The 47577-nt window shown below is 55.0% G+C and carries 47 protein-coding genes; 31 read left to right on the top strand and 16 right to left on the bottom strand.

Features of this window, described 5'->3' with window-relative positions; genetic code table 11:
- The coding region (locus B5F35_RS13045) for a GH25 family lysozyme (RefSeq protein ID WP_087241642.1) at nucleotides 1-1858 on the bottom strand (1858 nt) is incomplete at its 3' end.
- A 475-nt stretch (nucleotides 1859-2333) separates the two neighbouring features.
- Here B5F35_RS13045 and pgeF point away from each other — a divergent pair.
- From pgeF to B5F35_RS13010, 7 genes are all read left to right on the top strand, one after another.
- Complete coding sequence (gene pgeF / locus B5F35_RS13040) at nucleotides 2334-3191, top strand: peptidoglycan editing factor PgeF (RefSeq protein ID WP_242969520.1); 858 nt, start codon at nucleotides 2334-2336, stop codon at nucleotides 3189-3191.
- Nucleotides 3181-4074, top strand: a complete 894-nt coding sequence (locus tag B5F35_RS13035; RefSeq protein WP_087241640.1) for a radical SAM protein — start codon at nucleotides 3181-3183, stop codon at nucleotides 4072-4074. The genes pgeF and B5F35_RS13035 overlap by 11 nt, the downstream gene beginning before the upstream one ends.
- A 140-nt stretch (nucleotides 4075-4214) precedes the next feature.
- Nucleotides 4215-4898 (top strand): PAQR family membrane homeostasis protein TrhA, encoded by a 684-nt coding sequence (gene trhA / locus B5F35_RS13030; RefSeq protein ID WP_087241639.1) that lies wholly within the window; start codon nucleotides 4215-4217, stop codon nucleotides 4896-4898.
- Between the two features lie 253 nt (nucleotides 4899-5151).
- Nucleotides 5152-6105, top strand: a complete 954-nt coding sequence (locus tag B5F35_RS13025) for an alpha/beta fold hydrolase (RefSeq protein WP_162611424.1) — start codon at nucleotides 5152-5154, stop codon at nucleotides 6103-6105.
- An 87-nt stretch (nucleotides 6106-6192) separates the two neighbouring features.
- Entirely contained in the window at nucleotides 6193-7104 is a 912-nt protein-coding gene (locus tag B5F35_RS13020) for an ABC transporter ATP-binding protein (RefSeq protein WP_087241636.1), read from the top strand.
- The gene (locus B5F35_RS13015; protein WP_087241634.1) at nucleotides 7101-7907 is read left to right on the top strand and encodes an ABC transporter permease subunit; all 807 of its coding nucleotides are present in this window, start codon (nucleotides 7101-7103) and stop codon (nucleotides 7905-7907) included. The genes B5F35_RS13020 and B5F35_RS13015 overlap by 4 nt, the downstream gene beginning before the upstream one ends.
- Nucleotides 7908-8055: 148 nt before the next feature.
- Nucleotides 8056-8310, top strand: a complete 255-nt coding sequence (locus B5F35_RS13010; protein ID WP_087241632.1) for a TIGR03905 family TSCPD domain-containing protein — start codon at nucleotides 8056-8058, stop codon at nucleotides 8308-8310.
- Between the two features lie 128 nt (nucleotides 8311-8438).
- On the opposite strand, the gene B5F35_RS13005 is transcribed toward B5F35_RS13010, so the two are convergent.
- A complete protein-coding gene (locus B5F35_RS13005) occupies nucleotides 8439-8639 on the bottom strand; it encodes a hypothetical protein (protein ID WP_087241630.1) in 201 nt (66 codons plus the stop codon).
- A gap of 205 nt (nucleotides 8640-8844) precedes the next feature.
- Between B5F35_RS13005 and B5F35_RS13000 the strand changes: the two genes are divergently transcribed.
- Genes B5F35_RS13000 through B5F35_RS12990 form a run of 3 tightly spaced genes read left to right on the top strand, consistent with a single transcriptional unit; the run spans nucleotide 8845 to nucleotide 11065 of the window.
- Nucleotides 8845-9324, top strand: a complete 480-nt coding sequence (locus B5F35_RS13000; protein ID WP_087241628.1) for a UvrB/UvrC motif-containing protein — start codon at nucleotides 8845-8847, stop codon at nucleotides 9322-9324.
- A complete protein-coding gene (locus B5F35_RS12995; protein ID WP_162611423.1) occupies nucleotides 9317-10363 on the top strand; it encodes an ATP--guanido phosphotransferase in 1047 nt (348 codons plus the stop codon). Before B5F35_RS13000 ends, B5F35_RS12995 begins: the two co-directional genes overlap by 8 nt.
- A 3-nt stretch (nucleotides 10364-10366) precedes the next feature.
- A complete protein-coding gene (locus tag B5F35_RS12990; protein WP_087241624.1) occupies nucleotides 10367-11065 on the top strand; it encodes a hypothetical protein in 699 nt (232 codons plus the stop codon).
- Nucleotides 11066-11109: 44 nt separating this feature from the next.
- Here the strand turns inward: B5F35_RS12990 and B5F35_RS18910 are convergent, their stop codons facing one another.
- The 5 genes from B5F35_RS18910 to B5F35_RS12965 all read right to left on the bottom strand — a co-directional run bounded on the left by B5F35_RS18910 (nucleotide 11110) and on the right by B5F35_RS12965 (nucleotide 18600).
- A complete protein-coding gene (locus B5F35_RS18910) occupies nucleotides 11110-11268 on the bottom strand; it encodes a hypothetical protein (RefSeq protein WP_087241622.1) in 159 nt (52 codons plus the stop codon).
- Nucleotides 11269-11283: 15 nt separating this feature from the next.
- Entirely contained in the window at nucleotides 11284-14034 is a 2751-nt protein-coding gene (gene mgtA / locus B5F35_RS12980) for a magnesium-translocating P-type ATPase (RefSeq protein ID WP_087241620.1), read from the bottom strand.
- Between the two features lie 291 nt (nucleotides 14035-14325).
- Nucleotides 14326-14817, bottom strand: a complete 492-nt coding sequence (locus tag B5F35_RS12975; protein ID WP_087241618.1) for a winged helix-turn-helix domain-containing protein — start codon at nucleotides 14815-14817, stop codon at nucleotides 14326-14328.
- Nucleotides 14818-14831: 14 nt separating this feature from the next.
- Nucleotides 14832-17486 carry a magnesium-translocating P-type ATPase gene (gene mgtA, locus B5F35_RS12970; RefSeq protein WP_087241616.1) on the bottom strand — a complete coding sequence of 885 codons (2655 nt, stop codon included), beginning with the start codon at nucleotides 17484-17486 and terminating at the stop codon, nucleotides 14832-14834.
- A gap of 157 nt (nucleotides 17487-17643) precedes the next feature.
- Complete coding sequence (locus tag B5F35_RS12965) at nucleotides 17644-18600, bottom strand: S1 RNA-binding domain-containing protein (protein WP_087241614.1); 957 nt, start codon at nucleotides 18598-18600, stop codon at nucleotides 17644-17646.
- A 180-nt stretch (nucleotides 18601-18780) separates the two neighbouring features.
- Here B5F35_RS12965 and B5F35_RS12960 point away from each other — a divergent pair, with 180 nt between their 5' ends.
- Nucleotides 18781-19587 (top strand): peptidylprolyl isomerase, encoded by an 807-nt coding sequence (locus tag B5F35_RS12960; RefSeq protein WP_087241612.1) that lies wholly within the window; start codon nucleotides 18781-18783, stop codon nucleotides 19585-19587.
- Between the two features lie 66 nt (nucleotides 19588-19653).
- On the opposite strand, the gene B5F35_RS12955 is transcribed toward B5F35_RS12960, so the two are convergent.
- The 5 genes from B5F35_RS12955 to B5F35_RS12935 form a co-directional block, all read right to left on the bottom strand.
- Complete coding sequence (locus B5F35_RS12955; protein WP_087241610.1) at nucleotides 19654-21600, bottom strand: DUF2207 domain-containing protein; 1947 nt, start codon at nucleotides 21598-21600, stop codon at nucleotides 19654-19656.
- A 21-nt stretch (nucleotides 21601-21621) separates the two neighbouring features.
- Nucleotides 21622-22200 carry a LemA family protein gene (locus B5F35_RS12950; protein ID WP_087241648.1) on the bottom strand — a complete coding sequence of 193 codons (579 nt, stop codon included), beginning with the start codon at nucleotides 22198-22200 and terminating at the stop codon, nucleotides 21622-21624.
- Nucleotides 22201-22346: 146 nt separating this feature from the next.
- A complete protein-coding gene (locus B5F35_RS12945; protein ID WP_087241609.1) occupies nucleotides 22347-23009 on the bottom strand; it encodes a redox-sensing transcriptional repressor Rex in 663 nt (220 codons plus the stop codon).
- 45 nt (nucleotides 23010-23054) lie between these two features.
- On the bottom strand, nucleotides 23055-24263 hold the full coding sequence (locus tag B5F35_RS12940) for an NADP-dependent isocitrate dehydrogenase (protein ID WP_087241607.1): 1209 nt from the start codon (nucleotides 24261-24263) through the stop codon (nucleotides 23055-23057).
- Nucleotides 24264-24304: 41 nt separating this feature from the next.
- Nucleotides 24305-26245: an aconitate hydratase gene (locus tag B5F35_RS12935; RefSeq protein WP_087241605.1), complete on the bottom strand. Its 1941-nt coding sequence runs from the start codon at nucleotides 26243-26245 to the stop codon at nucleotides 24305-24307.
- Nucleotides 26246-26580: 335 nt separating this feature from the next.
- On the opposite strand from B5F35_RS12935, the gene B5F35_RS12930 reads away from it, so the two are divergent.
- The 7 genes from B5F35_RS12930 to B5F35_RS12900 all read left to right on the top strand — a co-directional run bounded on the left by B5F35_RS12930 (nucleotide 26581) and on the right by B5F35_RS12900 (nucleotide 34005).
- Nucleotides 26581-27324 (top strand): ClpP family protease, encoded by a 744-nt coding sequence (locus B5F35_RS12930; protein ID WP_164488527.1) that lies wholly within the window; start codon nucleotides 26581-26583, stop codon nucleotides 27322-27324.
- 76 nt (nucleotides 27325-27400) lie between these two features.
- The gene (locus B5F35_RS12925; protein WP_087241601.1) at nucleotides 27401-28321 is read left to right on the top strand and encodes an undecaprenyl-diphosphate phosphatase; all 921 of its coding nucleotides are present in this window, start codon (nucleotides 27401-27403) and stop codon (nucleotides 28319-28321) included.
- 60 nt (nucleotides 28322-28381) lie between these two features.
- Complete coding sequence (locus tag B5F35_RS12920; RefSeq protein WP_087241599.1) at nucleotides 28382-30916, top strand: FtsK/SpoIIIE family DNA translocase; 2535 nt, start codon at nucleotides 28382-28384, stop codon at nucleotides 30914-30916.
- A gap of 55 nt (nucleotides 30917-30971) precedes the next feature.
- Nucleotides 30972-31343 carry a sulfite exporter TauE/SafE family protein gene (locus B5F35_RS12915; protein WP_087241597.1) on the top strand — a complete coding sequence of 124 codons (372 nt, stop codon included), beginning with the start codon at nucleotides 30972-30974 and terminating at the stop codon, nucleotides 31341-31343.
- The gene (locus B5F35_RS12910; protein ID WP_162611422.1) at nucleotides 31340-31717 is read left to right on the top strand and encodes a sulfite exporter TauE/SafE family protein; all 378 of its coding nucleotides are present in this window, start codon (nucleotides 31340-31342) and stop codon (nucleotides 31715-31717) included. The genes B5F35_RS12915 and B5F35_RS12910 overlap by 4 nt, the downstream gene beginning before the upstream one ends.
- Before the next feature lie 38 nt (nucleotides 31718-31755).
- Nucleotides 31756-33714 carry a YgiQ family radical SAM protein gene (locus B5F35_RS12905; protein ID WP_087241593.1) on the top strand — a complete coding sequence of 653 codons (1959 nt, stop codon included), beginning with the start codon at nucleotides 31756-31758 and terminating at the stop codon, nucleotides 33712-33714.
- 6 nt (nucleotides 33715-33720) lie between these two features.
- A complete protein-coding gene (locus tag B5F35_RS12900) occupies nucleotides 33721-34005 on the top strand; it encodes a DUF3006 domain-containing protein (protein ID WP_087241591.1) in 285 nt (94 codons plus the stop codon).
- 117 nt (nucleotides 34006-34122) lie between these two features.
- Here the strand turns inward: B5F35_RS12900 and B5F35_RS12895 are convergent, their stop codons facing one another.
- Nucleotides 34123-35304: an FtsW/RodA/SpoVE family cell cycle protein gene (locus tag B5F35_RS12895; RefSeq protein ID WP_087241589.1), complete on the bottom strand. Its 1182-nt coding sequence runs from the start codon at nucleotides 35302-35304 to the stop codon at nucleotides 34123-34125.
- A 202-nt stretch (nucleotides 35305-35506) separates the two neighbouring features.
- On the opposite strand from B5F35_RS12895, the gene B5F35_RS12890 reads away from it, so the two are divergent.
- The 13 genes from B5F35_RS12890 (at nucleotide 35507) to B5F35_RS12830 (ending at nucleotide 44361) form a co-directional block, all read left to right on the top strand.
- Nucleotides 35507-36529, top strand: coding sequence for an AAA ATPase domain-containing protein (locus tag B5F35_RS12890; RefSeq protein ID WP_087241587.1), 1023 nt, complete (start codon nucleotides 35507-35509; stop codon nucleotides 36527-36529).
- The gene (gene spoIIIAB / locus B5F35_RS12885) at nucleotides 36459-36947 is read left to right on the top strand and encodes a stage III sporulation protein AB (protein WP_162611421.1); all 489 of its coding nucleotides are present in this window, start codon (nucleotides 36459-36461) and stop codon (nucleotides 36945-36947) included. The genes B5F35_RS12890 and spoIIIAB overlap by 71 nt, the downstream gene beginning before the upstream one ends.
- A gap of 18 nt (nucleotides 36948-36965) precedes the next feature.
- Entirely contained in the window at nucleotides 36966-37160 is a 195-nt protein-coding gene (gene spoIIIAC / locus B5F35_RS12880; RefSeq protein WP_087241583.1) for a stage III sporulation protein AC, read from the top strand.
- A 25-nt stretch (nucleotides 37161-37185) separates the two neighbouring features.
- The gene (locus B5F35_RS12875; RefSeq protein ID WP_242969519.1) at nucleotides 37186-37578 is read left to right on the top strand and encodes a SpoIIIAC/SpoIIIAD family protein; all 393 of its coding nucleotides are present in this window, start codon (nucleotides 37186-37188) and stop codon (nucleotides 37576-37578) included.
- 35 nt (nucleotides 37579-37613) lie between these two features.
- Nucleotides 37614-38729, top strand: a complete 1116-nt coding sequence (locus B5F35_RS12870; RefSeq protein WP_162611420.1) for a stage III sporulation protein AE — start codon at nucleotides 37614-37616, stop codon at nucleotides 38727-38729.
- Entirely contained in the window at nucleotides 38726-39214 is a 489-nt protein-coding gene (locus B5F35_RS12865) for a stage III sporulation protein AF (RefSeq protein ID WP_087241579.1), read from the top strand. The genes B5F35_RS12870 and B5F35_RS12865 overlap by 4 nt, the downstream gene beginning before the upstream one ends.
- Nucleotides 39189-39755, top strand: coding sequence for a SpoIIIAG-related protein (locus tag B5F35_RS12860; RefSeq protein ID WP_087241577.1), 567 nt, complete (start codon nucleotides 39189-39191; stop codon nucleotides 39753-39755). The genes B5F35_RS12865 and B5F35_RS12860 overlap by 26 nt, the downstream gene beginning before the upstream one ends.
- 26 nt (nucleotides 39756-39781) lie before the next feature.
- A complete protein-coding gene (locus tag B5F35_RS12855) occupies nucleotides 39782-40372 on the top strand; it encodes a SpoIIIAH-like family protein (protein WP_087241576.1) in 591 nt (196 codons plus the stop codon).
- A gap of 278 nt (nucleotides 40373-40650) precedes the next feature.
- On the top strand, nucleotides 40651-41094 hold the full coding sequence (gene nusB, locus B5F35_RS12850; RefSeq protein WP_087241574.1) for a transcription antitermination factor NusB: 444 nt from the start codon (nucleotides 40651-40653) through the stop codon (nucleotides 41092-41094).
- Nucleotides 41087-42028, top strand: coding sequence for a tRNA (adenosine(37)-N6)-threonylcarbamoyltransferase complex transferase subunit TsaD (locus B5F35_RS12845; protein WP_087241572.1), 942 nt, complete (start codon nucleotides 41087-41089; stop codon nucleotides 42026-42028). Before nusB ends, B5F35_RS12845 begins: the two co-directional genes overlap by 8 nt.
- On the top strand, nucleotides 42022-43290 hold the full coding sequence (xseA, locus tag B5F35_RS12840) for an exodeoxyribonuclease VII large subunit (protein WP_242969518.1): 1269 nt from the start codon (nucleotides 42022-42024) through the stop codon (nucleotides 43288-43290). The genes B5F35_RS12845 and xseA overlap by 7 nt, the downstream gene beginning before the upstream one ends.
- Nucleotides 43265-43471 (top strand): exodeoxyribonuclease VII small subunit, encoded by a 207-nt coding sequence (locus tag B5F35_RS12835; protein ID WP_087241570.1) that lies wholly within the window; start codon nucleotides 43265-43267, stop codon nucleotides 43469-43471. Before xseA ends, B5F35_RS12835 begins: the two co-directional genes overlap by 26 nt.
- Nucleotides 43468-44361, top strand: coding sequence for a polyprenyl synthetase family protein (locus B5F35_RS12830; RefSeq protein ID WP_087241568.1), 894 nt, complete (start codon nucleotides 43468-43470; stop codon nucleotides 44359-44361). The genes B5F35_RS12835 and B5F35_RS12830 overlap by 4 nt, the downstream gene beginning before the upstream one ends.
- A 61-nt stretch (nucleotides 44362-44422) precedes the next feature.
- On the opposite strand, the gene B5F35_RS12825 is transcribed toward B5F35_RS12830, so the two are convergent.
- The 3 genes from B5F35_RS12825 to B5F35_RS12815 are packed head-to-tail and all read right to left on the bottom strand — an operon-like array spanning nucleotide 44423 to nucleotide 47294.
- Nucleotides 44423-45124, bottom strand: coding sequence for an HAD family hydrolase (locus B5F35_RS12825; RefSeq protein WP_087241566.1), 702 nt, complete (start codon nucleotides 45122-45124; stop codon nucleotides 44423-44425).
- A gap of 60 nt (nucleotides 45125-45184) precedes the next feature.
- Nucleotides 45185-46006, bottom strand: a complete 822-nt coding sequence (locus B5F35_RS12820) for a TIGR03915 family putative DNA repair protein (protein WP_087241564.1) — start codon at nucleotides 46004-46006, stop codon at nucleotides 45185-45187.
- Complete coding sequence (locus tag B5F35_RS12815) at nucleotides 45978-47294, bottom strand: putative DNA modification/repair radical SAM protein (protein WP_087241562.1); 1317 nt, start codon at nucleotides 47292-47294, stop codon at nucleotides 45978-45980. Before B5F35_RS12815 ends, B5F35_RS12820 begins: the two co-directional genes overlap by 29 nt.
- Nucleotides 47295-47577 lie beyond the last annotated feature (283 nt).

The following is a 47577-nucleotide window of genomic DNA, read 5'->3' as shown; positions in this document are numbered from 1 at the left end:
TAAAGGTGTAGGCAGAGGTGTCACAGGGCAGAGTGCCGGTGGAGGAACCGCCGGATGAAGTTCCCTTGCCGGTAGCGACGAAAGAGCAGGTTCTGCCGTCTGCGTCCTTAGTGGTGATAGTAGCCTGTCCCGCGCCCTGGTTGGTGATGGTGAAGAGGTAGCCGCCGTCACAGGTGCCTTTGTAGGCAACGGAGACAGCGCTGGGGTTGGAGGAAGTAGCAGTAGGAGGGGTTGTGCTGCTCGTTGTCACCTTGTAGGTGTAGGAATTGAGTGTGGTAAAGGTGTAGGAGGAGGTATCACAGGGCAGAGTGCCGCCGGAAGAACCACCCGAAGAGGAACCACCGGAGGAGCCTCCCGAAGAACCGCCGGAGGAAGATTCACTGTAGCCCGTGACAGGGAAGGAGAGGGAGGTGCCATTCTGATCGAGGATATTGATGGTAGTCTGTCCCGCACCCTTGTTCGTCAGCTGGTACAGGAAACCGTCTGTTGTCGCAGCATAGTAGGAAACCGTAGCGACAGATGTGTTGGAAGAGGTAACCGTGGGAGCCATGCTGCTCGGTGTGGTTACTTTAAAGATGTACGAATTGGAGGAGCCGGTGAAGGTGTAGGAACTGGTATCACACTGAACAGGTGTCTGTGTGGATCCGTTTGGAACCGTGGCCATAAAGGCGCAGACATTGCCGACATCGTCCACGATGGTGATCACCGCGTCACCCGGAGACTGCTTTGTCAGTGTGAATCGATAACCGCCGTTTGTCACGCCGGAAAAGGCGACAGAAACAACGTCAGGCGCGTTGGATTGCACCGTTGGGTATCGGGGGTTGTCGGTTTTGACAATGAACTCATACGTGTTGTTGTTTCCAAAGGTGTAGGAGCTCACATCACATTCCAGCGTATATCCGTCGTCACCGCCCGGGGTAACGTTTCCGCCGCTATTTCCGCCGCTGCTGCTTCCACCGCTGTTGGCATAATCCTTATAGCCGTAGTTTGCGTCCACATTACCCGAAATTCCGGGAATAGAACGGAAACCGCTCTGCCAGATGGTGAAAGGCTTGGAGTAAGCGGGACGATCCACGCCGTAATGGGCGACCCAGTGATCGTACTTATCCAAAGTGGGGCTGGAAAGGCTGCCGTTGAACAGGGAAGGAGAGCTGTAAAGAGCAGGCGTATATCCGGCCGCTGCAATTGTGCTGCAAAATGTTTCCACAATACTTGTCATGGTTGCAACATCCATGTTGCGATGAGCCGAAGTTTCAATGTCGTAAAAGACAGGATAATCCAGCTTACGGTTATTCAAAATATAAAGACAGAATTCCGCTTCCTTTTTTGCCATTTCCGGAGTAGTGGCGTAGCTGAAGTGATACACGCCGACGGGAATGTTGTTGGCTACCGCTCCCGCGTAATTCTGTTCAAAGCAGGTGTCCACCTGATTGGTCCAGTCTTCGCCGCCGTAGCCTGTGCGGATGATGGCGAAATCAACCTGGCCGCTTTTTGCCACCGCGTTCCAGTCAATTGTTTTCTGATAATAGGAAACATCAATTCCCATCAGGGCAACATGGACCTGACAGCTGGCATAGCTTCCATCCGCCAGATAAGCGGTTACGGTTGAAATACCGTAGTTGATTGCCTGCACGCGCCCGCCGCTGACTGTCGCAACGCTGGGATTGCTGGAGCTCCAGGATTGCACAGAGACAGTTCCGCTGCCGGAGATGGCGGTCAAAAGGCCGGTCTCGCCGGGACGAAGTGCCATCATGGTTTGGTTGAGGGAAAAGCTGGAGTCGGCCGATACCGGGACCGGAACCGAGATCCCTATCACAAGTATCAACGTGAGAAAGAGAGAGAGCAGTTTCTTTGGCATGAGAGCAAGATCCTCCATTCGTTGGGATAAACATGTGGGAAAGACACGCCGTTTTTTAAGATGCGGCAGAGTCTTTCGTCCTGGCGGAAATTTGCAGAATACAGCGAAGACGTTTCCTAGCCTTTTTTCTAAGAAAATTCCCGCTGATCCGGCAAAAAGTACAGTTTCGATTATATGGGATTTGGCTGATTATGTCAAGTTTAGAGCGCATGTGTAAATTAGAAATCATTTCCTGATAAGGATAAAACAGGAGAAGGACAATACCCAGAGAAAGTGAAGGGGGAGAGAGCCGCCCAAAAGAGGGAAAAAACCGAAGTCAGGTGGGGGAAGAATCCCAAAAAAGAAAATTGTAATATTTTTGTGAACAAATTCCCCGCAGCTTTTTTCTGAGAATGCCTGTGATACAATAAAACGGCAGAGATACTGTTTTCGCCGGCAGGCGGAAGGGTGTCCGGGAGATAAGGGAGGCATGTCCATGAAGCAGATACCGATAGGCGAGATGAATTATCAGGAGAAGGATTCCGTCGGCTGGCTGACGTTTCCAGCATTTGAAAGGCTGTCCTTTCTGCACCATGCGTTTTCGACCCGTCTTGGAGGCATCAGCAGCGGTGAATTTTCTTCCATGAATCTAAGTTTTGGACGCGGGGATCCGCGGGAAACAGTGGAGGAAAACTACCGGCGTTTTTGCGCAGCCGCAGGTTTTCCGTTCGAAAGCCTGACGGCTTCCGCCCAGGATCACCATACGGTGGTACGGCGTGTATCAGCGGCAGAACGTGGTGTGGGAATCACACGGCCAAGGGATCGGGAAAGTGTGGACGGATTAATTACAGATGATCCATCGGTCACTCTGGTGACGTACTATGCGGACTGCACGCCGCTTTTTTTCGCAGACCCCATCCATCGGGCGGTCGGATTGGGACACTCCGGCTGGCGGGGCACAGTGGCCGGAATGGGAGCCTGCATGGTGCGGCGTATGGCAGTGGAGTTCGGAACGCGTCCGGAGGAGCTGCTGGTAGCGATTGGCCCTTCGATCGGCGCATGCTGCTACGAGGTGGATGAAGCCGTGCGGCAGGAATTTGCGGTGCAGGAGGCGCTGGATCCGGATTCCTTCTTCTATCGTGCGCCCAGAGAAAAATACAGGCTGGATTTGTGGGAGGCGAACCGTCGGATTCTGATTCAGGCCGGCGTTTTGCCGGAGCATATCACCACAGCGGGGATCTGTACCCAGTGCAACAGCCGTCTTTTGTGGTCACATCGTGCAACAGGAGGCCGGCGCGGCGGTTTGGCTGCGTTTCTCCGCGTGCTTTCCAAGGAGGAAGAAAATGGAGATTAAAGCTTGCCGGCTTTGTCCGCGCCTGTGCGGTGCCCCCCGCACTGCCCAAGAGGGAGAGGGATTTTGCAAAATGGGTGCGGATGCTGTTGTGGCCCGTGCCGCCCTTCATTTTTGGGAGGAGCCGTGCCTGAGTGGGACGCGGGGCTCCGGAGCTGTGTTTTTTACCGGATGTTCGCTGGGCTGTGTGTTTTGCCAGAATGAGCAAATCAGCACACGGCGGGAAGTGGGGAAATGTCTTGATCCGGAAGAATTGTCGGAGGTGTTTCTTCGATTGGAAGAGCAAGGGGCTCACAACATCAACCTGGTCAACCCCACACATTTTGCCCCTGCCATCGCACAGGCTCTGCGTCTGCGCCGCCCGTCCGTCCCTGTTGTCTACAATTCGGGAGGCTACGATCGCGTAGAAACGCTGCGCAGTCTGGAAGGTCTGATTGATATTTATCTTCCGGATCTCAAATATGTGTCTCCCACGCTTTCTCTTCGGTATTCCGGCGCGGAAAATTATCCCGAGGCAGCGAAAGCCGCTATTCTGGAAATGCTTCGCCAAACAGGCCCGCCTGTATTGGATGAAGCAGGAATGATGCAAAAGGGAACCATCGTACGGCATTTGGTTCTTCCATCCAATACGCGCAGTACATCGGAGGTGCTTTCCTGGCTGTCCCAGCTTCCAGCGGGCAGTGTACTGGTCAGCCTGATGGCGCAATATGTTCCGTGCGGGCGCGCTTCACTTTTTCCGGAGATCAACAGAAGAATTACCAGGAGGGAATATGAGAAAGTGCAGAATCTTCTGTTTTCTCTGAATTTGGACGGTTTTGTCCAGGAGAGATCCTCCGCTGTCAAAGATTTTATTCCTCCCTTTAATTTGGAGGGGCTTCCTTCTTGACAAATGGAATGCTTTCGTTTATCCTTATACATAGTATTCAATACTAAATATCGCAAACAAGAATAAATCTCCTTGTTTTTGACAACAATTTGTCGTAACTGGAGATGATTCTGTGTCGGGCAAGAAAGGATGAACGGGAGATGGAACTGGTGAGCCGAAATGCTGTTTGGAGAGAAAAGCGCCGCAAGCTTCTCTCTTTGCCGAGATATACTCTGGGAGAGGAGATTGCCAACGCCATTACTCATGGCCTGGGTGCCGCTTTAGCTGCGGTTGGTGCAGGACTTCTCTTGGTGCATACGCAAAGCGATTTGCTTTCGCTGGTCAGTGCGGGCATTTACAGCGCCACCATGTTTCTGCTGTATCTGGTATCCACGCTGTACCACTCTTTGGCAGTGAGCCGGACAAAAAAGGTTTTTCAGGTGCTGGATCACTGTACCATATACCTTTTGATTGCGGGTACCTATACACCGATCTCTCTTCTTTGCATCGGAGGGAATACAGGCTGGCTGCTTGTTGGAATTGTCTGGACGGCGGCTGTGATGGGGATTGTCCTTAATGCGGTGAATATGCGCAGGTTCCGGGTGATTTCCATGGTCTGCTATCTGGCCATGGGCTGGTGTGTACTTTTCTTCCTGCCGGCTCTGCTGCAGGGGATTGACTCCGTTTCGCTTATCCTTTTGGTGACAGGCGGTGTTTTGTACACTGTCGGCGCCGTTATTTATGGAATTGGACGGACAGTTCCCTATATGCATGCGCTGTGGCATGTGTTCTGCACAGCGGGAAGCATTTTTCATTACCTGGTTGTCTACCGCATTTGTGGGTAATCAGCTCCAACAAGAAAACGTCTCAGCTCCGGTGAACGTTACACAACACAAGGAAGAAATTTACAGCCGAAAAGACATTTTTGACACGAGCGCAGCTGCTTTTTGTTTGGGCAGCTGCGCTTTTTTGCGTCTTTGTGTGGGAAGAAGGGATCAACACAGGCTTCTTTCATGAAAAATTTACAATTTTGTCAAGCTTATCATGCGGATTGCTCGTATAATAAAAACAAGAAACAAGTGCAAGGAGGGGAGCTGTGTGGAGTTGCTCATGAAAGAGATTTCTTTCGACTCCTGCGCATGCGATGAGCGGATTTTTGTGCGGGTCGTGGAACCGGCAGACAAGCTTCACACGCGTGGTGTGCTGCAAATTGCCCATGGGATGGCAGAGCACAGTTTACTGTATCTGGATTTTGCCAACTACATGGCTCGCGCTGGTTTTGCCGTGGCCATAAACGATCATTTGGGGCACGGAAAATCCGTTTCAAAGGGCGGCGCATTCGGTTACTTTGGAGAAGGCGGCGCACAGAATCTTGTGCGGGATATGCACAAGCTGTACAGCCTGATGCATGCGGAGTATCCCAAGGCACCCTATTTTCTCATGGGGCACAGTATGGGATCCTTTTTGGCGAGGTCTTATGCGGCGCAGTTTGGAAATGAGCTGACAGCTGCTGTGTTCATGGGTACCTGCGGTCCGCAAAACCGTATGGTGTTTGCAGCGGAGAGAAAGCTGGCGGATCGGATGGTCGATAAATTCGGAGCAAAATCGCACCATCCACTGTTTTCCCGTATGTCGATAGAGCGCTTTAACAAAGCGTTTGCACCAAACCGAACCCCCAGTGACTGGGTGACGCGGGATGAGGCTGAAGTGGATCGCTATGTGGCGGATCCGCTCTGCGGATTTGATTTCACGGTTTCCGGATATCGGGACGTTGTTTACCTGCAATCAGAAGTGACGTCAGATGACTGGCTTCGCCGTCTGCCGAAAACCCTGCCGGTTCTCCTCATCTCCGGGGATCAGGACCCGCTTGGCGATTTTGGCAAGGGAATCCGGCGGCTGCTGACCCGTTTGCAGGAAACAGGTCACGATGCGGAAATGATTTTATATCCCGGCGCACGCCATGCCTTGATCACGGAGACAAATCGTGATGAAGTATATCGGGATCTTCTTTCTTATCTGGAAAAGCATTTTTTGCGTCTTGACAAGGAATAGCGATGGTGCTACTGTTTAGGACAGAATCAAAGACCCTCTGTAGGAAAGGAAACTTCTTTTTTACAGGGGGAATGGGAGGAGAAGCGGATGGACGCTATTTATGCGCAGGGGCTTTCCAGAACATTTGGAGAGAAGAAGGCCCTGGACGGACTTTCTCTTTCTCTGCCGCAGGGAAGCGTATTTGGTTTTTTAGGGCCGAATGGTGCGGGAAAAACGACAACGGTGAAGCTGCTCACCGGGCTTCTGACACCGACAGAGGGAGAGTGTTCCATTTTTGGCCTTTCACCGCGCAGTGATGCGGAAAAGGTGCATGCCCTATGCGGTGTTATGACCGAAAGCGCCTGCATGTATCCGCAGCTCAGCGGCCTGGATAATCTGATTTTTTTCGGCAAGCTGTGCGGGATGGCGCATGCGCTGGCTGTGGAGCGTGCCAGGGAGCTTCTGAAAAAGCTGGATCTGAGCGATTCAGAAAAGCTGCCTGCTGGAAAATATTCCACCGGTATGGCACAGAGACTGTCCCTGGCGCGCGCACTTTTGGGGAGACCAAAGGTGTTGTTTCTGGATGAGCCTACCAGCGGGCTGGATCCGGAATCCGCGCAGGCGGTAAACGCTCTGATCAGTGAACAGGCAGGGCAGGAAGGCGTTACTGTGTTTTTGTGTACCCATCAGCTGCGCTATGCACAGGATCTGTGCGACAGTTATGGTATTCTTGATCATGGCTTTTTGCTGGCAAAAGGCGATTTGTCCCATCTGGCAAAGCTGGCAGGCTGTCAAAGCTATGCGTCATTCCGCCTGGTTGCGGGAGAGGAGCTGCCAGGCTTGGAACAGAAAGACGGTTGGTTCCGCCGCCCGCTGGAGTCTCAGGAGGAAATGCCCGGCCTTCTGCGTAAGGTTGTGGGAGAGGGACGATGTGTGTATGAAGCGCGCATCGAAACGCCAACGCTGGAGGATGTGTATTTTAGCTTCATCGGACAGAGCGAAGGGAGGACGGAGCAATGAAAAAGCAGCTTTTCACACCACAGGAGAAAGCAATTATCCGAAAGGATCTGCAAAATATCTGGCAGACAAAAATGATCCGCCTTACGGTCATTCTGGTTCCCACGCTGCTCTGCTTTGTTCTGCCTGCTTTTTATTTGGTGCTTGCCTGGATAGCCCCGCCTGAGCAGTTGAACGGGACAGAGGAAATTGCCGCACTGCTGCCTGCCGGAGAACAAGGGCTGAATGTAAAGCAGCTTATGGTCTACATGATTGCGCAGTTTCTGGGGCCGATGTTTTTCCTGATGATTCCCCTGATGGTTTCTACGGCCTCGGCGGCCTGCAGCTTTGTGGGAGAGAGGGAAAACAGCACGATGGAAACGCTTTTGCTGGCGCCTGTTTCTCTGCGGCGGATTTTCCGCGCGAAGGTGGCGGCATGCACCTTGCTTTCTCTGATCGCGGAGGCTGTTTCGCTTGCTGCGTTTTCTGCTGTGATGATTACGGGCAGCATCCTGTTTTCCATGCCTTTTTACTTTAATGGGAGCTGGGCGGTGCTTGTCTTTTTGCTCGCACCCTCTGTGACATTGCTGGGTGTTACCTTCATGGTGCTGATTTCAGGCCGCAGTAAAAGCTCTATGGAAGCGATGCAGACCTCCGGTTATCTGGTTCTCCCAATTGTTCTGCTTTTTGTTGGACAGTTTACCGGTCTTTTTACCCTGGGGCCCTTTTTGCTGTTTGTAACTTTTTTGGTGGTCGCAATCGTGGACGCTGTTCTTATCTCTGTGGCTTCCCGTTCCTTCACACCGGAAAAGCTGCTTCGAGTGTGAGAAAAAATTTGATATTCAGGGAAATCTGTATTATAATAAAACGAAGAGTCTTTGCAGCAGAAGAACTCTGGCCGGAGGTTCCGGCTTATTCTCAGGACAGCAGTGCCGGAATGCCGGCTGCTTGTCCGTTTTCGCGGAGGTGAAAAGGATGCAGTATACTTACCAGACGAAGGGGACCTGCTCTCGCCAGATTGTTGTGGATCTGGATGGGGATGTGGTTCGTTCGGTTCAGTTTGTGGGCGGCTGCAATGGAAATACAAAGGGAATTTCTTCCCTGGTGTCAGGAATGAAGGTGGACGAGGTGATCCGGCGCTGCGAGGGAATTACCTGCGGGCCGCGTCCGACGTCCTGCCCCGATCAGCTGTCCCGTGCTTTGCGCGAGGCGATGGCGCAGAGAGCCTGACCGGCTGTCTGATTGAAAAAAACAGGGACTGCTGCAAAACGATTGTTCCGCAGCAGTCCCTGTTCTGCTTTCCCGGTCACATCATGCGGGCGGCTGTGGGCCGCCCGCCGGAGAAGCTCTTATGCAGTTTAGCAGCCGCAGCTGTTGTTGCAGCCACAGTCACAGCCGCAGCCGCAGCTGTTGTTGTTGCCGCCGTTGTTGCAGCAGCAGTTGCAGCCACAGCAGCAGCCGTTGCTGTTGTTGTTTCCGCAGCCGCAGAAGAGCAGGATGAGGATGAGGATGATGACCCAGGAGTTGCCGCCGCAGTTACCTAAGAAGTTGTTGTACATAAGTGTTGACCTCCTTGAATGTTTGGTATGGTATATAGTATTTCGGAGATCGAAAATGTGTGACTCCCTTTTTTCCGCCTGCCGCTTCTTCTGGGAAGGAAAACTATCTTATGAGAAGAATAGAGGGGCTGTCGCTCCAATACCATAGAAGGAGAAAGAGAGCGTGTCGCCCATGAGGCGAAGCGCGAAAGGAGGAACGGTTGCCATGATGTGTCAGGCCTGCGGGAAGCATCCCGCAATTACCCACGTCAAAACAATTACAAACGGCGAGCTTGCGGAATTTTCCATCTGCGCAGAGTGTGCGCGCCGTCTTGGTTACGGAAATCTGTTTGCGGAGCTTGGGCGAGGTCTTGGAATTCTCGGATTTCAGCCGGAATCGGAGGAGCGCTGCCGCTGCGGCGCTTCTTGGGAGGATATTGTCCGCTCAGGCCGCGTTGGATGCCCTGAATGCTATCACACCTTTTACGATCGTTTGGTTCCTGTGGTGCAGCGGATTCACGGAAGCGCGCATCACAGAGGAAAGGCGCCGGGCGGAAATCTCCCGCGCGCCGAGGAACCGGCGGAGAAGGGGCTGCTTCTGGTGAAGCGCCGTCAGCTCAAAGAGGCGATTGACGCGGAGAAGTTTGAGGACGCGGCCGTGCTCCGCGATGAAATTCGGGCATTGGAGGCAGGCGGGCATGAGTGACAAGAAAAAATGGTATGAATACGCGGGCGACGATTCTGACGTCATCGTAAGCACCCGGGTCAGTGTAGCCCGCAATCTCAAGGATCATCCCTTTGTCTGGAGAATGCGTGCGGCGGAGCGGAAGGCGGTTCTGCGCACGGTGATTTCCGCTGTGCAGGATGAGCATTTGTCCATCGCGGGCCTGTTTTCCTGTACTCTTATGGAGGAGCTGACCAAAACACAGGCGGTTTCTTTGGCGGAGCGCGGCGTCGTGTCCCCGGAGTTTATCGCAAAGTGTGAGGGAAAAGCACTGCTGTGCAGTGAGGATGAAAGCATTTCCATCGCTGTGAACGGGGGCGATCATCTGTTGCTGTCCGCGATGCGCCCCGGACTGGATCTCGACGGAGCCGGTTCCGCGGCGGATACGCTGGAAAGCGTCCTGAGCCGTGTGCTGCCGTTTGCGTTTGATCGGGAATTCGGCTACCTGACTGCGGATCCGGCAAACCTGGGCACCGGTATGCACGCGGAGCTGACGATGCATCTGCCGGGTCTGGCCCGCGCCGGTTCCCTTTCCCGTGTCGCGTCCGGTCTTGCCCAGCTTGGTCTAAGCCTGAGAGAAGGGGTGGGAGCTGAGTCCGGTGCGGAGCTGTACCGTCTTTCCAACCGGGTGACACTCGGCATTTCGGAGCAGGAGGCCACGTTTAATCTCAAGAGTATGGCTTATCAGGTAGTGATGCAGGAGCGTGCGGCACGGAAAACCCTGTGCCAGCCGCTGGAAAGCCAGGATCGTATTTTCCGGTGTCTCGGCGTTTTACAGCATGCACGTATTTTGCCCCTGGGTGAATTTATGGAGTGTTTCTCCAATGTGCGTCTGGGCATCGCCCAGCAGATGTTCCCCGCCGGGCCTGCTATGGACGCCATGGCCCCACTGATGATGCGGGCACAGCCTGCCACGCTGACACTTCTCACGGGCCGTTCCATGACAGCGGCAGAGCGTGACGCGGCGCGCGCCGATCTGGTGCGTGTTCTTTGGAAAGGGGAAAAGGGAAAGGAGAGTTAACGAATGCCGTTTCAGATACAGAAAACACCTCCGATGGACCGAAAACTGGAGTTGGCTGCTGCTCTGTTTTCCGTTTTGGGAGCGGAGATTCCGCACCAGACGGAGCTGGAACAGGAAGCCGCCGATCTTTTTTCTTCTCTGGGAAGCCGCAGTAAGACGCTGAAAAAAATTCTGGAGCTGTGCGAATCCTCGGACAGCCCGCAGGCACTTTATCTTTCCGCTAAAGCGTGCGCCTGGCTGGGGAGTGGGTATCGCAGACAGAATGTGGAATTTGCCGCACGGTATCTGCAAGGGCCGCCGTGGCAGGCTTTGCCTTCCGGCGTGGCAGAGCAGAACGGTTTGAAGTTTGATCGTGCGGCGGCGGTGCGCGCCGATCTTTTGCGGGATATGGCGCAGGCAGAGCTGATCCTGGGAGACGTCAGAGACGCTCATTCTCATTATATGGCGGCCTGCCGTCTGGAGCCTCACAATGCCATGAATTATGTAAAAGCAGCCGAGGCGGTGGAGAAGCAGTCGGGACGGGAGGAGGCGCTTCGCTTCCTGCGGGAGCAGCGGAAAAATGCCTGGTTTACACCGGTAAAATATCGCGACAGCGCCGGAAAACTGTGTACGAACGATCTGTTTCAGGAACTGCTGAACGCGAATATCCGCAAACTGGAACAGCAAAAAGAGCCCGTCCGCGAAGAATCCCCGCTTTATTGATTCGGGAACAGAAAAAACCGCTTCCAGGAGGAAGCGGTTTTTTCTTACTTTTTGATTTTTACCTTTGGTTTCAGGCTCCAGAATATCACATTCATCGCAACCACAAGAAGCGCGACGACACTCAGCGCGATCCAAAAGCTCATGCTGATTCCCCAAAGCTCCGTAACACCGAACAGCTGCATCCACAGATTATTCCAGTTCATATCACACACTCCTTCTTAAAGCAATTCCCCGTAATGACGAACATAGGCCTTTTTTATACTGGTAGCCAACAGCATATAAAGCAGAATGCAAGGGATCATGTAGGCAAAATAGGCGGCGGGCAGAGCTACAAAGCCAAGCATCGAGCCAAGCCCTGTGAAGGGGATGATCGTCAGGAAAATACACCCGGCCAGAGAGAGCAGGCAGACAGGCAGGGAGGCACGGCTCTGCAAAAACGGCAGTTTCGGTGTGCGAATCATGTGGATCACCAGCGTCTGGCTCCACATGGATTCCACAAACCATCCTGCCTGGAACATAGCAATGTAAGTACCCTGCATCTGTTCCAGCTGTGCGCCCGAGAAGTGAAGCGCCAAATCGTGGAACAGTACACCATGGGAAACAAAAAGCGGGCAGAATACAAAATACAGAAACAGGAAGGTGGTAAAATCAAAGATGGAGCTGGTTGGCCCAAGCCAAATCATGAAGCTGCCGATGGAAGAAGCATCCCATTTCCGGGGCCGCGCGATGAATTCCTCATCCACGTTGTCCCACGGGATCGCCGTGCAGCTCAGATCATAAATCAGGTTGAGAAAAATCAGATGCAGGCTCATCATCGGAAGGAAGGGGAGAAGAGCCGCCGCTGCCAGCACGGAAAACATGTTGCCGAAATTGGAGGAGGCTGTCATTTTGATGTATTTGATCATGTTGGCATAGGTTTTGCGGCCTTCCACGATTCCCTGTTCCAGCACCATCAAATCCTTTTCCAGCAGCACCACGTCGGCGGATTCCTTCGCCACATCCACAGCGGTGTCAACGGAGATACCAATATCCGCTGATTTCATGGCGGCAGCATCGTTGATGCCGTCTCCCAGGAAGCCGACGGTATGCCCGTTTTCACGCAGAGCCGAGACAATGCGGGATTTCTGGTCAGGCGTCAGCTTGGCAAAGACGTCGGTGCGTTCCACCGCCTTTTTCAGCTCGTTGTCGCTCATGCGCTCCAGATCGGAGCCAAGCAGCATGTTTGTCACCTTCAGACCCACCTGCTGGCAGACGGTACGCGTTACTTTTTCGTTGTCGCCAGTCAGAAGCTTGGCCGTTACGCCGTGGTCACGCAGGGCGCACAGTGCTGCCGCAGTGGATTCCTTGGGCGGATCCAGAAAGGCAAGGTAGCCGATCAGCACCATATCCGCTTCGTCCTGCACGCCGAACGAATCGGCAGGGGAGGGGTTGCTTTTCTGTGCAACGGCCAGGACGCGGAACCCTTTGTCGTTCAAGCCATCCACGGTGCGCAGAATCTCTTCGCGAAGTTCCTGCGTCAGAAGGTGGATTTCACCTCCACGCTCTGCCCAGGAGCAGATATTCAGCATTTCCTCCACCGCACCCTTTGTCACCATCTGCGTTTTTCCGCTTTTGTCCTGTACTACGGTGGTCAGACGGCGGCGGGTAAAGTCGAATGGAATCTCGTCGATTTTTACATAGTGCTCAGACAGATCCGTGAGACGGGGATCGGAATCTTCTTCCTCCTCCGTCTTGCGAATGATGGCAAGATCCATCAGATTCCGGTATCCTGTCTGGAAATAGCTGTTCAGATAGGCGTGGCGCAGAACACGCAGATCGTCCTCACCGTCCACATTCAAATGATATTCAAGCACAACCCGGTCCTGTGTGAGTGTACCGGTTTTGTCCGTGCACAAAATGTCCATTGCGCCGAAATTCTGAATGGAGTTCAGGTTTTTTACGATGGTACGCTTTTTGCTCATCGCCACAGCTCCCTTGGCCAGGCAGGTTGTGACGATCATAGGGAGCATTTCCGGCGTCAGGCCAACGGCGATGGAAATACCGAAGAGAAAGGCGGAAAGCCAGTCGCCTTTTGTCAGGCCATTGAGAACGAACACCAGCGGGACCATCACCATCATGAAGCGGATCAGCACCCAGGAAACCGCATTGACCCCCTTGGTGAAGCTGGTTTCCACCGGTTCCCCCGCAGCGGCCGCCGCCATCGCGCCGAACAGTGTCCGATCTCCGACAGCCGCGACGACAGCGGTTGCGCTGCCGGAAATAACGCTGCTGCCAAGAAAAGCGATGTTTCCGTATTCCGTCACGCTGCCTGTTTCTGTGCAGAGCTCCGCCGTCTTTTCCACAGGCTCGCTTTCCCCGGTCAGGCTGGACTGGTTGACAAACAGATCCTTGGCGTCCAGGATCCGCACATCGGCTGGAATCATGTCTCCGGCTGAAAGATGGACGATGTCTCCCACAACCGCTTCATCCAGAGGAATTTCCTGTTTTCCTTCCGGCTTTCTGGTGACAGTGCAGGTGGTGGTAATCATCGAGAGCAGCCGTTCTGCCGCGCTTCCGCTGCGTGTCTCCTGCACAAAGCGAAGCAGGCCGGAGAGAAACACCATCGTAACGATAATGACAACAGTAAGGCAGTCAAAATCCTCCGGAACACTGCCGAACAGCGAGAAAGCGGGAAAGATCATGTCGGTGGCTGTGGAAACCAGAGCCAGACAGAGCAGAACCACTGTGAAGGGATTGACAAAAGCGCCGGCCAGACGCTGCAGCAAGGTCTTGCGCTTTTCTCTTGTGACTTTATTGCAGCCCTCTCTTTCGCGGGATGCCTCCACCTCGGATTCTTCCAGTCCAATCAAAGTGGTATGCAGCTCCTGCAGGACCTCGCCCGCCGGATGTGTTGCGGCAAAGGTCAGCCGCTCGTCGCGCTCCCGCTTGTATGCGGCTTGCGCTGTGGTTTGCTTTTTGTTTGTTTGCATCGGCAATTCCTCCTGTCCATTTTGGAGTGACAGGAAGCAGGATATGGCAAGAGAAGCAGATTGAGGGTGTCTTGACCGTCTCGCTGCCATGAAGCTTCCGTCGTTTACTTCGGATAGTACCGTCAGCGTCCATTTTCTCTCACCTTCCCTTTCTTTGTCATGTTTTGCAGACGTGCCGAAGAGAGACACGGCCGCACAGGTGTACGAAACCGTTGTCCCTTGTGGATAGTATAGAAAAAACGCAGGGAAATTCACATGGTCAAAACCTTGCGATTTCCTTGCGTTTTGCAATCATTCTTTAAATTTATAACCGATTCCCCAAATGGTGAGAATGTATTCGGGAGCATCGGGGTTTGGTTCGATCTTTTTTCTCAGTTTTCGGATAAACGCCATAATATTGCTGTCATCCAGCAGATAGCCGCCTTCCCAGACCGCCTGGTAAATCTGTTCCTTTGTAAAGACCTCCCCGCGGTTCCGGGCAAGAAAGAGCAGAATGTCGAATTCCTTGGGCGTCAGGCTGATTTCCTCTGTGCCGCGCGTCACTCGCCTGGAACGGGGAGAGATTGTGAGTTCGCCGCAGCGGATTTCCGTTTCCGGAGGAGAAAAATCCGAATGATCCGCCATTTCCACAATGAGGGAATCCGACTGCCCGGAGGCGAGGGCGTTCAATCCCTCCAGCAGATCCGGCGCATCGGGCAGATCGGGCGGAGCCGCCTTGAGCTTTTCTGTCAGCCAGCGGAGAAGGGGGAAGCTGATTCCGGCAAAACCAATGTTCTTTTTCACAGAGCTTCCTCCTCTCAGAATAAATCATGGAACCGGCGCAGATACAGCATTTTTACCAGGGAAACCAGAAGCAGATACAGTGCAACAATTCCCACAAGACACAGGAAATACACAGGGGGCAGGGCCGTCAGGCCAAGAAGCCCTCCGATGGGTGTAAAGGGAAGCAGGGTAAAAAGGAGAATTCCCACTGCGGTGACGAGCAGAACAGGACGTGCGGCGCGACTCTGCACAAAGGGCAGACGCTGGGTACGAAGAAGCTGCAAAATCAGCACCTGGGTCCACATGGATTCCAAAAACCAGCCTGTCTGGAAGATGGAAATGAATTGAGCCTGTCTTGCGCTGGAAAGGGAAAAAAACGTGCCGCCGCAGAGCAAAGGGCATAGCAGGAAATACAAAATGGCAAAGGTGAGAAAATCAAACAGTGAGCTGACCGGCCCAAATACCCGCATGAAGCGTCCCAGCGTCCGGCCGGACCATTCCAGCGGGCGGTGCAGCAATTCCTTGTCCACATTGTCCCATGGCAGAATCAGGCAGAGTGTGTCATAGAGAAGATTTAAAAGAAGAAGCTGTGCGGCGGTCATGGGAAAAAAGGGAAGCAGGACACTGGCCAGCACAATGGAGCAGATATTGCCGAAGTTTGAGGAAGCGGTGATGCGGATGTATTTTGCCATATTGACAAAGGCACGCCGCCCTTCCAAAATGCCATGAGCAAGCACATGAAGATCTTTTTTGAGGAGGACCACGTCCGCACATTCTTTGAGAGATTCCGCGGCGGTATCCACAGAGATTCCCACATCCGCGGCCGCGACAGCAGGGAGGTCGTTTACTCCGTCGCCCAGAAAACCTGTTGTGTGGCCGTTTTCGCGCAGTATTGAGACAACCGACGCTTTTTGTCCGGGAGAAAGTTCCGCAAATACCGTGCTTTTTTCCACACGGATCGGCAGATCGTTGGGGGAGAGCGCGTCCAGTTCGGAGCCAGTGAGAATTTCATCCGTGGGAATTCCCAGACGGCGGCAGACGGAAACGGCCGCTTCCGCCTGATCTCCGGTGAGAAGTTTGACTGGTACATGGAGCTCCTGAAGCTGGCGCAGAGCGGCCGCCGCGCTTTGCTTCGGCGCGTCGAAAAAGGCCAGATAGCCAAGGAGGGTCAGGCCGTTTTCTTCCTCGTCCGTCAAAGAACAGGCGGTGCAGCGCTTATAGGCTACTGCCAGCACCTTCATACCATCCTCCGTCATTTCATCGGTGACAGCATGAATGCTTGAAAGTGCACCAGCCTCCATTTCCCGCACTTCACCGCGATATTCGGTGTAGCGGCAGCGCGCGGCAACTTCATGAATACTTCCTTTCACGATCAGCAGCTGTTCCTGCCCCTGGGAAAGAAGTACGCTGACAAAACGGCGTTCGTAATCAAAGGGGTGCTCCTCTGTCTTTTGCCAGGTGTTTGTCAGCTCCCGCAATCGAGAGCCTTTTTGGGGCATGTCCAGGAAACGCAAAACAGCCTGATCCAGGTCGCTGTTTGCACCTGTGTGAAAAAAGCTGTTGAGCACAGCATATTCCAAAACTTTTTCGCTCTCGTTTCCCAGCAAATCGGTGTAGTATTCCAGCAGGAGGGTGTTTCCGGTCAAAGTACCGGTCTTGTCCACACACAGAACATCCATGCTGCCAAACGTCTGCATGGCGTTGATATTTTTTACCACCGTTTGTTCTTTTCCCATGGCATGGCTTCCTTTGGCGAGACAGGCCGCCGTCACCGCAGGCAGCAGCTCCGGCATCAGGCCGACCGCAACGGAAAGAGAAAACAGAAGGGCGGAAAGCCAGTCTCCCCGTGCCAGACCGCTTGCGGCAAATACAACGGGAACCAGAAAAAGCATAAAGCGGATCAGAACCCAAGCGATGGAATTGGCGCCCTGCTCAAATCCGGTTTTGCGTGGTGCGTTCTGTGGAGAGAGTGCGCCATATACGGTGTCCTTTCCCACAGCCAGTACAATTCCTTCTCCGCTGCCTCCGGTTACAACGGAACCGTCATAGACCATATTCCGGCAAGAAGAAAGGCGTGCGGGAGGGGAGAAAAGAGGATCCGCTGTTTTGCGCAGAACAGCACTTTCTCCCGTCAGAGCAGATTGGGAGACAAACAAGTTGTGGGCTTCCACAATCCGCAGATCAACGGGAACACGTTCTCCGGCGGACAGACGGACCCTATCACCGACAACCAGAAACGAAAAGTCCAGCCTTTTCCAATCTCCGTCCCGCCGAACCCAAACACAGGTATGAGAGGGCCGGGTCAAAGGATCGGAGATCCGCCTGGTTCGGATTTCCTGGATCAGCCTCAGAATCCCTCCTGCAAGCAATGTTCCCAGCATAATGACTGGTGTGGTGAAGCTACGGCTGAAATTGGAGGTGAGGAGAACATCTGTCAGAAAAGAGATCACAGTCAAAACCAGCAGGACAACGGAAAAAGGAGTAAAAAACGCATGAAACAGCAGAGAAAAAACGGAACGGCGTCTTTCTCCGGTCTCATTTTTTTCCTGTTGCTTGCGCTGCTGCTCGGCCTGTTCGGTGGTTAGCCCATCTATGGAGATGCCAAGCGCTGCTCCAAGCTGTTCCGGACTGAGCCGGGCACAGCGGAGAATTCGTTCGCGGGATGTTTGAGATGCTTTGGTCGAATTCATGCAATCCCTCATTTCTACTTCCGGACAGCGGTTTGAAAGACAAAACCGCCCGTCGAAAGCTCACATATGCGGCAGCTTGTTTCATCATTGTACTATATCCGGGAAAAGGCCGCAAGAGAAAAGGCTGTTCCCGCACGAAGGAGGGAACAGCCTGGAATTACAGCTTTCGGGCCGCGCCGGAAATAGGGGGAATGGTAAAGTCGGTAACAACGAGCTTTCCGCATTCCGGAGGAGAATAGAGAAATCGATCCATGTGGTCTCCCTGGAAAAAATAATGGGGAGTGGAAGGCTGAGTGGGATACCGGAAGGTGTCAATGATAATTAGTTTGACCTTCATCCGTGCGGGAAGAATACTTTTGATGTATACGCTGGCCTGCAATCCAGCCGCCGCCCCCTCATGGCTTTCCGCAAGCCCGGCCAGATTGGGACTGAGCTCCACGAATACGCCGTAAGGCTCCACACTGCGGATCATGCCCGCCACGGTTTCTCCTGCATGGAATTGAGCGGCGTTTTCCGCCCAGGTGCCGAGCAGTTCCTTGTGCGTCAGGGTGATCCGAGTCCCTTCCACAGAGCGCACTATCGTGCGGATATCCATACCGGGAGCCAGGCGCTCACGGGGATGATCGATCCGGGAAACCGAAATGGCATCGATCGGGAGAAGTGCGACTACACCGCATCCCACGTCCGCAAAAGCGCCGAAGGATTCCAGGTGGGTGACACGGGCAGGAATCACGTCTCCCGGTACCAGATGGTTCAGGCGCATCCGCCGGCACTCCTCCTGTGCGGCGCGCCGGGAAAGCAGCGCGGTGGTTGTACCGGCTTCATCTTTGAAAAAGCCCTGGATCAAAAAGCAAACCGGGCGGTTTACCCGGGAAATGATGGCAATATCGCGCGCGGTTCCCTCCCGAATCCCAATGGCGCCTTCCTCTCGGGGAATTAATCCTTTCATGCAGCCGAGATCCACCACCAGATTGTGGGCGCTGTCGCACAGCAGGGCTCTTGCTTCCAGGATCCGGCCCTCGCTCCAGGCGGCCTGTAAAGCGGAGGAGCTCTGCATTGCCGCACGGTTTTCCGGTGTATCCATTTTCCAGCCTTCCGGGTAATAGGTGTTCATTTGACAGCCCTCCTTTTTCTCTTCCGTTCATCTATATGCGAGGGAAAGAGGGGGCATGACGAAAATCATCAGCCGCAGCGAATGGTTTTTGCTTGCATCCTGAACCGATGTGTACTACAATAAAAAGGTCCCGCGGTTGCTTAACGGCGGGAAACACAGAATAAGGAAAGGAAACCACCGATGAAAACTTTGAAAAGATTTGTTTCCGCCCTTTTGGCGGGTGCGCTCCTGACCTGCGCGCTGTCCTTTTCCGGCTGCCAGCAAAAAGGCGGCTCTTCCAATGCGGGATATCAGCTGGATCCCCCTGCGGCGGGAGAAGAAATCGCTGTACTGACCACCAATATGGGAACCATCAAGATCCGTCTTTTCCCGGAAGCTGCTCCCAAAGCGGTCGAAAACTTCACCACTCATATTAAGGAAGGGTATTACGACGGTTTGACCTTCCATCGTGTGATTGATGGGTTCATGATCCAAGGCGGCGATCCCAATGGAGACGGTACCGGAGGCGAAAGCATCTGGGGAGAACCGTTTGAGGACGAGTTCAACGAGAATCTTCTGAACATCCGAGGTTCTCTGGCGATGGCGAACAGCGGACCGAATACAAACGGCAGCCAGTTCTTTATCAACCAGGGAGATGCTTCCGATTTCTCAGGCTGGGAGTATTATGAGCAGAATTCGGAGGCGTACAAGGAAGCTTACGAGCAGCTGGATGATACTTATAAGACGATGTTTGTGCAGCAGTACGGCAGTATGCCGGATATGAGCCGCATCAGCGATGAGGTCAAAAAGCTGTATGAGGAAAACGGCGGCAACCCGTCTCTGGATGGCGCGTATTCCATTCCAGGACGCGGCCATACCGTGTTTGGCCAGGTGTTCGAGGGGATGGATGTTGTAGATGCTATCGCCGCAGTGCAGACCGATGACAGCGATAAGCCTGTGGAGGATGTTGTGATCGAAAAGGCCGAGGTTCAGACCTACGAGGGCTGATATTGCAGGAAAAGAAAAAGTGGTGTCCGAAGGGAATGTTCCTTCGGACACCACTTTTTTAGGGTTTCAGCGTGCACCTCCGCCTCCGCCGGAGCCAAAGCCTCCGCCGCCTCCACCGAAGCCTCCGCCTCCAAAACCGCTGCCGCCGCTGCGCGAACCGCCCTTTCCGCTGACAGCATTGATTGCATTTTGTGCGGCTTTCCCCGCGTTATCCACTGTGCGGGAGAGCTGGTCAGCAAAGGAGAAGTGGGCGCGATGACGATAATGCGGCCTGTACATCCAGTAAAGATAAGAGGTTCTGGGGAAGAAATTCGGATCCTGTTCGCTCGAAGTCCAGACCTGTGGATAGGCCTTTCGGAGCTGTTCGGAAACCTCATCCGAGATCCCCATCATGGCGGCGTACACCAGGTATTCCTCCCAGAGGGGAAGCTGAAAAACGCCGTATTCCTTCATGTTGGAGAAATCCAGCAGGAAGCGCTGAAGTCCGTGCCATATGCCAAGGTCGGTTTCTCCCTGTACACTCAAACGGGTTTTCCCACACGAGAGAATGAGAGCGAAAAGTCCTCCCACCAAAAGACCGGCGCAGAAAACAGCCATATGTCCCGTTGTGGCGAAGAACAGCACAACGCTCATAAGAAGAGCAAGGATAGAAATAATGCGTACGGCATTGACAAGGAGAAGTTCCTTTTCAAAATATCCCTTCGGCGCAATTTCGTTGTCGGCTGCGTTGACAAAGGCATTCATCTGATTTTGATAGCTTTGCGCATGCTTTTTGGCATAGCGCTCAAAATCCTGAAGTGTCAAGCAGCCGTCCTGCTGTTCCGCCGCGCGGGACAACAGCTGATAAAAGCTGTTTTCGCTCGGCGTCAGCGGGATAGAGCCATTTTCGATGCGGATCAGCAGATCATCGTCCTTTTTTTTGGTTTGCTGTCCGGCGGGGTTTTCCTCAAAAGTAATCCATTTCTTGCGGGCCAGGCTCATCATTGTGGCCGCAGCGACATGATTTCGTGCTTCGCCACTTTGGATTCCACCATCATAATAGTAGAACAAGGCCCCCGCGCTGCCGGGGCTGGAACCGGCAGGAATTTCACGATAGTAATCCGGTTCCTCCACCTTATGCCGCCGTTTGAGCACTCTGCACAGAATACCGAACACGATACCGGCCGCCGTGATAACTATGGCGGCAATGGCAGACACGAGCGCAAGGAAACGTTCCCGCTCCTTCTGAGCTTCCCACTCGTCTGCCCACTGCTGTTCTTCCTGGGAAATTTTCTCCAGTGCGGTTTCACTGCTGGTGCGCTGCGCGTTCGGGAACAGGGAAGCAGGGGCGCAAATCCGGGTTTCCACATTGGTTTCCGCCGGGATTTCCGAAGCGGTCAGCGTAATATGGTTGGCGGAGTCAATGCTCAGCCAGCTTTCCGCGGTACAATGCATCCATCCGCGAAGATCCTGCTGATTCGCACCTTCCGGCAAAAGAATCTCAGCGGTGAACTGTGTGATGGGAATGGAAAACCGTTTGCCAATAAATCCATGATACAGAACGCCGACATCCGCATAACGTTCCACCGCATTGGTAACGGTGTAAGAGAGCGTGAAGCTGGCGTCTCCCTCATCAACGGGAGGCATGAACCACCCCAGTTCTGTTCCCTGACCGTTTGCGATCAGATAGCAGGTTTCCGGTGTTTCACTCAGCTCATAAAGGGAAGAAAATTCGCCTTCAAAAGAATAAGTAAGGCCGGTGTCATTGTCCGTGACAGAAAAATCCGTGATTTGCTGTTCCGAGGAGTAGGGGAAGGATTTAAACAGGTTGCTGTAGCTTTTGTCACGATCGTAAAGGGAAATGTCCCACCGCTCCGTAACCTGCATGTTTCCGTTTTCCAAGAGCTGTGCCTGGATGGAAACGGAGCGCAGGAGCTGATCCGCATCTCCCGTATAGGAGTCGCACCCGGAAAGGAGCAGGATCGGAAGGAAAAGCAGGATACAGGCTAAGAGTCTGCCTCGATGTAATTTCATATAAACCTCCAAAAGCCGGAATCAGAATTTCACCTGAGGGACGCTGCGCTCGTTGTCGTATACCTGAAAATATTCCTTCGTCTCAAAATGAAACATACTCGCCACAAGGCTTGTAGGCATTTGCCGGATGGTTTCGTTGTAGCGCATCACAGTGTCGTTGTAGAATTGGCGGGAAATGGCAATTTTCTTTTCCAGCTCGGAAAGTGTAGATTGAAGTTCCAGGAAATTCGTGTTGGAGCGGACCTCGGGATAGCGCTCTACACTGACAAGCAAGTTGGAAACTGCCTGCCCCAGGCGTTCGTTGCTCTGGATGGTTTCCTGACGGTTTCCGGCGTTCATAGCCGCACTGCGCCACTTTGTCACATCCTCCAAAAGGCTTTTTTCATGGGCAGCAAATCCTTTCACTGTTTCCAGAAGGTTGGGGATCAGATCGAAACGCTGCTTGAGCTGTACATCAATCTGGGCCCAGCTGTTGTCTACGCGGGCGGAAAGCTTAACCAGTTTGTTGTGGCTGGAGATAAACCAGATAATGGTCCCCACAACAATGAGCAGAATAACGGCAACCAGGACAATCACAGTAGTCAGAATGGCAGTTGGCATGGAAACGACTCCTTTCAAATGGCAGGGAACACTCCCGGAAAACAGGAGAGAACCCATAAGCATTGCTCCTATTGTATCACAAAATGGTACAAAAGGTAAAGAGGCGTTCGCCGGGCTTATTTTGCCGGGACGAACGCCTCTGTTTTTTATTCTTTTTCAGCCTGTACGGTCTGATGTGACGCATTATGAATTTGATAGCAAAGCGTCATCAAACTATCATTCAGGTGTACATTTTCCACAATGGCATCGGGATGCTTCACAGCAATATCATAATGGCTGAAATTCCAGAAGCTGCGGATTCCAAGCTGACACAGATGGTCACTCAGCTCACTGACGGCTTCCCGCGGAACACACAGAACCGCCATCACAGGCTTTTCGCGGGCACAGAAGGAGTCGAGCTTTTCCATATCCAAAATTTCAATTCCATTGATTCGGTTTCCAATTTTAAATGGTGAGCTGTCAAAGATACCCACCAGGGAGAAGCCATCGTCAGTAAAGCTCATATGGGAGGCAATAGCCTGCCCCAGATTTCCCGCGCCGATGAGGATTGCTTTATACTGGTTGCGAAGGCCAAGGATTCCTCCAATCTCTTCGCAGAGCTGATCGACAATATATCCATATCCCTGCTGCCCGAAGCCGCCGAAGCAGTTGAGATCCTGGCGAATCTGCGAGGCTGTCAGGCCAAGCTTTGCGGAGAGCTCCGTGGAGGAAATCCGAGTGACGCCTTTTTCGCGCAGGTGGCTCAGAAAACGATGGTAGCGCGGAAGGCGGCGTATGACGGACATGGAAATATTTTCACGTTTTGGCATTGATTAAATGACCTCCTCATTATCGGTCAGAGGCACAGGAAGGGCTTACAAAAGCGCGTCAAGACGCTTGGCTACCTCATGCAGGAAGGTTTCCGTATCCACCTTGCGTTTTTCGGGCAGAGAGGAGAGGGGAATGAGATCGCCTGTCATCACGCCCTCCTCGATGGTCTGCACAGCCGCTTTTTCCAGCTTTCCGGCAAATTCACACAGAGCGGGGATTTCATCCAGCTCGCCGCGCTTGCGGAGAGCGCCCGTCCAGGCGAAAAGCGTCGCCATGGAGTTGGTGGAGGTCTCCTCACCCTTGAGCCACTTATAATAGTGGCGGGTAACCGTGCCATGCGCGGCCTCGTATTCGTATACGCCGTCGGGAGAAACCAGAACACTGGTCATCAGGCCGAGGCTGCCGAAGGCTGTAGCCACCATGTCGCTCATGACGTCGCCGTCATAGTTCTTGCAGGCCCAGATGAAACCGCCCTCGGAGCGGACAACGCGGGCAACCGCGTCATCGATCAGGGTGTAGAAATATTCAATTCCCGCCGCGTCAAACTTCTCCTTGTATTCCGTATCGAAAATTTCCTGGAACAGATCCTTGAAGCGGTGATCGTATTTTTTGGAAATGGTGTCCTTGGTGGCAAACCAGATTTCCTGCTTGGTGTCCAGCGCGTAATTGAAGCAGGCGCGCGCAAAGCTGGCGATACTGTCATCCAGATTGTGCTGGCCCTGCACAACGCCCGCGCCCTTGAAATCGTGGATCAGCTCGCGCGTTTCCGTACCGTCCGGCGCGGTGATTACCAGCTCAGCCTTGCTTCCGGCGGGCACAACGGCCTCCGTGTTGCGGTACACATCGCCATATGCATGACGCGCAATGGTAATCGGCTTTTTCCAGCCGGGCAGGAAGGGGACGATCCCCTTGACCAGAATCGGTGCGCGGAACACGGTGCCATCGAGAATCGCGCGGATCGTGCCGTTCGGGGACTTCCACATCTCGTGCAGATCGTATTCCTTGACGCGCGCGGCGTTCGGTGTGATGGTGGCACACTTAACCGCCACACCGTATTTTTTTGTCGCTTCGGCGCTCTCCACCGTGACGCGGTCGCCCGTTTCATCACGGTGCTTGAGGCCAAGATCATAATATTCCGTTTTCAGATCCACATAGGGGGTAATGAGAATCTCCTTGAGCATTTTCCAGATCACTCTGGTCATCTCGTCGCCGTCCATCTCTACCAGAGGCGTTTTCATTTGAATTTTATCCATGGCACAAACCTCCCGATCCATTATCCTTGTATTGCTGTGCTTCAGGCTTTGGAGCCGTTTTCGCGTGTGTAGTTCAGCAAGCCGCCGGCCAGAACCATATCGCGCTGACGGGAAGAGAGCACAGCCTGCGCGGGAATGGTGATTCCCTTTGTCTTGTTCACAACGGTGACGGAGGAACCGGCCTCGATTTCCTTGCGGACGTTCGGCAGCTCCAGTTCATCCATTTGGTCAATGCGATCGTAATCTGCTTCATTTTCAAAAACGAGAGGCAGGATTCCCGCGTTGGCCAGGTTCGCACAGTGAATCCGCGCGAAGCTCTTCACAAGGACAGCCTTGACGCCAAGATAAAGCGGAACAAGGGCGGCATGTTCACGGGAAGAACCCTGCCCATAGTTCTGTCCTCCCACAACGATGCTCGGGCCGTTATCGCGGCAGCGCTGCGGGAATTCCTTGTCGCAGACGCCGAAGCAGAAATTCGACAGATAGGGGATGTTGGAACGGTACGGCAGGATTTTGGCGCCGGCTGGCATGATGTGGTCGGTGGTAATGTTGTCGCCCACCTTCAGCAGCGCCTTGACAGAAAGGCTTTCCGGCAGAGCGGTGGTGATGGGGAATTCCTTGATGTTCGGTCCGCGCAGGATTTCCACACTGTCCATGTCCTCTGCCGGAGCGGGGGCGGCCACCATGTTGTCATTGATCAGGAAATGTTCCGGCATGGCGACGGAAACTTCTCCGCCCAGTGTGCGGGGATCCGTCAGAACGCCCGTCAACGCGGAAACAGCCGCCGTCTCGGGGCTGACCAGATAGATCTGCCCGTCCGCCGTGCCGGAGCGGCCTTCAAAGTTGCGGTTGAAGGTGCGCAAAGACACACCATGGGAATTAGGAGATTGGCCCATGCCGATGCAGGGACCGCATGCGCATTCCAGAACACGGGCGCCCGCGGCGATGATATCGGCCAGCGCGCCGTTTTCCGCAAGCATGTTGTATACCTGCTTGCTGCCGGGAGCAATGGCAAGGCTGACGTCGGGATGGACCGTCTTGCCCTTCAAAATCGCGGCGACGTGCATCAGATCGAGGTAAGAGGAATTGGTGCAGGAGCCAATGCAGACCTGGTCTACCTTGATGGGGCCGACAGCCTCCACGGTTTTCACGTTGTCGGGGCTGTGCGGGCAGGCCACCATGGGGACAAGAGACGTCAGATCCACGGTAATCTCCTCGTCATATACCGCATCAGGATCGGAGGCAAGCGGCGTCCAGTCCTGTTCACGGCCTTGTGCGCGGAGAAATTCACGTGTAATCTCGTCGGAGGGGAAGATGGAGGTGGTGGCGCCAAGCTCCGCACCCATATTGGTGATGGTGGCGCGCTCCGGCACAGTCAGTGAAGACACGCCCTCGCCCGCATACTCCACAATTTTTCCCACTCCGCCCTTGACGGAAAGGATTTCGAGCACCTTGAGAATCACATCCTTGGCGGATACCCAGGGGGAAAGCTTGCCTGTCAGGTTGACGCGCAGCATCTTCGGCATGGAGATGTGATAAGCGCCGCCGCCCATGGCAACCGCCACGTCAAGACCGCCCGCGCCCATTGCCAGCATACCAATGCCGCCGCCGGTCGGGGTGTGGCTGTCAGAGCCGATCAGTGTTTTTCCCGGGATGCCAAAACGCTCCAGATGCACCTGATGGCAAATGCCGTTTCCGGGACGGGAAAAGCGGATGCCGTGCTTTTTTGCAACGCTCTGAATAAAGCGGTGGTCGTCGGCGTTCTCAAAACCGGTTTGCAGGGTGTTGTGGTCAATGTATGCCACACTCAGCTCTGTTTTGACGCGCGGGACGCCCATCGCCTCAAATTCCAGGTAAGCCATGGTGCCGGTCGCATCCTGTGTCAAGGTCTGGTCAATGCGCAGGCCTACGTCCGAACCAACGGTCATTTCCCCGCTCACAAGATGATTTTTGATGATTTTCTGTGCAATCGTAAGTCCCATGCGGGATTCCTCCTGTTCCATAAGTAAAGTGGAAACGATTCACGGTATTAATAGGTATAATCTTTATTTATTATGGGTCAAAAACGCCTCATTGTCAATCGTTTCACGAACTTTTATCCGAAAAACGAAAGAATATTCACAATTAATTCAGAATTCCGTACGAAAGGGAAGAAGAAAGAAATCCGCCGGACAGAGTGGGAAGAATCCGCTTGATGAATAAATAAGGCAATGGTATAATAGGATGGAACTGCGCGGACGCGAAGTTTCTCCGCCGTGTATGTTGCGGCGTTCTCTGCACACAATAGGGGATGAATATGATTCCAGGAGGTGCAGAGATGAATTATTGGAAAAATGGGGAAGAGCCGGAGGAGGAGCGCGGCGAGGACCAGCTTCAATATCAGCGCATTGCGGATGCCGGATCGGTGATCACAGGCGGCGGGAAAGCCATTCACTGCCTGACGGTGATCGGGCAGATCGAAGGGCATAACGTTCTTCCCTCGCAAAACAAAACCACAAAATATGAGCATGTGATTCCACAGCTTGTCGCCATTGAGGAGGAGCCGGGCATTGACGGCCTGCTGATGATCCTCAATACGGTCGGGGGCGATGTGGAGGCCGGGCTTGCGCTGGCGGAGCTTGTTGCCGGGATGAAAAAACCCACGGTAAGCCTGGTTCTTGGCGGAGGCCATTCGATCGGCGTTCCGCTGGCGGTTGCGGCAAAACACAGTTTTATTGTTCCCAGCGCGACCATGACCATTCATCCCGTGCGGATGAGCGGGCTGATGCTCGGTGTTCCGCAGACGATGGACTATTTTCAGCGGATGCAGGAGCGGATTACACGTTTTGTTACGGCCAATTCGCACATTTCCGCCGAGCGTTTTTATGAGCTTGCCATGAACACGCAGGAGCTTGTCATGGACGTTGGAACGGTTTTGGACGGAGCGGACGCGGTGGAGGAGGGGCTGATCGATTCTCTCGGCACGCTGTCCGATGCGTTGGCTTGCCTGTACCGTATGATAGACGGGACAGGCGGCAAAAAGGGAAAAAAGAAGAAGGCCTCCTCCGCGGAGAAGGCCTGATTCAAGGCGCGGTTTTCCGCGCTGCTACATAGCACGGCGGCTGTGCTGCCGTATTTTCTGGAGGTATCAATTTTACATGCAGGAAATTTTTGAAGCGATTGTTCAGGGAATTGTGCAGGGAGCCACGGAATTTCTTCCGGTGTCCAGCAGCGGGCATCTCTCGCTTGCCCAGCATTTTATGGGAGTAGAGGAAACCAGCCTTTTATTCAATGTTATGCTGCACATTGGAACCTTGGCCGCCGTGGTGCTGGTGTATCATAAGCTGATTTGGCGGCTGATAAAGGCTCTGTTCTCCATGCTGAAAGATATTTTTACGGGGAAATTCAAGTGGAGTGCGATGGATCCGGATCGCAACCTTCTGGTGATGCTGATCATCGGCCTGCTGCCGCTGTTTCTGCTGTTTCTGCCGGTGCCCGGCACAGGGATGAAAATCAAGGACTATGCGGATCTCTGGGGCACGGATTCCACCATTTTGGTGGAAGGGGCGGCTTTGCTGGTTACCAGTGTCCTGCTTCTCGTCGCACACCTGAAAAGCCGCGCGATGGCGGAAAAGAAACATTCCACGGGCCGCCGCCGTTTCAATCCAATCGACGCGCTTGCTGTGGGTCTGACACAGTGCTTTGCCGCTGTATTTCCCGGACTTTCCCGCTCCGGTTCCACGCTGTCCGTGGGGCTTATGCGGGGAATCAACCGGCAGACAGCGCTGGACTATTCTTTCGTATTGGGAATTCCGGCGATTGTGGCCGCTGCCGGTCTGGAGCTGCTTGACGCAGTAAAGGCGCAGGAGCCTGTCAATGTGGCGCCAATGCTGGTGGGAATGCTTGTTTCCGCCGTTGTCGGTTTCTTTGCCATCAAGCTTCTGCGGTGGATGGTATCGAGCAATAAGCTGCTTCCGTTTGTTGTGTACACCGGTGTGCTGGGGCTTGTCGTGCTGGTGATCGGAATCGTGGAGCAGAATACAGGTGTCAACCTGATCACAGGCGTGCCGCTGTGGTAAGCTGCGGCGAAATATAGGAATATCACAATCCGGTCAGTCCGGAAGAGGAGAACATAGAAAATGGCGGAACGCAGAAAGAGGCAGCAGCCGAAAAAAACGGATACCCGCAAACCGGCGCGGCACATGGCGGGAAATCGAAAAAAACCGCTGACCAAGGCGGAAAAGGAGCAGCAGCGCCTGCGCGATCTTGAGCAGATCAAGCAGCGCAATCAGATCATGGCCGTGATCCTGTTTGCCGTTGCGATTCTGATGGGATGCCTTGTGCTGATCCCAGGGGAAAACGTCTGGCTGTGGCTGCATCAGCAGCTTTTGGGCCTGTTCGGCGTCTGCGCTATTTTTTGGCCGATTCTGCTGCTTTACATAGCTGTCGTGACAGCGCTTGACCGCCATGACAGCAAAATGAGCATGAAAATTGTATTGATGGCGGTGATCATCATTCTGCTGTGCGCCGCCGTCTATGTGTTCGGAAACCAGTTCCGCGATGTTTCCTTCTGGGAGGAACTGGTGGCTCTGTATGGGGATGGACAGGTACGCAAGGGAGCCGGATTTTTCAGCGGTTTGCTCGGGATCCCGCTTGCGTCGGGTCTGGGTTCGATTGGAGCCAAGATTTTCACCCTGCTGCTTCTGTTTGTCGCAGTGATGATTCTGACGGGAACCAGCCTGATCAAGCTGTTCCGAGTGGTGTCGAAGCCGGCAGGAGCTGCGGCGGCGGCAGTCGGCAGCGCCCGGGATCGGCGCAGGGAGGAGCGCGGCCGTTCGATGGAAAACATCGACGTTTCTCTGGATAAGGAGGAGCTGCCGCAGCATCCGGTCCAGTCTGCGGCAAAAGCCCGTCCGAAGAGTGAAAAGCTCAAGGAACTGGAGGAAGCGTTTGAGATTGCCCCGCGCGAGACAAAAAAACAGAAGCAGCCCGCTCCTGCACCGCAGGAGCCTGTCCCCACGCCATCTGCGGAAGTGATTGCCGCCGTGACGGCGGCGCAGAAGCAGCCGGAAAGCACGGCGGCGAAAGAGAAGCAGAAGGAGACTGGCAGCGCGCCGGTTTCCATTCCCAGCCCGGAGGGCGTGCCGCATGAGGACGGTTACCGGTTTCCGCCCATCTCCATGCTGGAAGCCTCCAAAGAGCCGGATGCCGGAGATGTGACAGAGGAGCTGCAAACCAACGGCCGGATGCTGGTGGAGGCCCTTAAAAGCTTCGGTGTGCAGACGAAAATTGTCGATATCTGCCGTGGTCCCACGGTGACACGCTATGAGCTTCAGCCGGCTCCCGGTGTCAAAATCAGCAAGATTACGAATCTTTCCGACGACATTGCCATGAATCTCGCGGCGACCGGTGTGCGCATTGAAGCGCCGATCCCCGGAAAGGCCGCCGTCGGCGTGGAGGTGCCGAACCGGAAAACCTCCACAGTAAAGATGCGTGAGCTGATTGCCAGCAATCCGTTCCAGACGGCGAAAAGCCGCCTGACTGTGGCCTTGGGACGCGATATCGCGGGCGAAGTGACAGTGGCGGATCTGGCGAAGATGCCGCATCTGCTGATTGCAGGTACCACCGGCTCCGGTAAATCCGTCTGCATCAACTCGATGATCATCAGCATGCTGTACAAGAGTACGCCGGAGGAGGTCCGCTTCCTCATGATTGACCCGAAAGTGGTTGAGCTGGGCGTATACAACGGGATCCCGCATCTGCTCGTGCCGGTTGTCACCGATCCGCGCAAGGCGGCGGGTGCTTTGGGCTGGGCGGTCACGGAAATGCTCAAGCGCTACAAGATTTTCGCGGAAAACAACGTCCGTGATTTGCAGGGCTACAACGCGCTGGCGGAGTCCAGCAATTATGAGGACGCCAACGGACAGCCCATGCTTCATATGCCTCAGATCGTCATTATTGTGGACGAGCTGTCCGATCTGATGATGGCCGCGCCGAATGAGGTGGAGGATTCCATCTGCCGTCTGGCGCAGATGGCGCGTGCCGCCGGGATGCATTTAGTCATCGCAACGCAGCGTCCTTCTGTTGACGTTATCACGGGTCTGATCAAAGCGAACATCCCCAGCCGTATCGCACTGACGGTTTCATCGCAGGTGGATTCCCGCACCATCCTCGATATGGGCGGCGCCGAGAAGCTGTTGGGGCGCGGCGATATGCTGTTTGCTCCGATCGGCAGCCAGAAGCCGATCCGCGTGCAGGGCTGTTTTGTCAGCGACGCGGAAATCGAGAGCATTGCCAATTATCTCAAGTCTGCCGCAGAGCATGCGTACGACGAAGCGATTATGGACGAGATCGAAAAGAACGCTGTCGCGGAGAAGAGCCACAGCAAGGAAGAGGACGCGGGAGGCGCTCAGGATCCGATGATGGCGGAGGCCATCCAATGCGTGGTCGAGGCAGGGCAGGCATCCACCTCACTTTTGCAGCGCCGTTTGCGGCTTGGATATGCCCGGGCTGGAAGGCTGATCGACGAGATGGAGCAGATGGGTGTGGTTGGCCCGCATGAGGGAAGCAAACCCCGACAGGTTCTGATTACCTATCAGCAGTGGCTGGAAATGAGCATGAGAAAGGCGGATGAAGCTGAGATCCAGGCGGCCGCCAAGGAAACAAAATCATAAAATCCTTCCCCCTGCGCACAATAACCTCCAAAAGGCGGAATGTTGGAGGTGCTGTATGCGTCAGTGGGAGAAGTGTGGGAAATGGACACGAGCAGCCATCATTGGAAGTCTCTGTGGGCTGCTCAATGGTTTGTTTGGAGCGGGAGGCGGCATGGCGGCAGTTCCTCTGCTCCGCGCGGGAGGTCTGGAACAGAAAAAAGCACATGCGACCTCTCTGGCGGTGATTCTTCCGCTTGCGGCGGTCAGCGCGGTTTCCTACCTGATGGCGGAAGCTGTTTCCTTTTCACAGGCCGCGCCGTATCTGCCGGGTGGCTTTGTGGGAGCATGCGCGGGAGCTCTTCTGATGAACCGGATTCCCTCCGGAATGCTGCGCCGCGTGTTTGGAGGTCTGCTGATTTTTGCGGGCGTTCGCCTGCTTCTGCGATGACGGAGGGGCTTATCGCCTTCCTCGCCAGTCTGGCGGCCGGTCTGCTCAGTGCGCTGGGGCTTGGCGGGGGCGGTATTCTGGTTTTATATCTCACACTGGTGCAGGGGATGGATCAGGCGCAGGCGGGCGGTATCAATCTGCTCTTTTTTCTGCCTGCCGCGGCTGTCGCTGTTGTCCTGCATCTTCGCCGGGGCCGGATTGACTGGAAAATGGCGCTGAGATGTCTGCCGTTTGGCGTGCTTTTTGCTCTGCTGGGATCCTGGCTGGCACACCTGATGGATGGGATGTTGCTCTCCAAAGGCTTCGCCGTCCTGGTGCTATTGATGGGACTGCGTGAGCTGCTGGGAAAATCAAGAGAGCAGAGAAAGCGATAGCTGGCTTTTTATAAAACTCGACAGAAGGGAACATTGCGATGCCTTTTTTACCGATCACAAAGGAAGAAACAGAAGCGCTGGGCTGGGATTGTCCGGATTTCGTTTTGGTTACGGGAGACGCTTATGTGGATCACCCAACCTTTGGTCCGGCCATTATCTCCCGCTTGCTGGAAAGCAGGGGATACCGTGTTGCCATACTGGCGCAGCCGGATTGGAAAACGGATCGGGATTTCACCCGCTTCGGCAAGCCGCGTCTGGGATTTATGGTAAGCGCTGGAAACATTGACAGCATGGTGGCGCATTATACCGCTGCCCGGCGCAGGAGAAGTGACGATGCGTATTCACCGGGAAACCGGGCAGGCCTGCGTCCGGACCGGGCTGTGACGGTGTACGCGAAAAAAATCCGGGAGCTGTATCCCGACAGCCCCATCATTCTTGGCGGTTTGGAGGCTTCTCTGCGCCGCTTTGCCCACTATGACTACTGGGACGACGCGATCCGGCCTTCCGTTCTGGTGGAGTCGGGAGCCGATCTGCTGACCTATGGAATGGGCGAGCGGCAGTCGGTGGAGATCGCCGACCGCCTGGCGGCAGGGGAACCGGTTTCCTCTCTGCGCGATATCCGGGGTACTTGCTATCTGATCCCGACGAAGGAGTATGAGCCCGGCCCCGCTGTGGATTGTCCAAGCTATGAGCAGGTCTGTGCGTCAAAGCGCGAATACGCGATCTCCTGCCGCAAGCAGCAGGATGAGCAGGACGCGGTGCGCGGCAAACGGCTGCTGCAAAAGCACGGAAAGCTGCTGCTGGTTCAAAATCCGCCCGCGCTGCCGCTCGACGGAGCGGAGCTTGACGCCATCTATGAACTTCCGTACATGCGCACCTGGCACCCTTGTTACGCGGATCAGGGCGGTGTTCCCGCTATTCAGGAGGTAGAGTTCTCCATTACACATAACCGGGGCTGTTTCGGTGGCTGCAATTTCTGCGCGATTGCCTTCCATCAGGGCAGAATGGTTACCACGCGGAGCGAGGAAAGCGTCTTGCGGGAAGCCAGACTTCTGACACAGCTTCCGAATTTCAAAGGGTACATTCACGATGTGGGCGGCCCCACGGCTAATTTCCGTGCACCTTCCTGTCAAAAGCAGAAAACGCTTGGACTGTGTGCCGGAAAAAAGTGCCTTGCTCCGAAGCCCTGTCCCGCGCTTGAAGTGGAGCATCGCTCCTACTTGGATCTTTTGCGGCAAGTGCGGGCACTGCCGGGCGTCAAACGAGTGTTTATCCGTTCCGGCATCCGCTTTGATTATCTTATGGAGGACCCCGATAAAACCTTCCTGCATGAGCTGATTGAGCATCATGTCAGCGGTCAGCTCAAGGTGGCTCCGGAGCATTGCTCCGCCGCTGTGCTTGATTGTATGGGAAAACCGCATATTGAATCCTATCTGGCATTTCAAAGGGAATTCTTCCGATACACCAAAAAGATCGGCAAGGAGCAGTATCTTGTGCCGTATCTGATGTCGTCGCATCCGGGCAGTACGCTGAAGGATGCGGTTGAGTTGGCGCTGTTCCTCAAGCGGGAGCATCTTCGTCCGGAGCAGGTGCAGGATTTTTACCCCACGCCGGGAACCATTTCCACCTGCATGTTTTATACCGGTCTGGATCCCTATACGCTCAAACCGATCTATATTCCGCGCAGCGACAAGGAAAAAGCCATGCAGCGCGCGCTCCTGCAATATTTTGATCCGGCGAAGCGTTCCCTTGTGGCACAGGCGCTTCAGGAGGCGGGCCGCACGGATCTCATCGGATATGGAGAAGATTGCCTGATCCCGCCTGCGCCTGGAGCACATGGTTCCAGGCGGGAGGGGAAGAAACAGGAGACACCGCGCCGGACCGCACAGCGGCATCTGACGGATCCAAAGAAAAAACCGGCATCCAAGCTGGGCGGCCGCTGGGAAAAGGACGCGGATCGCGCACGCAAACAGAATCAAACGAGACGGAAGGGGTAAATTTATATGGCAAGACAGCTGATCATCGACCGCTTTGAAGGGCCTTACGCCATTTGCGAGGAAGTGACAGAGACTGGAAAGCAGGAATCCTCCAAGCCAGGAAAGAAACCGGGAAAAAACGCGAAGGATCTCCGCTTTTTTGGAATTGAGAAAGCAGAACTGCCCGAGAATGCAGGGGAAGGAACCGTGCTGCGGATTGACGATGAGGGGACGCTCTCCGTGGACGAGGAGGCCACCAAGGCGCGCCGCGCAAAGCTTCAGGCGATGCAGGACGGGCTGTGGGCAAAATAAAAACTGGATGAAAAAACCAGCGCCTTTCGATTTTGTGATCGAAGGGCGCTGGTTTTTTATGTCCATAAAAGCGCAGACACTTTGTGGAACAGAGGGCTGATACGGGGAGAGTCTTTATCAGGAGGTGGACTTGGAATAGGCGTTCATGTGGATTTTTACATGGTCGGCGCTGATTCGATGCATCGCCACGCTTTCCACCAGTCCGAAGCCGAAATAGAGACAGGCGCTGGACGAGCCGCCCGCGCTGAAAAACGGCAGTGTAACGCCCATGACGGGGAGGAGGTTGAGGCACATGCCGAGATTGCTGATCGTTTGAATGGCAATCATGGCGAAGAAGCCCACGCAGATAGCGGTTCCCATTGCGTCGGTGGCATGGCGTGCCACATACAGCGTGCGGAGCATCAGCGCGAGCAGCAGCGCAATCACCAGACAGCAGCCGATAAATCCCAAGCTTTCCGCGGCAACAGAAAAAATATAGTCACTTTCCTGAATGGAAACAACACCCTTTTGTACGCGCGGGGCAGTTCCCAGGCCACGGCCGAAAAGCTGTCCGCTGCCGATGGAAATCCTGCCCTGAATCTGCTGCCAGCCGTTTCCGGTGGGGTCATCCTCCAGATGCAGAAATGAGGTCAGGCGTGTTTTCTGATAATCCTTGATGATGCCAAAATTCCATGCCGCGGGCAGGGCAACGGCCAGCATGGCCGCAACAGCGGCAAACCAGCGCAGCTTGACTCCGGCGGTGAAGCTGACGGCAAGGAACATGAAGAAAAAGACAACGGCAGAACCCATGTCCTTCTGGATGAGAACCATCCAGCCCACAGGGAAGAGTGCGTGCGCACCCAACAGGATCACATGAAGGGGATGATCCAGCAGCCCTTTTTCCTTTACGACAGAGATATGCTTGGCGAAGGTCAGGATAAACACAATTTTTACCAGCTCGCTTGTCTGAAAGGACAATCCCACGCCTGGAATCGTGATCCAGGCTTTTGTGTCCAGACCGCCGCTGCTCTGGATGCCAAATCCCGCAAAATGAGTGTACACCAGAAGAAGGATACTGACTCCGGCGGCCAGCCACCACAGGGAGGCAAGATCGCGGTAGTCGAAGCCCGTCAGAATCAGTGCGCCGAAGTACCCGATACAGATGGCAAGAAACTGAGTGGTGAAATAGCTTCGCGATCCCGAGTAGGGGACAGTGCGAAGAAGCACAAGGGCATAAATGGAAATCGCCGTGATCAGAATCCAAAGCAGCTTGTCCGCACGGCGAAAATAGTCAACAATACGTTCTCCAATTTTAAGCATACGGTTCCTTTCTTGAAAAGGGAAACTGCCGTCCGGCGGTCTCCCGATGGCCGGAAGCAGGGCGTTCCGGCATGAGCAGACATAATAGTAATGCCATTATAATATGCTTTCCATGAAACTGCAAGCATTCCATTGTGAACAATTCAGTTCTATTTTCTCATTCTTGTCCATACATATGGGACAGGAAAGGGAGGACAAGTCGATGAAAGACAGGAAGGAAACGGCGGGATTTCTTCAGGCAGCGGAAGCGATTGGCGGAAAAATTGGCGCTTTGCTTTTGGAACTGCCGGAAAACCTGCGTGCAGAGACACAGGAAATCGGGCTTCGTGCCGGACGTCCGGTTACGCTGATTTGCGGAAAGGACGTGCTGTTCCCGGATGGATGGGGAGGAGTGCGCACACATCCCATGGAGGGAAGTCCGGAAATTTCAGCCGCGGATCTGGCACAGACGCTGCACCGTCTGTGCGGGTATTCCGTGTACAGCTACCAGGAAGAACTGCGGGAAGGCTTTTTGACGCTTCGGGGAGGACACCGCGTCGGTGTGGCCGGAACAGCGGTGGTGCAGCAGGGTGTTGTGAGCGGAGTGCGGGAGGTTTCCTCGCTCAACATTCGTCTGGCCCGGGAAAAACACGGCTGTGCGGCGGAGCTTCTCGCGGGAATGGGGGATGCCATTGGCTTCGGGCTGCTTCTGGCGGGACCTCCCGCAGCCGGAAAAACAACGCTTTTGCGCGATCTGGCGAGACAGCTTTCCTCAGGAGAACATGGAAGGCCCCGCAAGGTGACAGTTGTGGACGAGCGCTGTGAAATCGCAGGATGCTGGCATGGGGAGCCGCAGAACGACGTCGGGATATGCTGCGACGTGCTCAGCGGATGCCCGAAGGCAATCGGGATTTTGCAGGCCGCGCGCAGCCTGTCGCCGGAGTTTATTTTTTGCGATGAGGTGGGCACACGCGAGGAGATCGACGCGCTGTCACAGGGAGTGAACACAGGCGCTGCTTTGATTGCGACCATTCATGCGGGTTCTCTGCGTGAGTTGATAGCACGCCCTCAAACCGCCCCGCTCCTTCAGACAGGAGCATTCGGCACGGTAGTTCTTTTAGGGAGCAGGGAACGGCCCGGAAGCATCCGGGGATGGTATAAGGCAGGTGATTTGCTTGCTCAAATTGCTGGGACTACTGCTGGTAATAGCGGCCGGGAGCTTTGCAGGACTTCAGGCGTCGCTTAAGCTTGGAAGGAGAGAAAAAAATCTGGAGCTTTTCTCCCGGTTTGTCCAAAACGCGGAGACGGAGATCCAGTTTTCGGGCATGCCGGTTGCCGATGTGGTGGAGCGCCATGGGGGAGAGCTTTCCTTTCTGCGCCGCTGCACGGAGCTCTGCCGGGAAGGGATGGATTTTTCCGGGGCATGGGATCAGGCGGTAAGCGAGGATCCCGGCTTTTCTGATGGGGATGCCTCCCTTCTTCTGGAGTTTGGAAAGGGATTTGGAGCAACAGATGTCCAGGGTCAGGCGGCGCATTGCCGCCTGACCCTGGAGCTGACACGGCAAAGATTAAAGGATGCGAGGGAAGAAAGGCGGCAGAAGGCGAGGCTCTACCGCATGCTTGGCGTGCTGGGCGGCATTGGTACAGCGCTTTTCTTCTGCTGAGGAAAGGAAGGAAGAAACATGAACGTGGATTTGATTTTTCGGATTGCGGCCATCGGCATTATTGTCGCTGTTTTGAATCAGCTTCTCATTCGCTCCGGGCGTGAGGAGCAGGCGATGATGACGACACTGGCCGGGCTGATTGTGGTGTTGATGATGCTGATACAGGAAATCAACACACTTTTTGAGACAATCAAATCCATTTTCGGACTGTGAGAAGCCATGAGAAAGGAAACGCGATATGATCCATATGGTGGCAATCGCCGGAGCTGCCGTGGTGGCCGCGGTGCTGGCGGTGATGCTTCGGCGTTATCATGCGGAATACGGGATGCTGCTTTCTTTAGCGGCAGGCGTATTCCTGCTGATGGCCCTTTTGAATGTATTGCCGCAGGCTCTTGGACAGGTGAGCGATTTGCTGCGTGCGGCAGCGCTGCCGGGAGAATATGCTGTGATTCTCTTCAAGGCGCTTGGTATCTGTTGGCTCGCGCAGTTTGCGGCCGATTCCTGTCGGGACGCGGGAGAAAGCGCGCTGGCGTCAAAGGTAGAGCTGGCGGGGAAAACAGCCGTCCTTCTCACAACGCTTCCGCTCTTTTCCGCGGTGGCCGAGCTGGTAACAGAGCTGGCGGGTGTGTAAAGAGATTTGCGCTTTTCTTCGCCTTCGTGTGCGCTTTGTTTTGCTGTGCACCTCCTGTTCTTGCGGCCCAGGAGCCGTTTGACGGTTTTTCCTCCTACTATCAGGAACAGAAAGATCAAAGCGGAGCGGGGGATCTTCCCTATGAACTGCCGGAGGAAACAAGGGATTCTCTTTCCGGCCTCGGCGTGGAGGGGCCGGACTGGGAGTCTCTTTCCTCCCTGTCGCCGGAAAAGGTGTTTTCATTTGCCGCAGACGCCGCCGCACAGGCATCGAGGGATCCGATTCGAGCCGGCGCGTCGGTGATGGCGGTTATTCTGATCTGTACGCTGATCAGCGGCATGAAGCTGACGCTTGCAGAAAACGGGCTGGGGCAGGCGGCGGGGCTGGCCGGTACACTGTGCGCTGCCGCCGTGGTGGTGAAGCCCATCACAGAGTGCGTTCAGTACGCGGGCAGAATTGTACAGGCCGCGGCGGATTTTCAGCTTGCCTGCGTACCGGTTCTGGCAGGGATCTTGCTCGCTGGCGGGGAACCGGCGAAGGCGCTCTCCTATGAAACGCTCACCGCACTGGCGGGAAACGCGGTTTCCCTGATTGCCGCGCATTTTCTCGCGCCGCTGATCAGCTGCTATCTGGCGCTTTCCATCGTGTCGGCAGTGTGTCCCGCGATTCACATGAACGGTCTGTGCGAGCTGTTTTCGCGCGTGGTCAAGTGGGTGCTGGGACTTTGTATGACAATTTTTAGCGGGATTCTGACGATTCACAGCCTGGTTGCGGCTTCCACCGATTCCGCCGCTTCCCGGGCGGTCAAATTCGCGGTAAGCAGCTTTGTACCGGTGGTGGGTGGAGCGCTTGGGGATGCGCTTCGCACGGTGAGCGGCTGTGTCGGCGTGCTCAAGTCGGGAGTAACAGCTTTTCTTCTTCTCGCGGAAGCGGTGCTGTTTCTTCCCGCTCTGCTGCAATGCGTGTGCTGGCAGCTTGTGCTGACAGCCTGTGGAGCGGCGGGGGAAGCGCTGGGGCAGAAGGAACTGGCATCCATGCTTTCCGCGGCGGGAAAGGCCGTGGGGCTTTTGCTTGCGATCCTTCTGTGCTGCATGCTGGTGATGACGGTATCCTCGGTGGCGATTGTTCTTTTGGGAGGTGGGACACAGTGAATGCGGTACAGCAGTGGACGGCGGGAATCTGTCTGGCGGTGCTGGCCGTTTCCCTGCTGCAGCATCTCATGCCGGAAGGAGCGATGCGCCGCATGGCGGAACTGACGGCGGGAGCCTTTTTCCTCTGTGCCGTTCTGATCCCGCTGATGCGGGCGGCGCCTGATTTTTCGATCCTTTTGAACCTGCGGCCCGGAACGGTGGAACAAGAGTTTGCCGGGACAGTGCAGCGGCAGCAGGAGCAGGCGATCCGGGAGAGCGTGACCTCCCTGATCACCGCACAGCTTTCCCAGGAAGGGATCCCCGTACAGGGGATCGAGGTGGATGTGAATATGGGGGAGGATGGCAGCATACATATGAATCAGATCACGGTGACACTCCCGGCGGAATATGCCGGGGCGTGCTTCCGTGCCAGCAGCATCCTTTCCTCCGTATTGGGTTTGGAAGCGGAGGTGACGGCAGATGCCGGAGAACAGGAAGCGGAATGAGGAAGGGGGAGGCTTTTTTGAACGTGTGGCGCAGCATCCGTCCGCACGCCGGTGGATTCTCATCGGCGGGATCGCGGGCATCGCCCTGATTTTTTTGTCCAGCCTTTTTTCCGGGCAGGGGCAGACGGAGGAGATAAAGTCCAATACCGGGCAGCAGGTTGTTTCCGCGCAGGACTATGCGCTTTCCCTGCAGGAGGAGCTCTCCGCACTCATTTCGCAGATCGAGGGAGCGGGAGAAGCCCAGGTGCTGGTGACGCTGGAGCGAAGCGCCGAGCAGGTGTATGCCACGGAGGGCCGCAGCTCCGCCCGCGCGGAAAGCGGCGGTTCCGACGAAGAGGAGGAAACCACCTATTTTTCCGTTCGGGGCTCCGATGGCTCTGAACAGGCCTTGCCCGTGACGGAGGTTCAGCCGGTAATTCGCGGGGTGGTGATCGTCTGCCCCGGCGGCGGTAATCCGGCGGTTGCGGAGCGGATCACCCGGGCTGTTACGACAGCGCTTGATCTTTCTTCCGCGCGTGTATGCGTGGTGCAGGCGAAATAACAAAGAGAAAACAGGAGGATGAAGCAATGGCATTTGGAAAAAGGCAGTTGGTGTTGGCGGCGCTTGTGGTAGCTCTCGGCGCGGCCGTCTATCTGAATTGGCAGTTTACGGGGGAAAACCAGCTTGTGGCCGCAGGCACGGACGTGTCGGAAAAAGCGGTGGGAGAGGCACAGCTTGTCAATGCGTCCGCTATGAGCTCTTCGCCGGAGGAGAACGGAACGGCTGTTTCCGGCGCTTCGTCGGAAAGCGGGGAGCAGACGAAAACGGCGGAGGAATATTTCTCTGAAACACGGCTGTCACGCCAGCAGTCGCGCGATGAGGCAGTGGAGCTGCTGGAGGACGTGCTTCAGGACGCCAAAGCAAGCGAGGAGGCAAAAAAAGAAGCTGTCTCGCAGGCCGCTGTCATTGCGCAGAATGTTCTCCAGGAAAATAACATTGAAAATCTGGTCAAGGCAAAGGGATTTGCGGACTGCGTTGCCTTCCTCCAGAACGGAGAGTGTACCGTGGTGGTACAAACACAGGAATCCAATCAGAACAACGCCATCATGATTAAGGATATCGTAACGGGGCAGTCCGGTGTCAGTTATGATAAAATCAAGATCATTGAGTGCAGCTGATCCTTGATAATCGGCAGAAAATCGCGGGAAAGATTGTGTCGAATCCACATTGCAGGAGGGGGGAAGTCATGGTATAATAACGGACGTGGAAGCTTGACAATCTAGTTCTGCCCGTATGTGTTTTTGCATGCGCCAAAGCCCTCCACAAACGGAGGGCTTTTTGTTGTGCGGAATTTTTGGAAAAAGATTCATATTGTCCGGCTGAGGAAGAAAGAATAAACGCAGGGAGACGGGACAGGGAAACCATCTCGTTCCCAGCGGGAGACGGAGGAATATGCATGAAACGAAGGGAAGCCAGACAGCAGGCCTTTGTCCTGGTGTTTGAACAAAGCTTCAGCCACGACGGCATGGAGCAGATTATCGACACGGCGGAGGCTGTGATGGGAAAGCCGGTCGACGAGTTCGCCTCACGGCTCGCGCTTGGTACGGAGGAAAACCTGCCGGTGATCGATGAAAAGATCGGCGGGAACAGCCGCGGCTGGAAGCTGGAGCGCCTTTCCAAGGTCTCTCTGGCCATTCTCCGTCTTGCGATTTACGAGCTGCTCTTTGAGAAGGAAATTCCGGTGGGCGTTACCATCAACGAGGCTATCGAGCTGGCCAAACGGTACGGCGGCGAGGAGGATGCCCCCTTTGTCAACGGCGTTCTTGGCACGGTGGCCAAGGAATGCGGAGAGAAGAAGCCGAAAAAAGACGAGAAGGAAGCAGGCACGGAACATGCGTAGGATCCTTGGCCTGGATACCAGCAACTATACCACCTCCTGTGCGCTGTGGGAGGATGGCAGCATCGTACAGAAAAAACAGCTGCTCCCTGTAAAAGAAGGGCAGATGGGCTTGCGGCAGAGCGATGCGGTATTCCATCATACACAACAGCTTCCCGCACTGTTGGAGGAGCTGTTCCGCGAAAGTTCGGGAACAGTGGATGCAATCGGTGTGTCCACAAGGCCGCGGACGCAGGAGGGTTCTTACATGCCGTGCTTTACTGTGGGGCATGGAGCGGCCCGGGGGCTGGCTGCCGCTCTTGGTGTGCCCTGCCATGAGTTTTCCCATCAGGACGGACACATCGCAGCAGCGCTGTACTCGGCAGGCAGGCTTTCCCTTTTGGAGAAGAAATTTTTAGCTTTCCATGTATCCGGCGGCACCACGGAAGCCGTGCTGGTCCATCCGGAGGAAGGGCGAAAGTTTTCCGTCCGTTTGGTGGCTTCCTCGCTCGATCTGAAAGCGGGACAGGCGATTGACCGTGTGGGCGGGCTTTTGGGTCTGCCGTTTCCGGCCGGTCCCGCGCTGGAGCGCTTGGCGCTCGCATCGGATGCTTCTTTCCGGATTCATCCATCCATGAAGGGAGCGGACTGTTCGCTTTCCGGCATCCAGAATCAGTGTGAAGCCTTGGTAAAGAAGGGAACCGCTAAGGAGGATGTCGCGCTGTACTGCCTGCTTTCCGTGTGGGCGGCGCTCGACGCGATGACGGCTGCCCTGCTGGAACAGTATGGGGATCTCCCGGTGCTGTTTGCAGGCGGTGTTATGAGCAATTCTATTCTGAAAAGTCGTTTATCAGAGCGGTACGGCGCATTTTTTGCCGATCCCGCGTTTTCGGCTGATAATGCCGCCGGTGTGGCCGTTCTGGCCGCTTTGAGCGAGGGAGGGGAGCCAATGTGCTGACAGAGATTCGCACCCCTTTGACTGTCACCCAGCTGACCGTTTATCTCAAAGCAAGGCTGGAGGAGGATCCGCGCCTGAACGGTGTGCTGGTTTCGGGTGAAATTTCCAATTTCACAAACCATTATAAATCCGGCCACTTGTACTTTTCCCTGAAGGATGAACGGGCTGTTCTGCGTGCTGTCATGTTTGCCCGGAACGCTTCACGGCTGCGTTTTGTCCCAAAGGATGGGATGCGTGTTTTGGCACGCGGCAGAATCAGCCTGTACGAAGCTTCCGGCCAGTACCAGCTGTATGTGGACGAGCTCCAGCCCGACGGTCTTGGCGCGCTGAGCCTGGCCTTCGAGCAGCTCAAAGAAAAGCTGAGAAAGGAGGGGCTGTTCGCGTCTGAGCGAAAACGTCCACTGCCGCCGTTCCCGGAGAGGGTGGGAATCATCACCTCTCCCACCGGGGCGGCTGTGCATGATATGCTGACCATCCTGGCCCGGCGCTGGCCAGTTGCACAGGTGGTATTCTGCCCGGTGCAGGTGCAGGGAGAAGCGGCAGCTCCGCAGCTTGTGGAGGCGCTGCGCCGCATGAACGAGCAGGAGGCCGCCGATGTGATTCTGATTGGCCGCGGCGGAGGTTCTCTGGAGGATCTTTGGGCGTTCAATGAGGAAAGCATTGCCAGAGCTGTCGCCGCGTCCCGGATTCCTGTGGTTTCCGCCGTAGGTCATGAGACAGACGTTACCATCTGCGATTTCGCAGCCGATCTGCGAGCTCCCACTCCATCCGCGGCGGCAGAGCTTGCCGTGCCGGACCGCGCCGAATGGATGGCTGCTTTGCAGGCGCAGCGGGGGCGTATGGCGTCGCTGATGCAGTCGCGGACGGCGGCGCTTCAGCAGCGGCTGGATTTGCTTACCGCCAGCCGCACATTGCGGGAGCCACTTTCCATGACGCAGAATCGTGCCGCCGAGCTGGAGCTTTTGCGGGAGCGGATGCATCGCGCACAGAAAACCTTGCTGGACAGGAAGGAGAGCCGTGCGGCGGAGCTGACCGGAAAGCTGCACGCTCTGAGTCCTCTTTCCGTTCTGGCGCGCGGCTATGCGCTGGCGGAAAAAGAGCGGGAAGGAGATACGACACGGATTTCCTCGGCCGCTGGTTTATGCTCCGGGGAGATTTTTACCCTCCGTTTTACGGATGGCAAGGCGATTTGCCGCGCGGAGTCCGTTGCACTGGATGAGGAAGGAGAGTGTGCACATGGCTGCAAAAAAGATGACGTTTGAAGCTTCGATGGATCGGCTTGCGGAGATTGTTGCCCGCCTGGAAGCCGGGAAGGATTCGCTGGAGGATTCCATCAAGCTGTTTGAGGAAGGGACTGCTTTGGCGGGCCGCTGCTATGAAACGCTGAAAAACGCGGAGCAGAAAATCCGCAATTTATCCGAGCCGGAGGAGGATGAAATATGAGTGGGGCACAATGGCAGGAGGATTACAGGCAGAAGCTGGAGCTTGCACTGGATCGTATTCTTCCTCCTATGACGGGAGAGCTTTACGCCGAGCTGATTGATGCTATGCGCTACAGCCTGCAGGCGGGAGGAAAGCGGATTCGCCCGCTTCTTTTGATGGAATTCTGCCGTTTGTGCGGAGGGACGCCGGAGCATGCTCTGCCATGGGCCTGTGCACTTGAAATGATCCACACTTATTCCCTCATTCACGACGATCTCCCCTGCATGGACGACGATGATATGCGCCGTGGACGCGCTTCCTGCCATAAGGTATACGGAGAGGCAACCGCCGTTCTGGCCGGTGACGCACTGTTGACATTGGCGTTTGAGACGGCGTGCAGCCCGGATTCCGCGGCTGTCGTGGGCGAAGGGCGCGCGCTGCGGGCTTCGTGGGAGCTGGCCCGCGCCGCGGGAGCTCATGGAATGGTCGGCGGCCAGCAGATTGATCTCAGCAGCGAGGGACGGGGAATTTCTCTTGATGTTCTGCGGAAGATGGATGAATGCAAAACAGGGGCGCTGATCCGCGCGGCGGCCCGTATGGGATGCATCCTCGGCGGCGGCGGAGAGGAGCTTCTGCGTGCTGCTGACGAGTATGCGGGAGCGCTTGGCCTTGCCTTCCAGATTGTTGATGATGTCTTGGATGTCACCGGGACGCAGGAGACGCTGGGAAAACCGATCCGCAGTGATGCGGAACGGGATAAAGCCACCTATGTCGCTCAACTGGGACTTGCGGAAGCGGGTCAGGAAGCGGAACGGCTGACGAAAAAAGCCGTGGACACGCTTGCTCCCTTTGGAGAAGAGGCGGAGAGCCTGCGGGAGCTGGCGATCCAGCTTTGTTCCCGCACACATTGAATACTTTAATACCATAAAAAAGACGCTGTCCGGTTCACAGAAACCATGGACAGCGTCTTTTTTATCCCTGTTTCCAGAGAAGTAGGGAGGAGCAGGCGTCCAGCAGCGAGGAAAAATAACCCCGGCAGACACGCTGCATGTCCGGTTTTGCCTTTTCTGAGTGCTTTTCCCATACACCGAAGGGGATGCAGCCTGCGGCAGATGCACTCTTGGCGGCGGGCAGGGTATCCTCAAACACCGCGCAGTCTTTGGTGGGGAGACCAAGCCGCTCCGCTGTGAGATGAAAGATATCCGGTGAGTTCTTGCCGCAGCCCGCATCGTCCGTTGTTACCAGCTCGTCAAACAGAGAGAGGATGCCGTGACGTTCCAGGCAGGGAAGAAAATGTTCGCGCCGCGAGGCAGTTGCCACAGCCAGACGAACTCCGCAGCGGTGCAGCTTTTGCAGCAGCTCCGCCGCGCCGGGCTTGAGAGAGACATGCAGCGCGTATTCTTCCCGCGCCATTTCGAGCCATCGTTCCATCAGATCCTCTGGTTTGGCAGGCAGAGAGAAACGTGCGATCGTATATTCCGCCGTTTCCCGAAAACTCATGGCGCCGCAGGCTTCCATATAATCGGGAGGAACGGCAATGCCGTAATCCGCCAGAAATTCCTTGTCAACGCGGCTCCACACGTCCATGGAATCCAGAAGGGTTCCGTCAAGATCAAAAATCACACCGGGAAACAGGCAGCTTTGCGGGGGAAAATCGGGAATGTTCCGTTCCATTGTGTCATTGGCTCCTTTCGGGAACTTTGCTTTTCATCATACGATGCAAGGTCCGCTTTGTCAAGCATGGAGAACCGGCAGAACATCCGAAGAAACCGCCCCGGTAATCTGTTCCGGAGGTATTTCGGTTTCCTGAAATTCCGTCATGTTTCCCCAATAGCGTTTTGGCATATGCGACATCCGGCAGCGTGGATTAATGCGTCCTTCAATCGCAATGGTATCATAAAAACGTTTCCAAAGGGCCCGGTATTCGGCTTCCGTGCGATCTGGCGGCGGCAATGTCAGCTCATCCATCGGACAAAAACGGAGATCTCCCGGGCGATGGATCAGAGCTTCGCGGTGCGTTTTATCAAAGATCAGAAACTGCTCCCCCGGCATGCGGGAACAGAAATACTGAGCCAGAAGCGGCAGAACATGGTTTTTTGGCGTGATGATTGATACCAGAACGGAGCCATATTCTGAAAAACGTACGAAACCGGAAAGCAAATGGGATTCGTTATGCAGAAAACTGACGGCTTTGCGCAGAGCGGACAGATCGTCGTCCGCAAGAAAATTCATCACGGAACCTCCGATGCGAAATCCTTCCTGTAAAACGCGGAGGAGAGGAAGTTCCTTTTCCGGCATGCAGGTGAGAAAAGTGGAGCGAGCCAGATCGGCGGCGGCGGGGGAGATTCGCAGCGGCAGGGAGCGCCAGACACGGGCCGCCTTTGCCGTGTCTGTTTCGATCTGCTTTTCCGGATACAGACTGAAAGGGCCGTCCTCCGGCAGAATAGCGGCAGGCGTTTCCTTTTTCAGAAAGCTTTCGAAAACACAGCAGAGAAAGCCGTCGAAGCTTCCATCGTAGCGGTAAGCTTTAGGCGAGGAGGGAAGGCGGGGGTTCATGAGAGTTCTCCTTTCCATGAGACAGTGCCGGAGCGGCAGAGAAAAACGATAGCTGCTCGGAAGAATCGCGCATCAGAGCGAGCCCTTCCGGTTCGGCCAATGCACGCATGGCACTTTCCGGCGTCACCCGCAGGCCGGGGATCATCTTACCTGAGCAGGTCAGAAAGTATTGGGCGCGCTTGAGTACAACGCCAAGTTTTTTGAGCGCGGCAAAATCAAGCTTTCCGGCGCGACGTGCAATCAGAATTCGTTTTGCACTGCGTACACCGATTCCCGGTACGCGCAGCAGCATTTCATACGGCGCCCGGTTTACTTCGATCGGGAAAAATTCCATGTGCCGCAGCGCCCAGCCGCATTTGGGATCCACAAGAGGGTTGAGATCCGGGTGCGCGTCATCGAGCAATTCGTTTGCCTGAAATCCGTAAAAGCGCAGCAGCCAGTCCGCCTGATACAGCCGGTGCTCCCGCAGAAGCGGCGGTTTCGTGCCCGGAGGAGGCAGAAGCGCGTTTTCCGTGACGGGCATATAGGCGGAGTAAAACACGCGCTTGAGACCGTACTTTTTGTAAAGCCCTTCCGCAAGGGAAATGATTTGTTTGTCGCTGTCGGGTGTTGCACCGATGATCATCTGTGTGCTTTGCCCGGCGGGAGCAAAGCGCGGCGTATGACGGTAAACAGCGAGATCGTGCCGGTTTTCCTCAATACGGCCGGAAATATAGCCCATCGGGCGCAGAATGGAAACCTTGCTTTTGTCCGGGGCCAGAAGGCGCAGCCCCTCTTGTGAGGGAAGCTCAATGTTGACGCTCATGCGATCGGCCAGCATTCCCAGTCTCTCGATGAGTCTTGGGTCCGCGCCTGGGATCGCTTTGGCGTGGATGTATCCTCCAAACCGGTAGCGGTTTCGCAGAAGCTCCAGCGTGCGGATCATCTGCTCGCAGGTGTAGTCGGGATTGCGCAGGATACCGCTGCTCAAAAACAAGCCTTCAATATAGTTGCGCCGGTAAAATCCGATGGTCAGCTCCGCCAATTCCTCCGGGGTGAAGGTAGCGCGCGGGGTATCCCGTGTGACGCGGTTGACGCAGTATTGGCAGTTGTAGACGCAGCTGTTCGAGAGCAGGACCTTGAGAAGGGAAATGCAGCGCCCGTCCGCGGAAAAACTGTGGCAGATTCCGCAGGCCGTCGCGTTTCCCAGGGAGCCGGGCGCGGCGGTCCGGCTGGATCCGCTGGAGGTACAGGCCGCGTCATATTTGGCCGCATCGGAAAGGATGGTAAGCTTCTCCAGAACGGTCATGTGAAAGCCTTCTTTCTAAACGTTTGTTCTAACAATAGAATACACATGTTCGATTCAAAAGTCAACAGGGAAAGAAAGGAATTTGTTCACTGCCTTTTTCTTAATCAATCCTGGCGGCACACTTAAAATTTTTTAAAACAGTATAACATTTTGGGTGTTTCGTTGGTATTCTAGGTGAAAGATTAACTATTAAAAGTCAACCACAAAATGAATAGCTGTGGTGAAAGGGAGATGGTTCAAAAAGGGTATAGCAAAGCAGAGGTCTTGTCAGACCCCTGCTGGC

The sequence above is a fragment of the Anaeromassilibacillus sp. An200 genome (genome assembly GCF_002160025.1).
Lineage (GTDB): Bacteria > Bacillota > Clostridia > Oscillospirales > Acutalibacteraceae > Caccousia > Caccousia stercoris.
This window is presented reverse-complemented; position numbering and strand designations above follow the sequence as displayed.

Excerpts from the sequence above, each read along its gene's own strand:
- B5F35_RS13010 (WP_087241632.1), top strand. The coding sequence starts at position 8,056 with ATGCAGTATACTTACCAGACGAAGGGGACCTGCTCTCGCCAGATTGTT.
- B5F35_RS12860 (WP_087241577.1), top strand. The coding sequence starts at position 39,189 with ATGCCGGAGAACAGGAAGCGGAATGAGGAAGGGGGAGGCTTTTTTGAA.
- mgtA (WP_087241616.1), bottom strand. The coding sequence starts at position 17,486 with ATGAATTCGACCAAAGCATCTCAAACATCCCGCGAACGAATTCTCCGC.
- nusB (WP_087241574.1), top strand. The coding sequence starts at position 40,651 with ATGAAACGAAGGGAAGCCAGACAGCAGGCCTTTGTCCTGGTGTTTGAA.
- B5F35_RS13015 (WP_087241634.1), top strand. The coding sequence starts at position 7,101 with ATGAAAAAGCAGCTTTTCACACCACAGGAGAAAGCAATTATCCGAAAG.
- B5F35_RS12915 (WP_087241597.1), top strand. The coding sequence starts at position 30,972 with ATGCGTCAGTGGGAGAAGTGTGGGAAATGGACACGAGCAGCCATCATT.
- B5F35_RS12925 (WP_087241601.1), top strand. The coding sequence starts at position 27,401 with ATGCAGGAAATTTTTGAAGCGATTGTTCAGGGAATTGTGCAGGGAGCC.
- pgeF (WP_242969520.1), top strand. The coding sequence starts at position 2,334 with ATGAAGCAGATACCGATAGGCGAGATGAATTATCAGGAGAAGGATTCC.
- B5F35_RS12825 (WP_087241566.1), bottom strand. The coding sequence starts at position 45,124 with ATGGAACGGAACATTCCCGATTTTCCCCCGCAAAGCTGCCTGTTTCCC.
- B5F35_RS12935 (WP_087241605.1), bottom strand. The coding sequence starts at position 26,245 with ATGGGACTTACGATTGCACAGAAAATCATCAAAAATCATCTTGTGAGC.
- B5F35_RS12815 (WP_087241562.1), bottom strand. The coding sequence starts at position 47,294 with ATGACCGTTCTGGAGAAGCTTACCATCCTTTCCGATGCGGCCAAATAT.
- B5F35_RS12845 (WP_087241572.1), top strand. The coding sequence starts at position 41,087 with ATGCGTAGGATCCTTGGCCTGGATACCAGCAACTATACCACCTCCTGT.
- B5F35_RS12830 (WP_087241568.1), top strand. The coding sequence starts at position 43,468 with ATGAGTGGGGCACAATGGCAGGAGGATTACAGGCAGAAGCTGGAGCTT.
- B5F35_RS12950 (WP_087241648.1), bottom strand. The coding sequence starts at position 22,200 with ATGCCAACTGCCATTCTGACTACTGTGATTGTCCTGGTTGCCGTTATT.
- spoIIIAC (WP_087241583.1), top strand. The coding sequence starts at position 36,966 with ATGAACGTGGATTTGATTTTTCGGATTGCGGCCATCGGCATTATTGTC.
- B5F35_RS12905 (WP_087241593.1), top strand. The coding sequence starts at position 31,756 with ATGCCTTTTTTACCGATCACAAAGGAAGAAACAGAAGCGCTGGGCTGG.
- B5F35_RS13005 (WP_087241630.1), bottom strand. The coding sequence starts at position 8,639 with ATGTACAACAACTTCTTAGGTAACTGCGGCGGCAACTCCTGGGTCATC.
- B5F35_RS13000 (WP_087241628.1), top strand. The coding sequence starts at position 8,845 with ATGATGTGTCAGGCCTGCGGGAAGCATCCCGCAATTACCCACGTCAAA.
- B5F35_RS12920 (WP_087241599.1), top strand. The coding sequence starts at position 28,382 with ATGGCGGAACGCAGAAAGAGGCAGCAGCCGAAAAAAACGGATACCCGC.
- B5F35_RS12945 (WP_087241609.1), bottom strand. The coding sequence starts at position 23,009 with ATGCCAAAACGTGAAAATATTTCCATGTCCGTCATACGCCGCCTTCCG.
- B5F35_RS12955 (WP_087241610.1), bottom strand. The coding sequence starts at position 21,600 with ATGAAATTACATCGAGGCAGACTCTTAGCCTGTATCCTGCTTTTCCTT.
- B5F35_RS12900 (WP_087241591.1), top strand. The coding sequence starts at position 33,721 with ATGGCAAGACAGCTGATCATCGACCGCTTTGAAGGGCCTTACGCCATT.
- B5F35_RS12960 (WP_087241612.1), top strand. The coding sequence starts at position 18,781 with ATGAAAACTTTGAAAAGATTTGTTTCCGCCCTTTTGGCGGGTGCGCTC.
- B5F35_RS12820 (WP_087241564.1), bottom strand. The coding sequence starts at position 46,006 with ATGAACCCCCGCCTTCCCTCCTCGCCTAAAGCTTACCGCTACGATGGA.
- B5F35_RS12990 (WP_087241624.1), top strand. The coding sequence starts at position 10,367 with ATGCCGTTTCAGATACAGAAAACACCTCCGATGGACCGAAAACTGGAG.
- B5F35_RS12930 (WP_164488527.1), top strand. The coding sequence starts at position 26,581 with ATGAATTATTGGAAAAATGGGGAAGAGCCGGAGGAGGAGCGCGGCGAG.
- B5F35_RS12875 (WP_242969519.1), top strand. The coding sequence starts at position 37,186 with ATGATCCATATGGTGGCAATCGCCGGAGCTGCCGTGGTGGCCGCGGTG.
- B5F35_RS13020 (WP_087241636.1), top strand. The coding sequence starts at position 6,193 with ATGGACGCTATTTATGCGCAGGGGCTTTCCAGAACATTTGGAGAGAAG.
- B5F35_RS13035 (WP_087241640.1), top strand. The coding sequence starts at position 3,181 with ATGGAGATTAAAGCTTGCCGGCTTTGTCCGCGCCTGTGCGGTGCCCCC.
- trhA (WP_087241639.1), top strand. The coding sequence starts at position 4,215 with ATGGAACTGGTGAGCCGAAATGCTGTTTGGAGAGAAAAGCGCCGCAAG.
- B5F35_RS12995 (WP_162611423.1), top strand. The coding sequence starts at position 9,317 with ATGAGTGACAAGAAAAAATGGTATGAATACGCGGGCGACGATTCTGAC.
- B5F35_RS12890 (WP_087241587.1), top strand. The coding sequence starts at position 35,507 with ATGAAAGACAGGAAGGAAACGGCGGGATTTCTTCAGGCAGCGGAAGCG.
- B5F35_RS12895 (WP_087241589.1), bottom strand. The coding sequence starts at position 35,304 with ATGCTTAAAATTGGAGAACGTATTGTTGACTATTTTCGCCGTGCGGAC.
- B5F35_RS12835 (WP_087241570.1), top strand. The coding sequence starts at position 43,265 with ATGGCTGCAAAAAAGATGACGTTTGAAGCTTCGATGGATCGGCTTGCG.
- B5F35_RS12940 (WP_087241607.1), bottom strand. The coding sequence starts at position 24,263 with ATGGATAAAATTCAAATGAAAACGCCTCTGGTAGAGATGGACGGCGAC.
- mgtA (WP_087241620.1), bottom strand. The coding sequence starts at position 14,034 with ATGCAAACAAACAAAAAGCAAACCACAGCGCAAGCCGCATACAAGCGG.
- B5F35_RS12855 (WP_087241576.1), top strand. The coding sequence starts at position 39,782 with ATGGCATTTGGAAAAAGGCAGTTGGTGTTGGCGGCGCTTGTGGTAGCT.
- B5F35_RS12910 (WP_162611422.1), top strand. The coding sequence starts at position 31,340 with ATGACGGAGGGGCTTATCGCCTTCCTCGCCAGTCTGGCGGCCGGTCTG.
- B5F35_RS12965 (WP_087241614.1), bottom strand. The coding sequence starts at position 18,600 with ATGAACACCTATTACCCGGAAGGCTGGAAAATGGATACACCGGAAAAC.
- B5F35_RS18910 (WP_087241622.1), bottom strand. The coding sequence starts at position 11,268 with ATGAACTGGAATAATCTGTGGATGCAGCTGTTCGGTGTTACGGAGCTT.